Raw genomic sequence first — 57,671 nt, 5'->3', positions numbered from 1 at the left:
GGTCGCCATGGTCGTCGATAGTGACCGCAGCGAGCACGGACAGGAGAGCCCACGCCAGAAGACCGTCGAGAAGGCCCGGCTCGCCGGCGTCGACGAGATCCATATGTTGGCCTGGCGAATGATGGAGAACTACGTCCCGTTCCGGGTCTGGCACCGGCACTTCCCGGTCAAGGACGAGCAGATCAGCAAGCTGCGGGGGATGATCCCGCAGCAGCGGGGCTACCACAACCTCAAGAAGGAGTTCGGCTCCCGGATGCCGAAGCAGATGTTCCCCGACGACCTGTCCCTCAGCGAGGACGACTTCGCCGAGCTGGGGCCGGACGTGGTGGCGGAACTGAGGGAACTGCTCGCGATGATCCATCGAATTCTGTAGGACACTGACTCCCATGCTCCGCCACCAGGCCGACATCCGGCCCGATCCGACGATCGTCCTCATCGACGACCTGTTGAACGACATGGCCCGGGGCCAGGTGAGAATTCCAGCCTTCCAACGGCCGTTCGTCTGGCGTCCGCCGCAGATGCTCGAGCTCTTCGACAGCATCGAGCGTGGCTATCCGGTCGGCAGTCTCCTGCTGTGGCAGCCCGACGAGCCGGTGGAATCGTTGGAGGAGATCGCCGGCCTGGAGATTCCGCCTCCGCCGCCGAACCGGACCATCTCCTACGTCCTGGACGGCCATCAACGGCTGTCGACCCTGTTCGGTGTGCTGCACCGGCTGTCGGGCGAGCGTTCCCGCTTCGATGCGGACGAGGACCAGGAGTGGAGATGGCGGATCTACCGAGATCTGCGCGAGGACCCGTTCGACACGGACCGCTACCGGCACCTCCGCCCCGAAGTGCGATCGGCTCCGCCGTACCTGTTGCCGCTCGCTGCGGTGATGCGGACGATGGACTTCCTCGGCCACTTCCGGGAACTCGAACTGATGGACCTGCCCCGCCGGCAGATCGACGCCCTGACGCGCGAGGCGGAGGCGGTCGCCCAGCGCATCAAGAGCTACAAGATGACCGTGGTCAAATTGCCGGGAGCCAGCATCGACCAGGCCGTGAACGTGTACGCGCGGCTGAACCGGAGCGGCACCAGGATGGACCCGGACCAAATGGTGTCGGCGTTGACCTACCGGCCGGAGCAACGCTCGCTGGCGAACCGGATCGACGACATCGTCTCGTCCGTCGCCGAAGACGGCTTCGGTGAACTGCCCCGACTCGCGGTGTTCCGTTCGGTGCTCGCGGTGGCCGACGAACCCGACGTCATGTCGCCCCGGTGGGAGGCGGTGGCGCGGCAGATGCAGAACCGGCTGCACGACGCGGTGCCGGCCGCCGCACGGGCGATCGAGGCGGCGGTGGGTTTCCTCAGGTCGGCAGTGCCCCTGCCGCTGGCCCGACTGCTGCCCTACTCACACCAGCTCGTCCTGCTGGCCAAGTTCTTCCACCACTGCCCGCAGGTGAGCTTGAAGCACCTCCACGAGCTGCGCCGATGGTTCTGGCTGACGTCGTGGACCAGCGCCTTCGGCGGGGCCACCTCGACGTTGCTCCGGCTGGCGCTGCGCAACATGCGGGACTACGCGCTGGGCGTCGCTGACCTGGAGCTGCCGGAGGCCGAGGCGCAGCCCATGCCGGAGTCGTTCAACCTCAACAGCGCACGGACCAAGGCGTACGTGATCTGGGAACTGCGGGAGTTCCGGAATCGCCTCGACGCGCTGGGGCAGCCCTTCGACGTGGTGAAGGAGTTCGCGGCCGGCGGGGCACAGAGCTACCGGCAGGTCGTTCCGGGAGACAGACGGCCGGCGAACCGGCTGATCCTGCCGACCACACCCGGGGTGCGGCTTCTCGATGCCCTGGACAACCTCGAACTCAGCGCCGGGCAGTCGAGGACTGAACTGGACGATGTGTGGCAGGACCTCCTCACCGCCAGATATCCCGACGCACATGTTCTCTCCCGCGCCGAACAGGTGCTGCACAGCCACGGCATCCCGGTGATCGCCTGGCACCGACTGCGCGACGGAAAGCGGACGCTGTTCCTGGACGACCGGTCGCGTTTCCTCAAGGAACGGCTCTGGACGTTCGCGGAGCAGGTCGGCGTACCGCTGGGCTCCGCAGTCCAGGAGGGGGCGTCCGACGACGACTCGGAGTAGTGGGAGTCCGGGTGGGCGGCCGTAGAATGCGGCGGTGATCGAGCTGAAGGCGCTACAGGGGCAGGTCCGGAACCTGGCGGAGGATCTGCGGTCGCAGGTCGCCGCGATGCCGGGGCTCCGCGCCGAGTTGCGCCAGGAGCACGAGAAGGCGCAGAAGGCCGAGCGGGTGGCCGGCACCTTCGAGTCGTGGCTCGACGACATTCTCGACCAGGCGGCGGTGGCCTGGGTGCTGGGCTGCATCTTCGTACGCTTCTGCGAAGACAACGGGATGGTCGGGGAGTTCTGGATCGGCGGACCGGAGCCGGCGGCCCCGGCGGAGAAGGCGTTGGAGCGCCGGCAGGCCTACCTGGTCGGCAACCCGCTGGAGAACGACCGGGAGTGGCTGCGCGAGGCGTTCCGCTACCTGCGGCGGATGCGCGCCACCGCGAAGATCTTCGACGGGCACAACCCGGTGTGGCGGTTCGACATCTCCGGGGCCGCCGCGGAGCGGCTCAGTGACTTCTTCCGGCGGGGAGCCGGCTACGAGTCGCTGCGCGACCCCGAGTTGAAGACCCGATTCCTGGGCGACCTCTACCAGGAACTCTCCGCGCACGCCAAGAAGACGTACGCGTTGTTGCAGACGCCGGAGTTCGTGGAGAGTTTCATCCTCGACCGGACCTTCGAGCCAGCGGTCAGCGAATTCGGCCTGGCCGACACGAGCGTCATCGACCCGACCTGCGGCTCGGGCCACTTCCTGCTCGGGGCCTTCCACCGGCTGGTCGACAAGTGGCAGCACCGCGAGCCGGCCACCCCCGTCGGGGTGCTGGTGGAACGGGCGCTCGGCCAGGTGACCGGTGTCGACCTGAACCCGTTCGCGGTGGCCATCGCCCGGTTCCGGCTGCTGGTCGCCGCGATGAAACTCTGCAACCTACGCCGGCTGGAGGACACCCCGGCCTTCCCGGTCCGGGTCGCCACCGGCGACTCACTGCTCCCGTGGGGCGACATCAAGTCGCGGGCGCAGGGCGACCTGATGGCGCTCATCGAAGAAAAACCGATGTTCGCGTACGAGAGCGAAGACGCCGACCTGCTCAAGGACTATCTGGCCGAGGGGCAGTACACGGTGGTGGTCGGCAATCCGCCATACATCACCGTCGCCGACAAGGCCCGAAACAAGCTCTACCGCAGCATCTATCCCACCGTCTGCCACCGGCAGTACGCCCTGACCGTGCCCTTCGCCAAGCGCTTCTTCGACCTGGCGAAACAGGCGGACACCGACGGCGATGGTGCTGGATTCGTCGGTCAGATCACCGGCAACGGCTTCATGAAGCGCGAGTTCGGCAAGAAGCTGGTCGAGGACTACTTTGCTGACAAAATTGAGTTGACCGAGGTGGTCGACACTTCCGGTGCTTACATTCCCGGGCATGGAACTCCGACGGTGGTCCTGATTGGGCGGTCCCGGAAGTGGCGCCGTTCGGCTAGCCTTCGCGCCGTGCTCGGCATCCGAGGGGAACCAGCTACGCCAGCGGACCCGGCGCAAGGAATGGTCTGGAAGAGCATCACCTCCAACATCGATGCACCTGGAGTGGAGAACGCTTATATAAGTGTCCTGGATGTTCCCCGGGCGAATCTGTCCCGTCACCCGTGGAGCCTTTCGGGTGGCGGGGCAGCGGCACTTATGCAGCAACTCTCTGCGGTTGGCAGTAGGCGCGTCGCCTCCTTCGTCGCAACCATCGGTCGCGTCACCCACACTGGCTCGGATGACAGCTACTTCGCTCCTTCTGATACCTGGCGGCGCTATGGTTTGCAGCCGGAGTCTGTCATAGATCTGGTTGCGGGGGATGTTGTTCGTGATTGGCTCATCGCGCCCGAGGTGGAAGCGATGTTCCCCTACGATTCCAATCTGGAACCCTCCCTTCGGGACGAGGCGCTTCATCGGATGCTCTGGCTTACATGTGCTGTTTTGGAGGAGAGGCGAGAGCCGGGCGGAACTCATGCGGAGATCGGGCTTACCTGGTATGAGTGGAGCAGGTGGCATCCCGAACGGTTCTCGGTACCCCTCGGTATCGGAATGGCCTTTGTGGCGACGCACAATCATTTTGTGTTGGATCGGGGTGGGAAGGTCTTCAAGCAGTCGGCCCCCGTTATCAAGTTGCCGGCGGGGGCGACGGAGGACGATCACCTGAAGCTGCTCGGCGTCCTCAACAGCTCGGCCGCCTGTTTCTGGCTGAAGCAGGTGAGTCATGCGAAGACCGGAGCGGACAATTCCAGTGGGGGTGGAAACCGGTGGAGCCCTGAGCCTTGGTTCTCCTTCTACGAGTTCACCGGGACGAAGTTGCAGGAGTTTCCGCTGCCGGGGGCGTACCCGTTGGAGAGGGCGCGGAAGCTGGACGAGCTGGCGCAGCGGCTCGCCAGCGTGACCCCGGCGGCGGTCGCGGCCTCGGGGGTGCCAACCGCAGCGCGGCTCGCGGAGGCCGAGCGGAAGTACCACGCGATCCGGGGGCGGATGATCGCATTGCAGGAGGAGTTGGACTGGGAGGTCTACCGGCTCTACGGGCTGATCGACGAGGACCTGACCTGCGCTGACCCGCCGGAGCTGGAGTTGGGGGAGCGGGCGTTCGAGATCGTGCTCGCGGCCAGTGGCGCGGACACGGAGTGGTTCAACCGGCACGGCTCGAAGCCGATCAGTTCCCCGCCTGCACACTGGCCGGCGGACTATCGCAAGCTGGTCGAGCGGCGGATCGATGCCATGTCGGCAAACCTGCACATCAAGCTGGTCGAGCGCCCGGAGTACAAGCGGCGGTGGAACAGCAAGCCTTGGGCGGAGATGCAGAAGGCAGCACTGGAGAGCTGGCTGCTCGACCGGCTGGAGTCGCCCGAGTTGTGGGGTGGCATGCCGACGCCCCTGTCGGTGGCGGAGATCGCGGACCGTCTGCGTGGCGACGAGGAGTTCCGCGCGGCGCTGGGCCTATGGGTCGGCCACGATGACTACGACCTGCCAAAGACCCTCAACGCCCTGGTCGCCGAGGAGCACGTGCCCTACCTGCCGGCGCAGCGCTACAAGCCGTCCGGGCTGCGTAAGCGGGCTCAGTGGGAGCGCACCTGGGCGTTGCAGCGCCGTGAGGACGCGGGGGAGAAGGTCACCATCGAGGTGCCGCCGAAGTACACGTCCGCTGACTTCGCGCGGCCGTCGTACTGGAAGGCTCGGGGCAAGCTCGACGTGCCCAAGGAGCGTTTTGTCTCCTACCCGGACGCCAAGCAGGACGGCGACGTGACCGAGCTGATCGGCTGGGCCGGATGGGACCATCTAGAGCAGGCGCAGGCTCTTGCCGGTGTCTACATGGAACGGAAGAACCAGACCGGCTGGCCGGCACACCGGCTGTTGCCGCTGCTCGCCGGCCTGGTCGAGATCGAGCCGTGGTTGCACCAGTGGCACACCGACAAGCAGCCCGGCTACATGACGTCGCCAGCAGACTTCTACACCACGTTCATCGACGGTGAACTGGCCCAGCTCAGTTCGGACCGGGCAGCGCTGGCACTGCTACGCGGCGTACCGGAGTTATCGTGACCAGCTGCCCGGTGTCGGGAATCCGACTCCAGTTGGTGCCAGCCACTACGTAGTCCTACATTGCTCGATGGTTGCTCCGTGCTGAAGTTCAGCTTGGCTATCTCCCAGAAACCCGTGATGGTCTTCGGCAATCCCGAATATGGGTGCGTGTGTTAGTCCGCAGGGGTGGCCGTTCAAAGGCGAACCCTCCTATTGCTTGGGATTATGGATGATCGAATCGGCGTCGAACTATGGCGACAACCAGGTAAGCCCTAAGTCTGACACCATGGATGTTGACAATCCGCAGGGCTCGTCGGTGGCCTTGAGTGAGGATCCTTCGGGGGCGGGTGGGGACGCGGGCAAGAAGAAGGCGCTTTTGGCTGGCTTGGTCGGAGTGCTGATCTTCATATCCGGAATTGCTGTAGGTGCCATCATCGATTTTGACTCGCTGGGCGGGGGGTCTGAATCGGGGCAGGCAAAGGAGTCAGCCCTGGAGGCCGCCAAGGAGCGATGCGCCTCCCGTTCGCCCTTCATCGTTGTTGGCGATGGCGGCCAGACGCTTACCGTGGATGGTCAGGGGGAGGAAGCGCCAGGTCTGTCGTTCGGAACGATCGAGTGCGTGTTGTCCGCGTTGGAGACGCCGGATTCGGTCATCGCTGAGATGAAGGCTACGAGGGCTCTGGACGGACGGCAGTCGGGACAGTGGGGTGGCCTGAAAGCCTCGTGGAGCTACCACCCGAACAGTGGTATTGACCTCGTCTTAACCGCATCCGAGTAACTTCTACTGGGCGGGCAGGAAATTGTAGCGTTAGGAGGAAGCGCGAGCGCGCGACTACCTGCGAATGAGGAGTCGCGCGTCGCGTCGCCTGCGCAGACGACGGCGCTCAGGATTCCGGCACGAAATTTCCGCTCTTGACTTCCTGTAAGAAGGCTGCCCAGCCAGCCAGTGAAAAAGTCAAGGTTGGGCCAGTTGGGTCCTTGCTGTCGCGGGTTCCTACGACGCTTGGCAGGTTGGTTGCGATCTCCACGCAGTTGCCGGCGTTGCTACGGCTTGATTTGCGCCAGTGCGCGCCTTCCAGGTCAGGCATGGGTGTACTCCTTCTCGATTTGCTCAAGCACTGTCCTGGATGCTGCCTCGTCCAAGGCGCAGCCAGCCAGTTCGGTCCAGATGGCGTTGTAAACGGTTGTTTCATGCGGTTTGTCGAGGTAGACGGCTCCGGTAGCCGTTTCGTGGTAGGTCACAGTCGGTTCCAGCGGATCGCCGGTGGCGTCACGAGGAAAGTCCAAGATCGAGAACGACCCGGACATGGCTCCCGCATGCAGGCCGGCGGAAAAAGGCACGACTCGGATGGTCACGTTCGGTAGTTCCGCTGCCTTGATCATCTGGCGGATCTGCTCGCTCATGATCTGGCCGCTGCCGGCTGCTCTCCGTAGTACCGCTTCGCTGATCATCACATCAAGCTGTGGAGGGGCGAACCGGGTGAGAAGCCGTTGCCGTTCGGCTCGGGCATCCAGCGCCAGTCGGTGTTCTGTCCGCTCTTCGTGGTCGACCGAGCCGCCCGGAGTGCGAAACACCTGTTCGGCGTAAGCGCGGGTCTGGAGTAGGCCGGGGACTAACTCGGCCTCGTACTGACGGATCGAGGAAGCGGACGCCTCCAGCCCGACGTAGAGCTGGAACCAGCGCGGCAGGCCAGAACCGATGTAGTCGTGCCACCAGTTCTTGTTTTCCCTGGTAGCGGCGGCCATCGCGAGTAGGATCTCGCACTCTTCCGGTGGGGCGTCGTAGAGCCTGAGCATCTGCTCCACGTCCGCCTTGCGGAACCGAACGCTCTCCGCGCCGCTCTCAATCCGGTGCAGGGTTGCCCGCGCCCGGTCCAGGCGTTCGGCGGCCTGCTCCATCGTCAGTCCGGCCGACTTGCGCAGTGACTCGAACTTTCGGCCGATCTGCCGACGCAGGAGAGTCGATCCGGTGACCGTCTGTGACATATGGCCTCCTCGTGCCCGCTCGCGTTGACCGGGACTGTGTCCACGATAGCCGGCCGGATGTAGCAGAAACAATAGACACGTCGCGCACTGTCATCTCGATCTGAAAGTATGCGTGGCGACACGCGAAATGACACATTGCTTTTGAGGCTTACCGCTGTTTAGCTGGGTGCACCGGCCGATGTGGACCCGCTCGCAGCCGGTGACATGACCCTGTTGCCGTACTTGCTGGTCGTGGCTGCGGTGGCAGGTCTGGGGAGGGGGTTCCGTCCGTTCGCGGAGGGCGGACGGGACTCGTCCCCCGGCGGCGTACGAGACAGAGAGGAAGGCGGCTGTGATGGGGTTCTTCTTGTGGCGGCGGCGTACCGAGAACACCGGTCGTCATCACCGACCGCTCCGGCAGCAGCCGGCGCGCGGTGGGCTGTACTGGTCGGCGCAGACGCCGCTGCGGCCGTCGCAGGTGCGCGGGCGGTCGTTCGGGTTGGCCCGGTTCGGCCGGCGCGGTCTTGATCCGGTCGAGGTGGGGGAGTTCCTGGACCGGGTGGCCGGTGACCTGGCGACGCTCTACGCGGCGTTGGACCGGGTGGGCGACGAGAACGAGCGCATCAAGGACGCCCTGCGCCAGTGGCAGACCCGCCAGGCGCGGCGGGTGTACCACAACGCGGGGCGGTACTGATGAGCGAGCGTTTCGTGATCCACCTGCCGGTGGTCATCGCCGATCTCGACGCGGCGCAGCGGATGGCCCGGATGGTGGCCCGGTCGTTGAGCTACCTGCCGATGGTGGATCCGGGCGAGACGACCGTCTCCTACGAGGACGAGCAGGGCGTACGGCATCGGGTCTTCTGCGACCGGCGGATGCCGACCGGCCGGCGTTGCCTGCTCGCCGCCGCCCACGACGGCGACTGCTCCCGCCGGCTGCCCCGCTGATCCGCTCGCCAGCGCTTGATGGCTATGCCGACGGCCAGTATTCGAGCAGGCGCTTCATACTGGTGAAGCGCCGCACCGCACCGTCCTGGCTGGCCACCCCGCAGTCGATGGTGACCGTTGCCTGCGGTTGGTCACCGTAGTCGAGCACGATCTGTCGTGCCGCATCTCCGCCGAGGAGACAACCGTCGGCCTCCCCTTCCGTGGCCTGCCACTCGGGGAGCCCGTTGAGGTATGAGATCAGCGACTCCGTCCGGTCGGTGGGTAGCTTCATCGACCCCGACAGTGCCCAGTTCGTGCCGCCGTCGGGGGCGGCATACGTGCAGAGGAGAGCATCCCGGGCACCTGCCGGCACCAGGTCGCCCTTCCGCGTCTGGCTGGGTTTGTCGCCGAGCGGTTGAAAGGCATTGGCACAGACGCCAGGCGCGGTGGTCGTCCGTGCGGCCACCGTGGTCTCCGGGTCCGGCTCGCTGGCGCAACCCGTGGCGCCGAGCAACGTAGCGGTGGTGAGGAGAGTGATCACCCTCGTGCCGGGGTGACGCAACCTGGCCGAGCCCATGACCCTGGCGTGCTGGCGATCCGAACTCATCCCGTCTCCGATTCTTCGGCCGTCGTCGCTTCTGCTCTCCAGCCATGCGAGACGTAAGGAGTGATCAATGGCATTGGCTCGCTCAGAGTCTATCCAGAGCCACGGGGTGGTCGCGCCAGAGGCGCGACCACCCCGTGACGTCTGATCTGTCAGGGCGTCCTCGGGTAGGCGCCGAAGATGTTGATCACGTCCGCCCAGTCCTGGAAGTACATGGTGCTGTTCCCGCCGCCGATGAGAATGCCCTTCGCCCTGACCCCGCCGGTCATCAGCGAGAACACGGGGCCGCCGCTGTCGCCAGCGGCGGCGGCGGTCAGGCCGTCGACCTGCGTCGTTTTGATCAGACCGTGTCGGTTGAAGCAGTCGCCGTCCGAGTCGCAGCCGTAGAGAGCATAGTCGCCGCCATCCGTGCGCAGGCCACAGCGGGTTCCGGTGCTCGCGCCGGAGTGACAGAGGTACTCACCAGAGGCGTGGTAGCCCCAGCCCATGACGTTCTTGGTGGTGGACGTCGTGGGCGATCCGTCAAAGATCTTGTAGTAGCCGCGGGCATTGATAAGGAGAAGATCCTTGTCCCAGTTCCCGGCGTACACCCCGCCCATGAGCTCCAGCTTGTTGTCGTAGGTCAGGTCCGGTGCGGTGGCGCAGTGGTCGGCGGTCAGCACATAGCTCGTCGAGCCTTTGGTGACGCCGAAGCCGGTGGTGCACTTGTAGTAGGGATTGGCGACGTCCGCGTCGGGATTCAACGTCCGAGTTCCGCCGTTCCACGCTGACGTGTCGTCCAGCCGGTTGCAGGTGCTCGCGCAGGCCAGCAGGTCGAAGGGGGAGGATGCCACGGCGACCTCGACCGGTACTCCGAAGTCCGCCCCGTTGAGCGTTGCGTCCACCTCGACGAAGGGCCGGCCGTTCCGGGTGGCGTTGGCCCTGGCCACGTCGACCCGATCCGCCGGCATCTTCTCGACGCCCAGCCCGGACCCATCGTGCTTCACTTCGATCGCCTGGATGTCGCTGCGACCGATGAGGCTGTCCTCAACTCGGACTGCGGCTGCTTGGAGTTCCATCCGGGAGAAGCTGGCAGGTTGGACCGTCACTTCGCCGTGGGTGCGCGCCTCGGTCAGTGCGTTCTGCATCCCCGACGGTATCGGGCCCTTGTAGTAGACGGTCAGGCCGTCGCCTTCGAATGCCAGGCCTGCGTATCCCGGCGACGTTGCCTGCGCGGCTTCTTCGGTGATGATCTTGAGGGCGGGCTGAAGGACGTCCTGCCGGCGCATCTCAGCCATGAGAGCCGGGTCGATGTTGTCGCTCGACTGGGAGTCGAATATGGGCTGGTCCGGAGCCGGCCCGGCCAGTGCCGAGGAGCTGAAGGGGGAAAGCGAAACCAACAATGTGACCGAGGCCAGAAAGGCGAGCCTTGGTCTCTTCGTAAAGGACTTGCGTCGGACTGGCGTCGGGCTGGCCGCTCGCTGCACGCTGCTCCCCTTGACGGTGATGAATACGAACCGTCCGCCACCCTACGGAAGTCTTCACCATTGCGTGGTCCGCATCTCGCAAGTGCCGTCCTTGGTGCATAACGGATTCCTGAACAGCTCGCAGTGGCCGGCGACGCTACGATGCCGTGCTCCAAGACCCCGGGTCGTCGGGTGTCATCCGACCGGACGGTCACCTGTCAGATGGTGGCTTACTTCCCGCACGCCATAGGATCGGCGGGCTGAGGGTAGCGCGGCGGCTACCCGTGCGGCACGAGTGGTGAGGAGCGGCCGATGACCCTGCTGCGGGACGTGATCGATATTCCGACCTCGGTCGGGGACGGCGATTTCGTCGTCCGTGCCGCCGAGGGCGCGGACCTGCGGCGGTACGTGGTCACCGACCAGCTCCGGGAGAGTTTCGCCGAGTCCCTGCGCCGGATCGGGCACGCCGTCACCACCGGCCGGTCGCAGGCGGTGTTCCTGCACGGCTCGTTCGGCTCCGGCAAGTCGCACTTCATGGCTGTGCTGCGGGAGATCCTCCAGCACAACCCGGCGGCCCGGGAGCTGCGTGGCCTGGCCGAGCCGGTCCTCGCCGCCGACGAGTGGCTGACCGGGCGGCGGATGCTCACCCTCACCTTCCACATGCTCGACGCGCGGTCGGTGGAGCAGGCGATCCTGGAGGGCTACCTGCGCCAGGTCACCGCGCTGCACCCGGACGCGCCCGTTCCCCCCGTACACCGGTCGGACGCGTTGCTCGACGACGCCGCGCGGTTGCGCGACCGGATGGGTGACGAGGCCTTCTTCGCCGCCCTGCGCGACGGTGGTAGCGCGCCCACCGCCGCCGGGGGAGGGCTCGCCGCGATCCGCGCCCGCGCCCAGGGCTGGACCCCGCAGACGTACGCCGACGCCGCCGCCGAACCTCCCGGCTCCGCCGGCCGGGACGCACTGGTCAGTGCTCTGACCAGTGCGTTCTTCACCGGGGCGGTACGCAGCGCCGAGTTCCTCGACCTGGACACCGGGTTGGCCGTGATCACCCGGCACGCCAAGGCGCTCGGCTACGACGCCATGGTGCTCTTCCTCGACGAGCTGATCCTCTGGCTCTCCACCCGGATCAGCGACCACACCTTCGTCAACACCGAGGGCGCGAAACTCAACAAGCTGATCGAGTCGGCCGACGCCACCCGGCCGCTGCCGCTGATCTCGTTCGTCGCCCGGCAGCGCAACCTGGAGGACTTCCTCGGCCCGCAGGTCGGCGGCACCGAGCGGGAAGCCCTCGCGCACGTGATGCGCAGCGTCCAGGGACGGTTCGGGGAGGTCGCCCTCGCCGACACGAACCTGCCGGAGATCACCGAGGGGCGGCTGCTCAAACCAGTCGACGACGAGGCCCGCGCGGTGGTCGACCGGGCCTTCGCCGCGGTGCGCGGCAACCGCGCGGTCTGGGACACGCTGCTGCTCGGCGCGCAGTACGGTGACGCCGGCATCGGCTCGGATGCCGCCGCGTTCCGCAAGCTGTACCCGTTCTCGCCGGCCCTGGTCGCCACCCTGGTCGCCCTCTCCCAGGCACTGCAACGCGAACGGACCGCGTTGAAGGTGATGACGGAGCTGCTGGTCGAGCGGCGGGACACGCTGCGGGTCAACGACCTGATCGGGGTGGCCGCGCTCTTCGACCCGCTGGTGCTGCGCGGCGAGCTGCCCGACCGGCCCAAGCTCAAGCAGCTCTTCCAGGCGGCCCGCGCGCTCTACCTGCGCAAGCTCCGCCCACTGCTGTTGAAGGTCAACAACATCACCGAGGAGCAGGCCGCCGGGCACGCCCAGTTCGCGCTGGACGACAAGCTGATCAAGACAGTGCTGCTGGGCGCGCTGGTGCCGGACGTGCCTGCCCTGCACAACCTCACCCCCGGCAAGCTGCACGCGCTGAACTTCGGCACCATCACCTCGCCTATCCCGGGCTACGAGCAGCAGATCGTGGTCAACCGGCTCAAGCAGATCGCCGCCGACGCCGGGGAACTTCACCTGACCGACGAACGCGACCCGATCGTCACGCTCACCCTCAACGAGGTCGACTACGACCAGCTGCTGGAACTCGTCACCGACCAGGAGGTCTTCACCACCTCCGCCCGGCAGCAGTTGCTCCGGGAGCTGGTCAGCGCCGAGATGGGCATGGTCGGCACCGACGGGCAGCTCGGTGAACTGCTCGTCGCGCGGGATTGGCGCGGCCGGAAGCACGTCGTGCAGGTCAAGTTCGGCAACGTGCGGGACAGCACCAGCATGCCGGTGGAGGCGCTGGTAGGGGACGGCAGCCGCGACGGCTGGCGGATCGTCGTCGACTACCCGTTCGACCCGGCCGGCTACGGCCGTAACGCGGACCTGGCCCGCATCGAGGAGCTTGACCAGGGCGCCAAGGTGGTGTTCTGGCTGCCGCTCTACCTCACCGACGAGGCGATGGGCCGGGTTCGGCAACTCGCGAAAATCAACTATCTGTTGGGTGCCGGAGGGCACGGTGAGCGGCTCAACACCCTGGCCGCCGACTGGTCGGCCGCCGACCGGCAGGAGGGCCGGCTCTACCTCCAACAGCGGCAGACCCGGCTGCGGGCCAACCTGCTCAGCGCGCTGCGCGAGGCGTACGGGCTGGCCGGCAGCGGGCAGGGCTCCGACGTGCAGGAAGACAGCATTCCGATCCTGCATACCCTGGCCGAGGGCCTCCAGCTCGGGCGGCCCCGGGGCGGCAGCCTCACCGAGGCGTTCGGCAACCTGACCCGGGAACTGTTCGCCTGGTCGTACCCGGGTAAGCCGGCCATGCCGGAAGACGAGAAGCCGGTCACCCGCGCCGAACTGGCCAAGATCCTGTCGTACGCCCGGCAGGCCGCCGCCGACCCGACCCGGGGGGTGAGCGTCGCCTCCCCCGCCGACCAGCGAACCCTGCGCCGGGTCTGCAACCCGCTACGCCTCGGGGAACTGGTCGACAATCACCGGTACGTGCTCAACCGCACCACCTGCCGGTGGACCGGTCACCTGCACCAGGCCGCCGCCGCCGAGGGACACACCGAACGGTTCCCGGTGCGGGTGCTGCGCCGTCTGGTCGACGAGCCGGCCGCGTTCGGGTTCGACCGTGAACTGGAAAACCTGATCATCGCGGTCTTCGCGCTGGACCAGCAGCTCGCCTGGTACGAGCACGGCGGCAAGGTGGAGATCAACACGCTCGCCGCCATCCACGACAACCTCGAACTGCGGCCCCCGCCGATGCCCGACGAGCGGGAGTGGACCGACGCCGTACGCCGCAGTCAGGAGCTCCTCGGGATCGTCCTGCCGGCCTGGCGTACCCCGGCCAACCTGGGGCCGCTCGCCGCCACCCTGCGCTCCGCCGCCCGCGCCCGCCGCGACGAGGTGACCCGGCTCCGGCAGGAACTGACCGCCCGCGCCGCACTGCTCGGCCTCGACCCGGCGGCCCCGTCCGGCCGGCTCGCCACCGTCCGGCGGGCCGCCGACCTGCTGGTCGACCTGGCCGGGGAGGCCGACGACGTGGTCCTGGTCCGGCTGGTCGCCCGTGCCGACCTCGGCGACGTCGACGACCGGGCGGTCGGCGGCCTGATCGCGCAGGCGAAAGAGATCGGCGACGCGCTGGCCCGCCCCCAGCAGTGGTCGCTGCTCGGGGCGATCGACGCCCGGTCGGCGCACGACGAGCGGGCGCGGACGATCATCGACCGCCTGCGGGACGCGGCCGGGCACCAGCAGCACGGGACGGACCTGACCGCCGCGTTGCAGGCCGCCGAGGCGGCCGCCGCCGACCTGCTCGCGGCCGGTCGGCAGGAACGCCCGCAGCCGACCCCCCCGCAGCCGACCCCCGGCGACCCGTCGTCGCGGCCCGGCCCGGCCGCCCCGCAGCCGGCCACCAGCCCGACCGGCTCGCCACCGACTCCGGGTTCGACCGATTCGCAGCCGACTCCGCACCCGGCCGCCCCGCAGTCGACCCACCGCCCGGCGGACGCGCCGGCCGCCGCCGGCGTTCCCCGGGGACGCCGTAGGGTGACCGACCAGGCGACCTGGGAGAAGGTCGCCGCCGAGATCGCCGCCGAGGTCGCCGCCGGCCGATCGGTGACGCTCAGCTGGGAGGTGGAGTGAGCGCGGCACGAGCCGCCGTACGCCCCGACGCGGTACGCCGCAAGGTCGAGGCGTGGCTGGCCGAGAGGGACGGGACGGCAGCCCTCGCCCTGGCCGCCCGCCCCGAGTGGCCCGCCGAGCCGGCGTTGACCGTGGACGGCGTCACCGTCCGGGTGGTCCCCTGCCTGACGCCGCTGGCCGCACGGGCCGCCCTGCACGAGCGGGCCGACGGGGAGCGGCTGGTGCTCCTGACCGAGCTGGGTGACGACGAGCTGGGCGATGGCCTCCTCGCCCACCTCAGCAAACAGCGCATCCGGAAGATCGATGCCTGGGACCTGGTCCGGCAGATGTTCAGCGGGGCGGCCCTCGACCCGACCCTGGTACGACTCGGCCGTTGGGTGGCCGACGCGCTGGCCGACCACGTACCGCCGCAGGGGTGGTCCCCGCCGCCCGGGGCCATCGTCACCCGCGACCACGCGCTGGGGTGCCTCACCGCGGAACTGCTCGGGGTGCCCCGGGCCCAGCTCGACGACTCCGGCCTGCTCCAGTGGAGCACCAACGCCCCCGCCCAACGCCGGTTCGCCGGACTGCCCGACCCGGTCGCCGAGGGCGTCACCCGCTACCTCGTCGGCACCGCCGGCCGGACGGTCGCGCCCATCCTCGCCGCCGTCCGGGCTGGTCACGGCGTCGATGTCATCCCGGTCGGGCTGCTCGCCGGGGTGCTCTGGGGTCCGACCACCGACCAGCGGGTGGCGGTGGTGACCGCAGCGGCCCGGGCCCGCCTCGAACCCCGCTTCGGCGGGGTGCCTCCCACCCCCGACCAGGCCGCCGCGCTGCACGAGGCCGCCGAGGCATGGGTCTACCGCACCATCGACAGCGGCCGGGACGGCCGCGAGGAGGCCACCCGGCTGCTCCACCGCGCCGAGACGATCGCCGAGGAAATCGGCGTCGGCGCGCTGCTTGGCGGCTCGGCCGTGCTGCCCGCCGGCTTCGGGCACCGGCTGCGGGACTTCGCCGATGCCGTCCGGTTCGCCGTGCCCGCCGGTGGAGTGGCTGTCCCGGCGCTGGTGGCGAAGGCCCAGCAGGCGCTGGCCACCCTGGAGGACCACCGGGCGGCCGAGCCGGAACGGGTGACGACCGCCCGGATGGCGGTACGCCTGCTGCGCTGGCTCACCACCAGCGATGACACCCCTCCGGCCACGCTGCGGGAGGCGGTGCGCCGGCATGCCCAACAGGACGGCTGGGTGGACCGGGCCCGGCTGGACGTCTTCACCGGGGACCGGGACGCCGCCGAGGCGTACCGGTTGCTCTGCCAGGCCGTCGACGCCCGCCGGGCGCGGCACGACCGACAGTTCGCCACCCTGCTCGCAGAAGCCACCGCCGCCGACGCGGAACCGGGGGCGCTGCTGCGCGTCGAGGACGTGCTCGACCGGGTGGTGCAGCCGATCCTCGACCACGGTCAGCGGGTGCTGCTGGTGGTGCTGGACGGCATGAGCGTCGCCGCCGCCACCGAGGTCGCCGAGTCGCTCACCGAGAACGGTTCCTGGCTGGAACTCACCCCCGACGGCGGCCAGCGGGAGGGCGTACTCGCCGCCTTGCCGACGGTCACCGAAGTGAGCCGGTGCAGCCTGTTCAGCGGCCGGATCGCCACCGGGGGGCAGGCCGCCGAGCGCTCCGCGTTCAGCCGCCGCTGGCCGCACGGTGTGCTGCTGCACAAGACGCACCTGCGGGCCGGAGCTGGAGCCACCCTGGACCGGGAGATCCGCGAAGCGCTCGACGACCCGGCGGTGCCGCTGGTCGCGGCGGTGGTCAACACCATCGACGACGCGCTGGACCGTGGCGAGCCGGGGACCGCCGTCTGGGGCGGCGACACCATTCCCGCGCTGCGTGAACTCGTCGCCTCGGTCTCGGACCGGGTGGTCGTCCTCCTCTCCGACCACGGCCATGTCGTCGACCGTGGCCCCGACGCGCGGGTCCTGGCCGGCGCAGGCGGCGGCAACCGGTGGCGTCCGGCGGACGAGCCCGCCACCGGGCTGGAAGCTACGTTCACCGGCAGCCGGGTGGCGCTCGGTGGCGGCCGGATCGTCCTGCCCTGGCGGGAGGACGTCCGGTACGGGCCACGCAAGGCCGGCTATCACGGGGGAGCCAGCCCCGCGGAAGCCGTCATCCCGCTGCTGGTGTTCAGCCGGGGCGACGACCGGGCGGTGCCGGGCTGGGCCGGTGCCCCCGTCGCCAGCCCACACTGGTGGCGGGAGCTGATAATCGACGGGGACACCAGCGCTGCGGGCAGCGGGACGACGGCACCCCCACCGGTGGCCACCGCACCGGCCTTGGGTGCCCGCCGCCGGGTACGTCCGGAGGCACCTCAGCCGGACAGCCTCTTCGAGCTGGCCTCCGACCCGGCCACCCTGCCCGGCGTCCTCGGCACCAACCAGGCCCGACCCGATCTGGTCACCGCCCTGCTCAGCAGCGAGCGGTACGCGCAGCGGCGTGACGCCCGGCTCTCCCTGCCCGACGAGCGGGTGGCGGCCATGCTGGGCACGCTACTCGCCGGCGGTGGACGCGCCACCCTGGAGACGCTCGCCGCGCGCGCCGGCGTGCCGGCCCACCGGATCAGCGGCACGGTGACCGTGCTGCGGCGGCTGTTACAGGTGGAGGGCTATCCCGTCGTCACGCTCGACGCGGATCGACGCACCGTTCACCTCGACCGGGACCTGCTCGTCGAACAGTTCGAGCTGGACCAGCCGTGACCGGGCAGGTCTCCGCCCGCCGCCGTCGCGACATCGTCGACGCCCTCCGCCGGGGGGTGGTGCCCACCAATGGCCTCGACGCCCTGGCCGTCGGACTCGACCGGTTCACCGCTGCGTTCGACGACGATCTGGACCGGGTGGCCGGTGGCGGCAGCGTCTTCAAGGCCGTCCGGGGCGAGTACGGGGCCGGCAAGACCTTCTTCACCCGCTGGCTGGCCGAACGCGCCAAGCGGCGCGGCTTCGCTGCGGCCGAGGTGCAGATCTCCGAACTGGAGACGCCCCTGCATCGGATGGAAACCGTCTACCGCCGGCTGGTCGAACACCTCGGTACCGAACAGTTTCCGCCGAGCGCGTTCCGTCCGATTCTCGACGGCTGGATCTTCGCTCTCGAGGAGGACGCGCTGGCCGGTGGCCGGCTCGCCGAGGACGACGCCGTCGCACTGGACCGGGCCGTGACCGAGCTGCTGGAGCGCCGGCTCAGCGACATCTCCCGCAGCACCCCCGGATTCGCCACCGCCCTGCGCGGCTACCGCGCCGCGATCTCGTCCGGTGACCATCCGGCCGCCGAAGGGCTGGCCGCGTGGCTCGGCGGGCAGCCACACGTCGCCAGCACCGTCCGGCGCGGGGCCGGGGTCAAGGGCGACCTCGACCACTTCGGTGCGTTGAGTTTCCTCCAAGGGCTGCTCACCGTGCTGCGGGACAGCGGACACCAGGGGCTGCTGCTCGTCCTCGACGAGGTGGAAACCCTGCAACGGGTCCGCACCGACGTGCGGGACAAGGCACTCAACGCCCTCCGGCAACTCATCGACGAGGTCTACGCCGGGCGGTTCCCCGGACTCTTTCTTGTCATCACCGGCACGCCCGCCTTCTTCGACGGGCCCCAGGGCATCCAGCGACTCGCGCCGCTCGCCCAGCGCCTCGCTACCCACTTCGGCCAGGACCCGCGCTGGGACAACCCCCGAGCCACCCAGGTACGGCTGCCCGGCTTCACCCTCGGCGCGCTGGTCGAACTGGGCCGCACCGTCCGGGACATCTACGCCAGCCCGGCGGTGACCGACCGGGTCGACGACGCGTACCTCGACCTACTCGCGCGGGCCGTCACCGGCCGCCTCGGCGGGCAGGTCGGCGTGGCGCCCCGCGTCTACCTCAAGAAACTCGTCGCCGACGTCTTCGACCGGGTGGACCAGTTCGCCGACTGGGACCCCAGGCGGCACTACGAGCTGACGCTGCGGACCGACGAGCTGACCCAGGTGGAACGCAACGCCGCTGTCAGCGCCGGTGACATCGACCTTCCCGACTGACGTCGATGCGCGACCTTCACCCGGTGGTGCTGCACCACATCGTCAACACCCTCGGCTGGGCCGACCTGCGCCCCCTGCAACGGGCCGCCGCCGGTGCGCTCGCCGACGGTGACGACGCGCTCCTGCTCGCCCCGACCGCCGGAGGCAAAACCGAAGCGGCGATCTTTCCCCTGCTGTCGCGGATGGCCACGCAGGATTGGACCGGCACGTCCCTGCTCTACCTCTGTCCGTTGAAGGCGTTGCTGAACAACCTTCAGCCGAGACTCGAGCAGTACGCCGGGTGGCTGGGCCGGCAGGCGGCGGTCTGGCACGGCGACGTGCGCGCCGCCCGGCGGCGGGCCATTCTCGTCCAACGACCGGACGTGCTGCTGACCACCCCGGAATCGCTGGAGTCGATGCTGGTGAGCACCGCCGTCGACCATCGGCTCTTTCTTGCCGACCTGCGGGCGGTCGTCGTGGACGAGGTGCACGCCTTCGCCGGTGACGACCGGGGCTGGCACCTCGTCGCGCTGCTGGAACGGCTTACCCGGGTGGCCGGCAGACCCCTGCAACGGGTCGGTCTCTCCGCGACCGTCGGCAACCCGGCCGAGCTGCTGGTGTGGTTGCAGGGGTCGGGGGCAGGACACCGACCCGGCCGGGTGGTGGCACCGGAGCCGGTTGCGACCGCCGCCGTGCACCCTGCGTCCGCCGGAGACATCGAACTGGACCACGTCGGCTCTCTCGCGAACGCCGCCACCGTGATCGCCGCGCTCCATCAGGGGGAGAAGCGACTCGTCTTCTGCGAATCCCGGCAGATCGTGGAGGAACTCGGCCAGTTGCTGCGGGCAGGAGGACTGACCACGTTCCTTTCGCACGCCTCGCTCGCAGCCGACGAACGTCGCCGCGCCGAGCAGGCGTTCGTCGAGGCCAGGGACTGCGTCATCGTCGCCACGAGCACCCTCGAACTGGGAATCGACGTGGGTGATCTCGACCGGGTCATCCAGATCGATACGCCCGCCACCGTGGCGTCGTTCCTGCAACGGCTCGGCCGTACCGGCCGCCGTCTCGGCACCAGCCGCAACTGCCTGTTCCTCACTCTCTCCGGGGAGGCCCTGACCGAGGCGGCCGCGTTGCTGTGGCTCTGGTCGTCCGGGTGGGTCGAACCGGTCGTGGCACCGCCCGAGCCCCGGCACATCGTCGCCCAGCAACTGCTGGCGCTCTGCCTTCAGGAGCACCGGATAGGAGACCGGCAGTGGATCGAGGAGTGGAACGGTCTGGAACCGTTCGGCCGCAGCGCCGAACCGATCCTTCGCCACCTGGTCGACCAGAGCTACCTCGAACGAGACGAGGGCATGCTCTTCATCGGGGCGACCGCCGAGGCGCGCTTCGGTCGCCGGCACTTCATGGAGATGACCGCCGTCTTCACCGGGCCACCCGAGTTCACCGTGCTGCTCGGCCGCTCGGAACTCGGCCGGATCGACCCGAGCCTGCTCACCGATGAGGTACGGGGCGAGCGCCGGCTGCTGCTGGGCGGCCGGAGCTGGCGGGTGACGTACGTCGACTGGCGACGGCGGCGGTGCTTCGTGGAGCCGGCCGACGGTGGGGGCCGGGCCCGGTGGTGGGGCACCGGGAACGCAGGCCTCGGGTTCGAGTTCACCCGGGCCGTCCGCGAGGTGCTGCTCGGGGCGAACCCAGCGGTGCGGCTCACCCGACGAGCCCTCGACCGGCTGGCGACCGAACGCGCGGAACGGCAGCACCTGGTGCACCCGGGCGGCAACCTCGTCGTACGGGAGCGCGGCGGGGACCTGCGCTGGTGGACCTTCGCCGGCCTGCGCGCCAACGCCACCCTGGCGGCCACCCTCAGCGAGGTGGTCGACCCGGTGGAACGCTACGACGACTTCGCCGTCCGGCTGCGGGAGAACGTCACCCCGGCCGAGTGGAGTGCCACCGTGGCCGACGCTGCCGACCGGCTCTGCCTTCCCCGCGTCGACGAGAAGGCGCTGGCCAGCCTGAAGTTCAATGCCGCCCTGCCGGCACGGCTCGCAGAGGCGACCCTGGCGGCCCGTCTCGCCGATCTGCGTGCCGCCTCGGTGGTGCTGGCCGAACCGACGCGGTTCGTGGTGACCTGATTCGCCAGGTGCCCGAGCCGTCCCTGCCCGAGTGTCCGAATCGCCTGGACGAGCGGTCGTCACGATCCCGGTGACCGGGTCGGCCCAGGCGGACGACGGCCCACTGCGGCTGGCTGGTCCGCGCCCGAATCCGCCGTAACTCCGTCCACCCTGGACGAAGGCCGGTTACCCGAGGGCGGCATCGATGACGACACTCGTCGCTGTGAACGACCAGCCGCCGTACCAGATGTCCCCGCCCCCGGCCTCGGAGCCGCCGCCGCGCCATGTCTTCCCACCGGGCATGCTTCCCACCGCCGCCGCGAGCCGTACCGGCGGCCCGCTGGCGGCCCGGAAGTCCGGCCCGGCGCCGATCCTGGTCGGGGTCGCGCTGACCCTGGCCCTGCTCTGCGGCGGCATCTTCACCGTTCTCGGCGCGATGGACCAGCCGGCGCAGCAGTCGGTCGCGGACCAGGTCGCCGGTGCCGAGGGCCTGCCGGCCTACGCGGAGCCGACCGTGGCCGTCCCGTCTGCCACCCCGTCGGAGCTGCCGTCGTCCATGCCCGCCCCGACACCGTCGCTCGCGCCGTCACCAATGGTGCAGGTACGTACGGTCACCGAGACGGAGCGGCTCCGGCACGGCGTGCGGACCGTGCAGGACTCCTCCCTCGCCGAGGGGAAGCGGGTGGTGCGTACCCCGGGTGTCGACGGCGTGCGGACCCTGACCTACCAGGTGACCGTCACCGACGGCGTGCAGACCGGACGGAAGCTGGTGCGGTCGGCGGTGACCCGGAAACCGGTCACCGAGGTCGTGGCGGTCGGTACGAAGCCCGCCCGGCGCTGCGACCCCAACTACAGCGGCTGCGTGCCGATGGCCAGCGACGTCGACTGCGCGGGTGGCGGCGGCAACGGCCCGGCCTACGTGACCGGCCCGGTCCGCGTGATCGGCAGCGACATCTACGACCTGGACCGCGACAACGACGGTTACGGCTGCGACGACTGAGGTGGTAGGAGGGGCCCCCTGCAGGCGATTTTCGCACTGCAAGGGACCCCTCCTACCACCCGACGGGCGTGCGGTGCTGACTAGAGGTTCAGGGTCCAGCTGTTCAGGTAGCCGACGTCCCCGCTGGCCGCGTCCTGGACCCGCAGGGTCCAGGTGCCGTTACGGGTCTCCGAGGACAGGTTCACCGTGTAGGTCTGGTTGATGTTGTCGGCGGAACCGCCGGTGCGGTTGTGCAGGGTGTACGTGCTGCCGTCCGGGGCGACCAGCCGGACCACCAGGTCACCGATGTAGGTGTGCACGATGTTGACCGCCACCGTGCTGGTCGCCGAGGCGGTGCCGGTGCAGCCGGAGACCGCGACGGTGCTGGAGACGGTGGTGTTGTCGCGGATGGTCACGTCGGTGCCGTTGGTCCGCGAGCAGCCGGTGGGCGGCGGGGTGGTGCCGCCGTCACCGACGTAGAGCAGCTTGTTCGGCGAGCCGGTGCCCGGGCTGGTCACCACGTTGCTGGTGGCGTCGTTGACCAGCTTGTCGCGCACCTGCTGCGGGGTGAAGGTCGGGTTGGCGGCGAGCACGAGCGCGGCGGCGCCGACCACGTGGGGGGTCGCCATCGAGGTGCCGCTGATGCTGTTGGTGGCGGTGTTGCTGGTGTGCCACGCCGACGTGATCGAGCTGCCCGGGGCGAAGATGTCCAGGCAGGAACCGATGTTGGAGTAGCTGGCCCGGGCGTCGTTGGACTGGGTCGCGCCGACGGTGATGCCGGCCGGGGTGCTGGCGGGCGAGCTGTTGCAGGCGTTCGCGCCGTAGTCGTTGCCGGCGGCGAGGCCGTAGGTGACGCCGTCGGCGATCGAGCGGGCCACGGCGTCGTTGGTGGCCTGGTCGAAGCCACCGCCGAGGCTCATGTTGGCGACCGCCTTCTCGCCGGCGGCGTGGTTGCCGGTGACCCAGTCGACACCCGCGATGACCCCGGCGTTGGTGCCGCTGCCCTGGCAGTCCAGCACCCGGACGCCGACCAGGGTGACACCCTTGGCCACGCCGTACGCGGTGCCGCCGACCGTGCCGGCGACGTGGGTGCCGTGGCCGTTGCAGTCGTCGGCGCTGCCGCCGTCGACCGAGTCGAACCCGGTGACCGCCCGGCCGCCGAAGTCGCTGTGCGAGAACCGGATGCCGGTGTCAATGATGTACGCCTTCACGCCCGCGCCGTTGTTCGCGTACGTGAACGAGTTGTTGAGCGGAAGGGCACGCTGGTCGACCCGGTCGAGGCCCCAGGAGGGGGTGGGGGTCTGCGTGGCGGAGATCCGTACGGTGTGGTTCTGCTGGACGTAGGCGACCGACGGGTCGGCGGCGAGCCGCTTGGCCGCCGTCTCCGACATCCGCGCCTCGAAGCCGCGCAGCGCGTTGGAGTACGTCCGGTTGACGGCGCCCCCGTGCTTGCCGGTCAGGCCGCGGGCCCGGGTGCCGACCTCGGGCTGGCCGACCGCGGTGTCCTTGAACACCACGATGTACGAGTTCTCGACGGCGGTCGCGCCACCGGCGAGCAGGATCTGACCCTCGGCGGGAGCTGCGGACGCCGGGGTGCCGGACGCCACGGCGGCGGTGACGGCGGCTGCGGCCACGGCGAGACGCCAGCGGCGTCCTGTGGCAGGGGAGTCTGTCATCCCTGGGGTGTTCCTTCCGTTCAACAGCGTGCCGGTGCCCCGACACCCAGATCGATCAAGGCTGATCGATTGACGGGGATCGTATGGCACCGCCAGTGAAATAGAGAGATGTGTTGATCTATTCGTGACCTGGTGAGGGCGGCTGGCGGGCGCAATCCGGGGTAGATCAGACCTGCCGTCACCGCCCGTCAGGATCGGATGCACGCAGGGTTGAGGTGGCGCAGGTCCCCGCCCTGGTCGCTCCTCGTGTTCTACGCTCGCGGCGTGGAGCCACGTGCCTTCTTCGTCGCCGGTCGTCCCGTCCACGGCGAGGGTGAGCTGACCGTCCACCACCCGTACGACGGGCGCCTGGTCGGGCGTACCACGCACGCCACGCCGGCGCAGGTCGAAGCCGCCGTCGCGGCAGCCGCCGCAGTGGCCGCGGAGGCCGCGGCCCTGCCCGCGCACGTGCGCGCGGCGGCCCTGGACCACGTCTCGCGCCGGCTCGCCGAACGGGCCGAGGAGATCGCCCGACTGATCACCGCCGAGAACGGCAAGCCGGTCAAGTGGGCCCGCGTCGAGGTCACCCGGGCGGTCTCCACCTTCCGCTGGGCCGCCGAGGAGGCACGGCGCTTCAGCGGCGAGCTGCAACGCCTCGACACCGACCCGACCGCCACCGGACGGATCGCGCTGGTCCGGCGGGTGCCCCGCGGCCCCGTGCTGGGGATCACGCCGTTCAACTTCCCGCTCAACCTGGTCGCCCACAAGGTCGCCCCGGCGCTCGCCGTCGGCGCGCCGATCGTGCTCAAACCGGCCCCGGCCACCCCGCTGTCCGCGCTGCTGCTCGGCGAGATCCTCGCCGAGACGGAACTGCTCGAGGGGACGTTCTCGGTGCTGCCGTTACCCAACGAGCGCGCCGCCGACCTCGTCGCCGACCCCCGGCTGCCCGTCGTGTCGTTCACCGGCTCCGGGCCCGTCGGTGCGGCGATCCGACAGGCCGTCCCGGAGAAGCACGTCACGCTGGAACTCGGCGGCAACGCGGCGGCGGTGATCTGCGAGGACTGGAACACCGACGAGGACCTCACCTTCGCCGCCCACCGGATCGCCACCTTCGCCAACTACCAGGCCGGCCAGTCCTGCATCGCCGTGCAGCGGGTCTACGTGCACGAGTGGCTCTACGACGCGTTCCTGCCCCGACTGGTCGCCGCCGTCGAGGAACTGCGGACCGGGGACCCCGCCGACGACCACACCGACGTCGGCCCGCTCATCTCCTCCGACGCGGCGGCCCGGGTCGAGGCGTGGGTGGACGAGGCGGTCGTCGCCGGGGCCACCATCGAGGTCGGCGGCCGACGGGACGGCGCCAGCTACCCACCCACCGTGCTCACCGGGGTACGGGCCGACGCGCGGGTCAGCGCCGAGGAGGTGTTTGGCCCGGTGCTGGTCGTCGCCCGGGTCGAGCACGACCGGGCCGCCTTCGCCGCCGTCAACGACTCCGCGTACGGGCTCCAGGTCGGCGTCTTCACCCACCGCCTCGACGTCGCCTTCGCCGCGCACCGGGCACTGGAGGTCGGGGGCGTGATCGTCGGCGACGTGCCGGCGTACCGGGCCGACCAGATGCCGTACGGCGGGGTGAAGGGCAGCGGCGTGGGACGCGAGGGCGTCCGCAGCGCCATGGACGACTACACCGAGCCGAGGGTGCTGGTGCTCACCGGAGTGCAGTTGTGAGCTGCCAAGGTGGGGTGGCGCGCTGGCTGAGGTGGTAGCAGGGGACCCTTGTTACCGCTTTCTGAGTAGTAAGGGACCCCTGCTACCACCTCAGGGCGCTCACCAGGTGCCGTCGTCGCGCACCCGGGCGGGAGCACGGCCGAGCAGGAGGGTGGTCAGGGCGGCGTCGATGTCGGCCCCGAGGAACCACTCGCCGGCCTGGTCGAGAGCGAAGACCCGCCCGAGCTCGTCGACGGCGAGGATGCTCTCCGGCGGGCGTTCCGCACCGATCGGAAAGAGCCGCATGCCCAGCACCGATCCGAAATCCGCCAGGGTGGCAGCACTGTGCGCCCCACGTAGCGGGTTCGTGCTGAAGTGACTGATCCACACCTGCTCGCCGGGGCCCCGTCTCTTCGACAGCAGGGCCGGGAAGGCAGTCAACGCCGCCTCAGCGGCCGGGAAGACCGTGTGCCTGTGCCCCACTCCGGTGATGTCGAGCGTTTCCCTGATCGCGCCCGCTGCCAGCGCTTCGTTGACCGTCGAGTCGTCCCTCCAGCCCGCACTGGCCAGGGCGCTGCCCACCTCGGGCGGGAACCGGTAGGGGTCGGGGACGGCTCGGGGCTCGGGCCGCCACTCGCTGACTCCCCAGACCGTGTCGTACCAGGGGAGCAACCGCATCCGGGACAGGGCGGTGGCGCACGAGTCGCAGACCTCGTCCGCCGGCCCAGCAGCCGGGTCGCCTGGTTCGCGTACCCGGAAGACCTCCAGCCGAGCGCTGTTGAGCAGTGCCAGTTGTTCCTCGAAGTCCAGAGGGTGCAGCCCTTCCGACTCCCGTCGGTGGTCCTGGTCGTGCAGGGCGTCGGAGATGACGATCAGTTCGGCGTGACGGTCGACGCCGCGTACCAGCCGTCCGGTGGGGACGCTGTCCAGATAGCCCTGGACCAGGGGGTGATGGTTCAGGGCTACGTCGCCCTTCGCGCCCCGGGCGACGTAGGCGCGGCCACCGATGGTGAGGTGCGCCGTGGTCCCGGGGGTGGACGACCGGTGCAGTTCGCGCAGTAGTTGGGCGGCCGGGTCGACGGTGCGGGGCGCTGGCCGGCCGGGCCGACGCTGCCGGTATGTCTGCGCGATGACGTCCGCCGGAACTCGCGGCCAGTGGGTGACCTCACCGGTTTCCCGGTCGATCACGGTGTTCGGCAGGTCACCCGGGCGCATCGGCAGGTCGCGTGGCACCGAGTACCAGATCACGTATCCGAGGTCGAACTCCTCGACCAGCGGGGTGCATTCGTGCCCGAGGCGCTGCGATTCCCGACCCGCCCAGATGCTGGCGAGTTGTTCGGCCTGTTGACGGTCGATCACGCAGTGAAGTTACCCGACCCCACGGATCGGTGACGGACCGGTATGGTCTGGCCTACCCAAGGTGACGGGAGGCGGCGTTGGCGGGAAACGTGGACCGGGACGCCAATCGTGCGTTGCGAGCACGGTTCGACGAGGTGCACGGCCAGTACCAGCAGTTGAGGTCCGGTTTGGACGAACTCCAGGCCAGGTTGGCGGAACTGCGGGTCACGGAGCGCTCCGACGACGGTAAGGTGACGGCCACCGTCGATGCCCGCGGGCAACTGATCGCCGTGGAACTACACCCGTCGGTCTACCAGGTCCGCGACGCGCAGGCGCTGAGTCGCAAGATCACCTCCACGGTCCGGAAGGCCACCGCCGCAGCGACCGCCACGACGCAGGGGCTGGTGGCCGACTATCTACCCGCCAGCTCGGGGGCACCGGACTTCCTCCGCTCGGGTGACTTCGGCTCGCTGCTCCGGCGGGCGGACACGATCATGAGCCGCGACGGTGGCCGACATGACTGACGGACGGCTCTGGCTCGACCCGGGGCGGGCGCGGCGCGCCGGCGCGGATCTCTCGCTCGCCGGCCGTGCGGTCAGGGCGAAACGCGACAGTCTCGGTGCGGAGATCGCGGCGGCGAGCGCGCAGCGACCCTGGGGCCGGGACGACATCGGTGCCGCGTTCGAGAAGACCTACCGGGGTTTGGAGGCGACCGTCCTGCGTGCCTGGGACGGACTCGGCCGGCACGTCGAGGGACTCGGTGCCGACGTCGTCCGCTCGGTCGACGCCAACGTCCAGACCGACACCGGCAACGCCGGGCGTTTGAACCGGGTACGTAACCAGCCCCGGCCCGATGTTCCCTGATCGGTCAGGAGCGCCGGGGTGACCGTACTGCCGAGCCCGATCCCGCACCCCCTCGACTTCTGCCCCTGGCAGCTGCCGGGCTGGGTCTACGAGGCGCTCGACTGGGTGGTCGGCGTCGAGTGGCCGGACGGGAACGAGCGGGCGGTTTGGGACCTCGCCGACGAGTGGTACGGCGTCGCCGCCGCGCTGGCCGGTCCGCGTGAGGATGCCGTCACCGCCGCCGGGGAGGTGCTCAGCGGGTACGGCGCGGTGGGGGCGGTCGCGGATGCCTTCGACGCCGCCTGGCGAAAGGTGGCCGAGGGGGACGAAGCACCGCTGCCGTTGCTGCTCGCGGTCAGCACCGACCTCGGTCGCCTCGTCGAGGAGTGCGGCTGTGACATCGAGGGCGCCAAGCTCGAGGTCTGGATCGAGCTGGGCATCCTGGTGGTCGAACTGCTCGCCATGACGGTGGCGGTCGTCCTCACCGCCGGTGCCGCCTCGCCGGCCGCAGCCGCCGCGATCACCGCGACCCGGTACGTGGTGCAGCAGATCTTCCGGAAACTGATCGCGCAACTCGCCCGGAAGACGCTGAAGAAGGGAATGCAGGAGGCCACCGAGCGGGCCGCGAAGCAGGTCACCAAGGACGGTCTACGCGGCCTGGGACGCGACGCGTTGCGGGGCGGCCTGCTGGAGGCCGCGCAGGAGGGTGGCGTGAACCTCGCCATCCAGGGCTACCAGAACTCCACCGGCCGGCGGGACGGCGTGGACCTGGCCGATCTCGGCACCTCCGCCCTCGGTGGGCTCGCCGGCGGTGCCGCTGCCCCGCTGGCCGGGCTGGGACGACATGCCAACAGCCGGGGTGGGCAGTTCGCCGAGCACCTTGGCCGTGAGATGGGCGGCGAGATCATCGCCGAGCAGGCAGCCAGCCTGGCGACCGGAGGTGGCTTCGTCGGCTTGGAGAACGCAGCGCGGGCCGCTGCCTCCGGGGCCACCAGCTCGGTGATCAGCCAGAGCGACGCGGCGCTCCAGGCGCGACTCGACGCGCGGACGGCCGCACTGGGCGGTACGTCCCTCTCCGTGGTCGACGGCACCGCACCATCCATGCTGCCCGTGCCCGCAGCCGACTCGGCTCCGTCGCCGCTCCCCACCCAACGGACGGCCACTGAACTCAGCGACATCGCCAGCGGCGCGCCGCCCCCCAGGAGCCCCGGAGTCAACTTCACGCCGGATCCGATGTCGCCACCGGCAGGTGACAGGAGTGGTTCCGCCGAGGTGGGTGGTCCTGCGAACGCACGGGATTCGACCGAGGCGAGCGGTGCTGGTGGGGTGGCTGCACAAGCGGACCGCCGGGCCGAGGCTGCTTCTCAGGTGAGTTCCGCGCCGACGACCACCACGACGAGTCCCTTGTCGACCGCAGTCCCGCCCGGGACACCTGTCCCAGTCGCCGCGGCACCGAGCCTGTCGTCCGTCCCGATGGATCCGGTGCTGGCGGCGTCCCCGGGTACCGCGCCCGCACTCGACCTGGGGGCTACGACAAGCTCGTCCGCAACGACGGCGCAGACTGCCACCAGCACGCAGCCATCGGCGTCGGTCACTTCGGGATCCTCCGGAACGACCCTGCCCGTCGCCACCGTCGCTACACCGGCCACGGCACCGATCCTCGGATCCGGGGCGTCGACAGCCGCGCCGAACCCGTCCGTGACTGCCCGGTCGGCTTCGACTGTGCCGGGCAGGAAACGCGACGGGCAGGAACCCCCTGTGCTCGACCTTTCTCTGCTGGAGGCGCTGGCTCCAGAGACGTCCCAGTCGCAACCGCCGGAACCGCCTACACCCGGGCCAGAGCCCACGCCCGGGCCGACGACGGAGCCCGCGCTCAGGAGCCGTCTGTGGTACGAGATGAGGTGGGCGGCGGATCGCGAGGCCTTCGAACGGCGTCGCTACCGCGGCTACTACGAAGCCCAGCGCGCCTGGTTCGAGGACCGGCGACGGGAGAGACTGGTGGCCAGCCTTCGCTCTGATGCAGAGCACCATCTGGAGGCGGCACGTTGGCTGATCGAGCAGTCTCGTGGGCTGGACAGGTCCGGGAAGCGCCAAGCCGCAGACGCATTGCTGACGGAGGCGAGAGAACAGGAGCGTCTCAGCCACCAGCAGGCGGATCTCGCTGAGGAGGTTCGGGAAGGCGCGGTTCTGCCGGATGTCACCTTCGTCGATGACGACGCGGACTTCTGGCGGATCAACGACGACGTGGCGCAGTTGGCGGAAGGTGGGGTCGAGACCGGCAGCAGGTCGGCGCTCACCGGAGGCGACGATCCGCCGCCGACCGACCAGACCCGGCCGTACGGGGAACGTGGCGGGCTGCGTCCGCCGCTGGCGCTGCACCAGACCGACTTGGAACGACAGATGCCGCGCGAGGCTGGCGGAAGCGTGACCCGGACGGCCGATCCCCGACGGGGTCGATGGTTCTCGCTGGTCAACGACGGCGGGCCGAGCGCCGACGCCACCCGGGGCATCAATTGCCTCGACTGCACGCTGTCCCTCTACGAGACCTGGCTGCACGGCCGCCCCCGGGTCTCCGCGCCGCGTACCTTCGACGGCTACTACGAGGGAGACGTCGACCGGCCGATCGACGGTGAGTGGGGCGGACCGGGACGGGTGGAGCGGGCCACCGGGGGCGTCTACCAGCGGGTGACCCCGTCGACCGAGGGCCTGTCGCCGGCCGCTGCCCGGCAGCAGGTGATGCAGGGCTATGCCGACCTGCACGGGCAACTGCTCTCGGGTGGCCACGGCAGCTTCGCCTTCCTCGTGAACACCTGGGAGGGCGGTGGCGCGCACGCGTGGGTCGCCCTGAACCAGAACGGCACGGTGCTGTACCTCGACCCGCAGATCGGCACGGTGTCGGACCGCCCGCCGTACTTCCATCGGGGTGTGGCGCATCCGGGGAACGTCGCCGGGCTCGACGCGTTGGTGGTCGGGCCGGACGGCAAGCCGATGCCCCTGCCGGGCCGCGAGGTGGGCGACTTCAGCGAGCAGCAACCCCTCGGCCCGGCCCGGTCAGGTGCGGACGATGACGGACCGGACCGGGGCCGAACGCGATGGACGAGTGCTCCTGGGCGGGTGCCCGAGCCGTCTGACGGATCCGGAGCACATCCGCTGGCCTCGGCCAGCGACCTGGACGCGGTGTTCGCCGCCGGTGTCAGCCCGGCCGAGTTTGCGGCAGCGGCGGACGGGGACGTCCTGCGGAGACTGGCTCCCCACCTGGACGAGCCGGCCGTGCGGAACCTGGCCACGATGTTCGCCGAACCGCGTGTGCAGCGGATGCTCTTGGACACGTGGCAAACTCCGCCGAAGGGCGAGCCGCTGCTGGCTGAGACGCTGGTCCGGCAGTTGACGCAGCGACCGGACCTGGTCGCCATGATCCTCGCGACGCCGGAGTTGATGGCGTCGCTGACGGCGCGTCCGGTTACGCTGCACCACCTCGCCAGCCACCAGCAGGCCATCGACGTCCTCGGTTCCGTGCTCGACGACATCGCCCAACGTGGGCCTGAGAAGTGCGTTATGGCGGGGGCACCGGAACCGGAAGCGACACCGCTGACGGACGAACAGCGTCGGATCAGTCTGTCAGTCGAGATTCTTGATTATGAAGTCGTTCAGCCTGGATTCGATTCACGTCGACGCTCGGACAGCGTGTACGGACGACGGTACCTGGACGCCCTGTACGTCGCGGCGGCGGAAGCTCAGATTGAATTGACGGGGTTGGCGGTCAGGCTTGCGTGGGACGGGGTCCGGCAGATCGGTCGGCCGGGTTGGCGTAGTGCCCCGAAGGATCGGCGTCGCGCCGAGGACAAGGTAAGTAAATACCAGGGGGACGTGTCGCAGTTACGCGACCTTGCTGGGGCGAAAATCGAGTTCCAGTCACTCGATCAGCTCTACCAGGTGTTGGATCGGTTGCGCCATGAGCCAGACGTCAGGATTGTGTCCTGCGATGACCGATTTCGGCACCCCCAACCTAGTGGATATCGCGACGTTCAACTGCTTCTTGAGATGTCGAACGGCCATATTGCCGAATTTCGCCTCCACCTTGCTGCGCTGGACGAGGTGGCCGCGTGGGAGCATGCTCTGTACGAGGTTCGGCGTGACCTGAAGGCCTTGGCCCGGCAGGAGGGCCGTCCTCTAAGTGTCATGGAGCAGGCGATCTTCGATGGAGTGCTCCGCCGTGAACAGGAGTTGTTCTGGGCGGCGCTGCAATCGACATGCAGGGGGGAGAAGATGTGAGCGGTGCACCGGGGCTCCGGTTGCCTTCCTACTTCCGATACTACGCATCTCCGGTGAAATTGGTGGAGGTGCCGGGTGGCGGAGTTCGAGCCTGGCGGGTGTCGATTGATACTGGAGGCTGGGAGCCGGCGAACAACCTCATCGACGAAATTCTCTTCGCTGTGGGTGGCGAGGTATTCCCGCTTTCCGCCGCTGATTTCGTGCAGGAGGTTGAGCGGTACAGGGCTCGTTACCTCACCGGTGACAGCCCGATATTCGCCTTGTACGAGACGGTCAAGGCGATCACCGATGCGGAACGGCAGGAGCGGCGGTACCTGTCGCCGCACGAGCGGGCGCTTGTCAACGGAATCCGCCGGAAGACGTTCGTCATGTTCGAGGAGCAGTTACGACAGCAGGGTGATCCGGGTGCCGACCCCACCGTCGGGCAGGCGGACAGCTGACGTCGATCGCCTTCAGGTGGCCCGCTGATCCGGATTCGCCGGGCCTCGTTCCCAGACGCGTCGGTGTGGCCGACCTCTACACGATGATGTGTCGGTAGTCGTTTGCCAACGGCGTCAGGTCCGGTTCGCCGAACTGCTCCACCATCTCTGCGAAGCGATCCACCTTGTCCCTGCCGAACTGCCGGACGCCGGACACGTAGGTGGCAGCGGACACGAATACCGGCGGGTTTCTCTTGCTGTGGAACTTGTCGGCATACATCACGAGCCGTTCCTCGTCGGACTCGGCCAGGTAGTCGTCGACCGGAATCGGAAGCCGCTGCCGGACCACGTCCTCACGGCTCAACCCCATGCCGGTGTGGCAGGAGCAGAACCGGCACAAGCTCTCCGGCAATCCGAGATCCCGTAACAGTTCGTGTCCCAGCAGTCCGTGGCGGACGTAGTTTCCCTGCTCAAGCCTGCCGGATGAGTCGTACAGGCGGTACACGCCGATGTCGTGGAGCAGGCACCCGGCACGGACGAGCTCGACGTCGAGACTGTGCTCCCGGTTGGCAAGCAGTTGCTCGGCCAACTCGCATACGATCCGGCAATGGGTGTAGACGAGCTCGAAGGCGTCAGGGGTGGGCGCGAACCGCTCGTGTAGGGCGCGAATCTGACTGTCGGTGGGAACCCTCGTGCCAGATCCGGTGATGCCGATACTCATCGGAGCGACGTTATCCCCGGCCCTGCGCCGTCGCCAGCGCCAGGTGTTCCGACTCCGACATCGAGGGGCGGCCCAAGCTGCTGCTTGCGCCTTCCTCGGACAGTCCGGATACGGTGTAACGGTGGGATGATCACGAGTTGGCCGTAAACGAAAACGGACCCGACAGCGGGAAGCCGGTGGGCCCCGATGCCGGGTGGCCGGTGACGGTGGCGGAGGCGCTGGGCGTACAGGACCGGTTGCGACCGTCGGTCGACCTGGTCGGGCCGGGCCCTGCCGAGCCCGCGACGGTGGCCGGCTTGGACGTTGCCTACGCCGAGGGCGGTGACCGGCTCGCGGCGGCCGTGACCGTGTTGGACGCGCGGACGTTGCGGGTCGTCGACTCGGCGGTGGTCATCGGTCGGCCGGCGTTCGACTACGTACCCGGCCTGTTCGCCTTCCGGGAGTTGCCCGCGCTGCTGGACGCGCTGGGGCGGCTCACGAACCGACCGGACCTTCTGGTCTGCGACGGGCACGGGCTGGCGCACCCACGGCGGTTCGGGCTCGCCTGCCATCTCGGGGTGCTCACCGGCCTGCCGGCGATCGGGGTGGGAAAGACTCCGCTGGTGGGCACCTGGGATCCGCCCGGCGAAGGGCGGGGTGCCTGGTCGCCGCTGGTGGACGCTGCCGAGGTGGTGGGCCGGGTGCTGCGTACCCAGGATGGGGTGAAGCCGGTCTTCGTGTCCGTCGGGCACCGGATGGGTCTGGAGAACGCCTGCGCCCGGGTGCTCGCGCTCGCCCCGCGCTACCGCCTGCCGGAGACCACCCGTACGGCGGACCGGCTCTGCCGATCGGCGCTCGCCGGTCGGATCTGACCCCGCTCGAAGGCGGACCGACGACCGGGACGGACCGACGACCGAAACGGATCGAAGAAGGCGAGGCGGAGCGACGGCCGAAACGGATCGACGAAGGCGAGGCGGAGCGGCGACCGGGGCGGGCCGGAGAAGGCGAGGCGGGACGAACGAACCGGGGCGGGTCGAAGGCAGCGCCGGTGGTCGATGTCGCAGGGTGGTCGGCCTCCGGTAGTAGCCTGACGGCCGGACCCCAACCGGGGAGGAACGGCGAGGTGATCATGACGGTACGTCGGAGAGCGGCGCGCCTGGCGGTGGTCTGCGCGCTGCTGGGCGGTGCCGTGGTCCTCGGTGCGACACCGGCGCTGGCCGACGACGACTCGGTCAAGGTGCGTACCTCCAGCAGCTTCACCGCCGGTGGCTCGCCCGGGTCGGTGGCGGTCGAGGTGCGTAAGCGCAGCGAGGGATGCGTCCTGCTCCGGACCGGGTTGCGGTTGCGGCTGGAGGGGGTGCGGGCCGACCAGGTCGAGGTGCAGGTGTCCGCCGGTGGCCAGTGGTGGCCGGTCCCGGTCTCCGGTGGCGGTGTGCTGACCACCGCGCGGACGTCTCCGGCCAACCCGACCCTCTGCAAGGGCAAGAGCATCACGGTTCGGTACCGGGTGGCCTTCCTGCCCGGCGCGCCCGACGGCAAGCTCACCGTGGCGGGGGAGGCGACCACCGCGGGCGGCCAGATGATCGGCCGTGGCGCGGACACGTCCCAGGTCCGGGCGGGCCGGAACGCCACCCCGAGCCCGAAGCCGACGAAGAGCCCGACCCCGAGCCCGACCCCGAGCCCGAGCCCGGTGGAGACCGGACCGCCGACCGAGGATCCGGTGCTGGACTCGACGCTCGCCGCCGCGGGTGCGGCCGGGGGCGGTGGCCGGGCCGCCGACGGGAGCGGGTCGGACGGCGGGTTCTCCCCGGTGATGATCATCGGCGTTGCCCTGGTGGTGGTCGGGCTCGGCATGATCGCCCTGCTGTTCCGCCGATCCCGCGCGGACCGGCGGGACGTGGGCGGAGCATCGGCCACGCCGGTGCCGCCGTTGCCGGGCAACCCGGGCGGCACCACCTACCGTTCCGGGGGCCAGCCCGGCCCGGCGACGACGGCCGGCGGAGGCTACTACGGCGGACCGCCGGCCGGCACGGTCTATCCGGCGTCGCCCCAGGGCTCCGACCAGCCTCCGTCCGGCCCGGTGTACCCGGCGCCGCCGGGGCAGACGTACGGGCCGGCCGGTCCGGTGTATCCGGCGCCGCCGGGGCAGACGTACGGGCCGGCCGGTCCGGTGTACCCGACGCCGAGATCCGGACAGCCGGGCACGTCACCACCGTCGGGTTCCACCGACGGTGGTGACTCGACGGCCATCATGCCTCGCCTACCCGAGTAGCCGCCGTACCCTCCGATACGCTCAGTGGCGTTGACGACCCGTGGGCAAGGGAGCTGGTTCGGTGTCTGATCTGTCCCAGATCGTGAAGGCGTACGACGTCCGGGGGACGGTGCCGGACCAGTGGGACGAACGGGCCGCCGAAGCCCTCGGCGCCGCCTTCACGCACCTGCTGAACACCACCGGAGAACCCGGGGAAGAGGTGGTCGTGGGGCACGACATGCGGGCCACTTCGCCCGGTCTGGCCGCCGCCTTCGCCGCTGGCGTGCGTTCCGAGGGTCGTTCGGTGGTCGAGATCGGTCTGGCCTCCACCGACATGCTCTACTACGCCTCCGGTGCGCTCGGGCTGCCCGGGGCGATGTTCACCGCCAGTCACAACCCCGCCCGGTACAACGGCATCAAGATGTGCCGGGCCGGCGCGCGGCCGATCGGGCAGGACACCGGCCTGGCCGAGATCCGCGACCACGCGCAGGCCCTGCTGGACAAGGGCGAGCCCGCGCCGGTGGGAGAGTCGACCGCGCCGGCCCAGCAGCGCGACCTGCGCCCGGAGTACGCCGCCCACCTGCGCGGCCTGGTCGACCTCTCCGGCATCCGGCCGCTGAAGGTGGTGGTCGACGCCGGCAACGGGATGGGCGGCCACACCGTGCCCAGCGTGCTCGGCGACGCCGTCCTGCCGGCCCTGCCGCTGGAGATCGTTCCGCTCTACTTCGAGCTGGACGGCAGCTTCCCGAACCACGAGGCGAACCCGTTGGACCCGGCGAACCTGGTCGACCTCCAGCGGGCGGTCATCGCGCACGGCGCGGACGTCGGGCTGGCCTTCGACGGCGACGCGGACCGCTGCTTCGCCGTGGACGAGCGGGGCGAGCCGGTCTCCCCGTCCGCGATCACCGCGCTGGTGGCCGCCCGCGAGCTGGCCAAGCACCCCGGCTCGACGATCATCCACGGCCTGATCACCTCCCGCGCGGTGCCGGAGATCGTCCGGGAGAACGGCGGCAACCCGGTGGTGGCGCGGGTCGGTCACTCGTTCATCAAGGCGGAGATGGCCCGCACCAACGCGGTCTTCGGCGGCGAACACTCCGCCCACTACTACTTCCGGGACTTCTGGTTCGCCGACACCGGCATGCTCGCCGCCATGCACCTGCTGGCCGCGCTCGGCGAGCAGCCGCGTCCCCTCTCCGAGCTGGCCGCCGGGTACGAGCGCTACGTCGCCTCCGGGGAGATCAACTCGACCGTCGCCGACCAGGCCGCGAAGGTGGCCGAGGTGCGGGCCGCGTACCCGGAGGCGGAGGTGGACACCATGGACGGGCTCACCCTGCGTTTCCCGGACGGGTCCTGGTTCAACCTGCGTGCCTCGAACACCGAGCCGCTGCTGCGGCTCAACGTCGAGGCGGCCACCCCGGACCGGATGGCCGCACTCCGTGACGAGGTGCTCGACCGGGTTCGCCGATAAGATCGCGTGCGCCGGTCGGTGAGACCGACCGGTGAGACCACACACGTGGAAGGAGCCGCGCCGTGGCCCTGGATCCGCAGTTGCTGGAGATCCTCGCCTGTCCGGACACGCACCACGCCCCACTCGACTACGACCCGCAGGCCCAGACGCTGACCTGCACCGAGTGCCACCGGATCTTCGAGGTACGGGACGACGTGCCCGTGCTGCTGCTGGACGAGGCCCGCCCGGGGCGGCAGTCGTGATCGAGGGCACGGCCGGAGTCAGCGGCCACCGCGAGGCGAACGAGGCGCTGCTGGACAACCCGGACGCGCTCGCCGAACAGGACCCGGGCGGGATGCTCCGGCACATCGCCTCCGCCGGGGCCCAGGTGCGTGAGACGGCGGCCCTGGCCGCCGAGGCCAACCTCCAGCTGCTCGCCGACGAGGGACGACCGCGGGCGGTGGTGATCGCGGGCATCGGCACCGCCGGGCGTACCGGGGACGTGCTGGCCACGGTCGCCGGGCCGCGCTGCCCGGTGCCGGTGATCCCGCACCGCAGCGCCGGGGTGCCCGGCTGGGTCGGCGCGGCGGACGTGGTGATCGCGGTCAGCGCCTCGGGCCGTAGCCCGGAGGCGCTCGGCGCGGCCGAGGCCGCCCACCGCCGGGGTGCCCGGCTGGTCGCCGTCGGCGCACCGGACTCCCAGCTCCAGTCGGTGGCCGAGCGGGCCCGTGCCCCGTTCATCCCGGTGCCGCGTCGGGCCCCGGCCCGGGCCAGCCTCTGGGCGCTCACCGTGCCGGTCCTGCTCGCCGCCCGTACGCTCGGCCTGGTGAAGGTGAACGAGGCCGACCTGGCCGAGACGGCCGCCCGGCTCGACGCCGACGCGGACCGGTGCCGTCCGACCGCCGAGTCCTTCGTCAACCCGGCGAAGTCGCTGGCGCTCGGGCTGGCCGGCTCGATCCCGATCGTCTGGGGTTCGTCGCCGCTGGCCACCGTGGCGGCCCGCCGCTTCGGTGACACGCTCTCGGCGAACGCCCGCTACCCGGTGGTGGCCGGGGCGCTCGGTGAGGCGGGCCGGGGACGGGTGGGTCTGCTCGACGGGGTCTTCGGTGGTCTGGTCGAGTCGGCGCGGGACATCTTCGCCGACCCGGACGACACCCCCGACGGCACCCGGCTGCGGGTGGTGCTGCTGCGCGACGGCGGGCTCAACGCCGACGACGACTCCGACGAGCCGCTCGCGGTCGAGGAGCGCCGGGCCGACGCGGTGCAGACCCTCGCCGAACGGCGCGGCGTGCGCTGCGACGTGGTGACCGCCGAGGGCGGGTCCGCGTTGGAGCGGCTCGCCTCCCTGGTCGCCGTGCCGGACTTCGCCTCGATCTACCTCGCGCTGGCACACGGCCTGGACCCGATGGCGGTGCCCGCTGTCTCGGAGATGAAGGAGCTGGCCAACCCGTGAGCGAGTCGACCCCCCGGCTCGGCACATCCGTGCCGCACCACCGAACACCGACCGGAGCGGCAGCATGAGCGCCGGTGGCGGGACCAAGGCGATCGTCGCCGCGCTGCTGGCCAACGTCGGCATCGCCGTCACCAAGTTCATCGCGTTCCTGCTGACCGGCTCGTCGTCGATGCTGGCCGAGTCGATCCACTCGGTCGCCGACTCCGGCAACCAGGGGCTGCTGCTGCTCGGCGGTCGCCGGGCCAAGCGGCGGGCCACCCCGCAGCACCCCTTCGGGTACGGCCGGGAGCGCTACGTCTACGCGTTCATCGTGTCGATCGTGCTGTTCAGCGTGGGTGGCCTCTTTGCGCTCTACGAGGCGTACCACAAGTGGCACGACCCGCACCCGATCGAGAGCTGGCACTGGGTGCCGGTGACCGTGCTGGTGGCGGCGATCGCGATGGAGTCCTTCTCGTTCCGCACCGCGATCGTCGAGTCCAACCACGTCCGGGGCAAGGCCTCCTGGACGCAGTTCGTTCGGCGGGCCAAGGCCCCGGAGCTGCCGGTGGTGCTCCTGGAGGACCTCGGCGCGCTGGTCGGCCTGGTCCTGGCGCTGATCGGGGTCGGGATGACCCTGATCACCGGCAACGGCCTGTGGGACGCCGCCGGCACCGCGGCGATCGGCGTCCTCCTGGTCACCATCGCGGTGGTGCTGGCGGTCGAGACCAAGAGCCTGCTGCTCGGTGAGGGCGCCGAGGCCGACGACGTGGCCCGGATCGAGCGGGCCATCACCGAGGGCCCCGAGGTGGAGCGGATCATCCACATGAAGACCCTCTACCTCGGCCCGGAGGAGCTGATGGTGGCCGCGAAGATCGGCGTGCCGGCCTGGGAGACCGCCGCCGAGCTGGCCGACGGCATCGACGCCGTGGAGGCCCGGATCCGGGCGGCGCTGCCCGTCGCCCGGGTGATCTACCTCGAACCGGACATCTACTCGGCCGCCCGGGCGCGGGCTGGCGGCGACGGCGCGGCGGGGTCCGCCGCAGCGTCCGGCACGGGGGCGTCCGGCGAACGGTCCGGGAACTGACCATGGAGCAGCTGTACGGGCCGATCCGGGACTACGCGTGGGGGTCCCGGTCGGCCATCGCCGAACTCCAGGGCCGGCCGGTGCCCAGCGACGGGCCGGAGGCGGAACTGTGGCTGGGCGCCCACCCGGGTGCTCCGGCGACGGTGGACCGGGACGGCGCGCGGGTGAGCCTGCTCGACCTGCTCGACGCCGATCCCGGCCACTGGCTCGGCGTGGAGGTGCTGGACCGGTTCGGCCCCCGGCTGCCTTTCCTGCTCAAGGTGCTGGCGGCCGAGGCGCCGCTGAGCCTCCAGGTCCATCCGGACGCCGAGCAGGCCCGGGACGGGTACGCCGCCGACTGCGCCCGCGTCGACGGGCACCGCAACTACGTCGACCCGTACCACAAGCCGGAACTGCTGGTGGCGCTCACGCCGTTCGAGGCGCTCTGCGGGTTCCGGGACCCGGCCGTCTCGGCGGCGGCGCTGGCCGGGTTCGGCGTGCCCGCGCTGGCGCCGGTGGTGGCCGCCCTGAACGAGGGCGCGTCGGGGCTGCGGGAGGCGGTCCGGCTGCTGCTGGACTGGCCGGCGGCCCAGCGGGCCGGGCTGGTCGAGGCGGTGGTGGCGGCACCGGTCGCCGGCCCGGACGCGGTGCTGGCCCGCGAGCTGGCCGCCCGGTACCCGGACGATCCCGGCGTGCTGGTGGCGCTGCTGCTGCACCGGGTTCGGCTGGCGCCCGGCGAGGCCATCTGGATGCCGGCCGGCAATCTGCACGCCTACCTGCGGGGCACCGGTGTGGAGCTGATGGCGGCGAGCGACAACGTGCTGCGCTGCGGGCTCACCCCGAAGCACGTCGATCCGGTGGAGTTGCTGCGGATCCTCCGGTTCGACGTCCTCGACGATCCGGTGGTGGCCGCCCGTCCGGTCGTACCGGGTGTGGTGACCTGGCCGGTACCGGTCGACGATTTCGTGCTCTACCGGGTCGCCCCGACGGCGGGGTCCACGGCGGTGCCGCTGCCGGTGCCCGGCCCCCGGGTGGTCCTCTGTGTGGCGGGGACGATCACCGTGGGCGACGATGCCGGCAGCGTGACGCTGCGGTGTGGCGAGGCGGCGATCGGCACCGCCGGTGCCGGTCCACTGGTCGTCTCGGGGCCCGGTGAGGCCTTCGTCGCCGCTGCTGGCCTGCGCTGACGCCGGTCCGGACGGGCGATCGGGTACATTCCGCGAACAGGGTCGAATACGACGCAACACGCATGCCGGATATTCCGGAAATGCTTGACGTGCCGGGCTGGCGGTGTGAACCTTTGAGTACGCACCGTTGTCGCGACGCAGGTCCGAGAAACGGGCGGGGAACCAAACCGGGGGGATGCGCGGGGCGGCCGATGCTGGACGGATTCTCTGTCTGTGCTCGACCGCCCCGCGCGCTGTCTCGCGTAAGGTGGATAGCCGCCCAAGAATCTCGTTCCGACAGGAGCTCTCATGACCAGCACCCTCCCGGCGTCCAGCAGTGCGCCGTCCGAGGCCCGGCCGCGCACCGTTGCCGAGGGCGACTTCAAGGTGGCGGATCTGTCGCTCGCCGAGTTCGGGCGTAAGGAGATCCAGCTCGCCGAGCACGAGATGCCCGGCCTGATGGCGATCCGTCGCGAGTTCGCCGAGGCCCAGCCGCTGCGCGGCGCCCGGATCACCGGCTCGCTGCACATGACCATCCAGACGGCGGTGTTGATCGAGACCCTGGTGGCGCTGGGCGCGGAGGTGCGCTGGGCGTCGTGCAACATCTTCTCCACCCAGGACCACGCCGCGGCGGCCATCGTGGTCGGCCCCGAGGGCACCCCGGAGGCCCCGGCCGGCGTGCCGGTGTACGCCTGGAAGGGCGAGACCCTGGAGGAGTACTGGTGGTGCACCGAGCAGGTGCTCGCCTGGCCGGACGGCCAGGGGCCGAACATGATCCTCGACGACGGCGGTGACGCCACCCTCCTCGTCCACAAGGGTGCCGAGTTCGAGAAGGCCGGTGTGGTGCCGCCGGTGGAGTCCGCCGACTCCGAGGAGTTCGCGGTCATCCTGGGCGTGCTCCACCGCTCGCTCGCCGAGGACAACCAGCGCTGGACCCGGATCGCCGCCGGCATCAAGGGCGTGACCGAGGAGACCACCACCGGCGTGCACCGCCTCTACGAGATGCACCGGGAGGGCAAGCTCCTCTTCCCGGCGATCAACGTGAACGACTCGGTGACCAAGAGCAAGTTCGACAACAAGTACGGCTGCCGGCACTCGCTGATCGACGGCATCAACCGCGCCACCGACGTGCTGATCGGCGGCAAGATGGCGGTCGTGCTCGGCTACGGCGACGTGGGCAAGGGCTGCGCCGAGTCGCTGCGCGGCCAGGGCGCCCGGGTCGTGGTGACCGAGGTCGACCCGATCTGCGCCCTCCAGGCGGCGATGGACGGCTACCAGGTCGCCACCCTCGACGACGTGGTGGAGCAGGCGGACATCTTCATCACCGCCACCGGTTGCTTCGACGTGATCACCAACGAGCACATGGCCCGGATGAAGCACCAGGCCATCGTCGGCAACATCGGCCACTTCGACAACGAGATCGACATGGCCGGCCTGGCCAAGCGGTCGGACGTCAAGCGGATCAACATCAAGCCGCAGGTCGACCTCTGGCAGTTCGACAACGGGCGCGCGATCATCGTGCTCTCCGAGGGCCGGCTGCTGAACCTGGGCAACGCCACCGGGCACCCGAGCTTCGTCATGTCGAACTCGTTCGCCAACCAGACCATCGCGCAGATCGAGCTCTACACCAAGACCGACCAGTACCCGGTCGGCGTCTACGTCCTGCCGAAGCACCTCGACGAGAAGGTCGCCCGGCTGCACTTGGACGCGCTCGGCGCGAAGCTGAGCACCCTCACCAAGGAGCAGGCCGCGTACCTCGGCGTCTCCCCGGAGGGGCCGTTCAAGCCGGAGCACTACCGCTACTGAGCACCGACGCGACCGGGCCGGCTGGGCACAGCCGGCCCGGTCGGGTGTGTCCGTCCATCCGGGCCGCCGCCCGGAGGCGGTGGCCGCCCTGGCTGCCGCCGGCTCAGCCGCCGCGCCGGGCCGCCGCCCGGATCCAGGTCCAGGCGCACCACACCAGCCAGCCCACCGACACCGCCGCCGCGAGCGCGCGCAACCGCAGCGCGCTGAGCAGCAGGACGACCGCCAGCACGGCCAGCCACGGGCCGAAGACACGCATGCCGTTCCCTCCTGTCGCACCGGCCCGGCCGGTGGTGGAGCCCGGCACCGGCCTTCGTAGGGGTGGCGGACCCTGCTGATCGCGGGTTTTCTGTGGCAAGCTTGCCGGCGCGGACCTCGCGCCGGTGACACCGATCCCACGATGACGAACGGGGATGGAATATTAATCCCATGAGAGCACGGGTACTGGTGGTCGACGACGACCCTGCGCTGGCCGAGATGCTCGGCATCGTGCTGCGCAACGAGGGGTTCCAGCCCTCCTTCGTCGCCGACGGGGAGCGCGCGCTGGCCGCCTTCCGGGAGAACCGGCCCGACATCGTCCTGCTGGACCTGATGCTGCCCGGGATGAGCGGCATCGACGTGGCCCGTGCGATCCGGGGCGAGTCGGGCGTGCCGATCGTCATGCTGACGGCCAAGAGCGACACCGTCGACGTCGTGCTGGGGCTGGAGTCCGGGGCGGACGACTACGTGGTCAAGCCGTTCAAGCCCAAGGAGCTGGTGGCCCGGATGCGGGCCCGGCTGCGCCGGGGCGAGGACGCCGCGCCGGAGATGCTGACCATCGGCCCGCCGGACAACCAGATCACCATCGACGTGCCGGCGCACACGGTCAGCCGCAACGGCGAGGAGGTCAAGCTCACCCCGCTGGAGTTCGACCTGCTGGTCGCGCTGGCCCGCAAGCCGCGCCAGGTGTTCACCCGTGAGGTCCTGCTGGAGCAGGTCTGGGGCTACCGGCACGCGGCCGACACCCGGCTGGTGAACGTGCACGTGCAGCGCCTCCGCGCCAAGATCGAGCCGGACCCGGAGCGGCCGGAGATCATCCTGACCGTGCGGGGCGTGGGCTACAAGGCGGGTACGGGATAACCTGGGGACCACTGTGCGTGACTCCCCGGCCTTCACCGACCCGTCTTCCCGCACCCACCGGCTAGCCGCCGTGCGGGCTTTCTGGCACGCCCTGGTCGGATGGTCCGCCCGGCTCACCGCCGGGGTGCGGCAGACCTGGCGACGCTCCCTCCAGGTGCGTGTGGTGACCATCACACTCGTCGCCTCCAGCCTGCTGGTCGGCGGGTTCGCCTACCTGATCGCCGACAAGATCACCGGCATCCTGCTGGAGAACGCGCAGACCGACGTGCTGCTGCGGCTCACCAGCGGGCGGGAGTACTCCGAAAAGCAGTTCCGGGTGTTCAGCCAGCCGCAGGAGGCGAAGCTCCAGGAGACCCTGGACGGCACGGTCAACTACCTGGCCGGCGGGGGTGACCCGGCGCAGACCGGTGGGGTGGTGGTCGCCATCACCGCCGACCAGCACTCCGGCGTGCTCCAGTCGCGCACCTCGCTGGACGTGGACGTCCGGCCCCTGATCAGTCCGGAGCTGCGGGCCGCGGTCGCCGACGGCCAGGTCGCCCACCAGATCCGCACCGGAGAGCTGACCGGCGAACAGACCACCTACCTGGTGTACGGGTCACCCGTGCCGACCCGCTTCGGCCAGGTCGAGCTGTACTACTTCGTGCCGCTGACCCGCCAGGCCGAGACGGCCGGCGACGCGCGGGCCACGGTGGTCGCCACCGGGGCGGCGCTGGTGCTCCTGCTCGGGCTGCTGGCCGCCCTGGTGACCCGGCTGGTGGTCAGCCCGGTCCGGGCGGCGGCCCGGACCGCCCAGCGGCTCTCCGCCGGTCTGCTCGACCAGCGGATGACCGTCAACGGCGAGGACGACCTCGCCCTGCTCGCCGCCTCGTTCAACCAGATGGCGACCAACCTCCAGCGGCAGATCCTCCGGCTGGAGGAGATGTCCCGAATCCAGCGCCGGTTCACCTCCGACGTGTCGCACGAACTGCGCACCCCGTTGACCACGGTCCGGATGGCGGCCGACCTGATCTTCGCCGAGCGGGACGACTTCGACCCGGCGGTGGCCCGCAGCGCCGAGCTGCTCCAGGCCGAACTGGACCGGTTCGAGGAACTCCTCACCGACCTGCTGGAGATCAGTCGGTTCGACGCCGGGTTCGCGATGCTCGACGCCGAACCGACCGACCTGGTGCCGGTGGTGCAGCGGGTGGCCGCCCGGCTCGGCAGCCTCGCCGAGCGGGTCGGGGTGCCGCTGGAGCTGGACGTGCCGCCCGGCCCGGTGATCGCCGAGGTGGATCCGCGCCGGGTCGAGCGGGTGCTGCGCAACCTGGTCGGCAACGCGGTCGAGCACGGTGAGGGACGGCCGGTCCGGATCACCCTCGGCGTGGACGAGACCGCCGTGGCGGTGACCGTGCGCGACCATGGGGTGGGGTTGAAGCCGGGGGAGGAGAAGCTGGTGTTCAACCGGTTCTGGCGGGCCGACCCGTCCCGTGCCCGGCAGACCGGGGGGACCGGCCTCGGTCTCTCCATCAGCCTGGAGGACGCGCGGCTGCACGGCGGCTGGCTGGAGGCGTGGGGAGCGCCGGGGCAGGGTGCGCAGTTCCGGCTCACCCTGCCGGCCCGGGCGGGGGACCGGCTGACCACCTCGCCGCTGCGGCTGGTGCCCGCCGACGCCACACTGCCCTTCGGCGGCCCGCGCGACGGCGAGCTGCTGGCGATCGGTCCCGGGCCCGGCGGGGCGTTGGCGATCGGCCCGGCACGCGACGGCGAGCGGGCCGAGGTCGGCCCGTGAACCGCCGGGTGGTGGCGGTGCTGCTCTCCGGGGCGCTGCTGGCCGCCGGGACGACCGGCTGCGGCATCCCGCGCTTCTCCGAGGTGCGGGTGGACGGCCCGGGCCCGGTCGGGGAGGCCGGGTCGGTCAACGGCCGCAACCGCGAGCCACCGTCGCGCGGCGCCAGCGGCAGCGACTCCGCCGCGTTCGTCCGCAACTTCCTCGCCGCCGCTGCCGGTGAGCCGAACCGGGCGTACGAGCGCGTGGTGCAGTTCATCGCCCCGGAGGACCGCAACCGGATCCAGGCGAAGCAGGGCAGCGACTTCGCGGTGAACGTGGTCCGCCTGCTCGACGATCCGGTCACCACCGTGAACCCGCAGGGCACCACCGGTGAGGAGGCCACCTTCTCGGTCCGGGTCACCGTGCAGCAGGTCGGGCTGCTGCGGGCCAACGGCACGCTCGCGCCCCCGGTGGCGACCGAGGCCCAGTACCAGTTCGACCTGCGGGGCGCCGCGCCAGCCGGTTCCGGCGACGAGGACGCCGGCTACTACGTCGTGGACCCCCCGAGCACCCTGCTCCTCAGCGTCGAGGCGCTCCGCGAGTACTACCAGCCCTCGACGATCTACTTCTGGAACTCCGACCAGACCCGGCTCGTCCCGGACCAGCGGTACCTCCCCCTCGCGGTGCCCCGGGAACGCCGGGTCACCGAGGCGGTCGGCTGGCTCACCGACGGGCCGTCGGAATGGCTGGCCCCGACCGTCACCCGACTGCCCGACGGCGCTCAACTGATCAACAACGCCACCGAGACCGACGGCCGGTGGGAGATCGACATCGCCATGTCGGGCGAGGACGGGACCAAACTCGACCGGCTCGTCACCCAGCTCGCCTGGTCGCTGCCGGACATCGACGGCCCGCTGGAGTTGAAGGTCCGCAACCAGACCCGCCGCACGATCCCCAGCGCCGCCGAGCACCGGCGCACCCACCCGGTGTACCAGGTCCGGCTGGATCCGCAGCGGTTCTGCGTCTACGAGGGAGCGGTGCGTCCGCTGGCGTTCCTGGGCGAGGTGAGCGGTACCGACCCGGTCGCCCCGGCGGACAACCGCAACGTCGTCTCCGCCGGGCTCAGCCGGGCCGGGGAGCAGATCCTCGCCGCGCTCGTGGTGACCGACGACCGACGTCAGCGGCTCGCGGTGGGCAGCGGGGCGGCTCCGGTACGGGTCGCCGCCCGTAGTGCCGCTCCGTACACCTCGATCGGTCGACCGGTGTGGCTGAAGACCCCGGACGTCCGGAACGCGCACGGGCTGGTGGTCGCCGACGGCGAGCTCTACCGCTTCGACACCCACGCCCAGCTCACCCCGGTGCCGCTGCTCGTGCCCGGCCCGGTCACCGCGGTCGCCGCCGCGCTGGACGGGCACCGGATCGCGCTGGTCGTCGACGGCCGGCTGTACGTGGCGGCGGTCAGCGTGGACGGCGACGGCGTCACCGTCGGGCCGACCCGGCAGGTGCCCACGTCACTGACCGCGCTCACCGCGGTGGACTGGGCCGGGGAGTCCCGGCTGGTCCTGGCCGGCGCGCAGGGGCAGCCGGCGGTCTTCGAGGTCAGCGTGGACGGGGCCGGCACCGAGGTCGCGCTCCGGACCGACCTCGGCGCGAAGGTCACCCACCTGGCGACCTATCCGGACAACCCGGTCGTCCCGTTCACCCGCAGCCCGGTGATGTACGAGGCGAACCGGGTGACGTGGGCCGGGCCGCCGCTGACCCAGGTCCTGCGCGAGCAGGTCCAGGGCGTCGGCCCGGCGGACGCCGACGCCCGGCCGGGCAGCCCGACCGCCCCCTTCTTCCTCTACTGATCCGCATGCCGGGTGGCCTCTGGGCGGATCTCGCCGACCTGGTGCTGCCGGTGGAGTGCGCCGGCTGCCGGGCCCGGCGGACCCCGCTGCGGCACGGCGTCTGCGCCGGCTGCGTGGCCACGCTGGGCGCGCTGCGGCCCACTCCGGTACGCCCCGACCCCGCCCCGGCCGGCCTGCCGCCCTGCGTCGCCCTCGGCGCGTACGACGGGGTGCTGCGGGAGGCGCTGCTGGCGTACAAGGAACGGGGCCGGCACGGCCTGGCCCGGCCGCTGGGCGGGTTGCTGGCCGAGGTGGTGGCGGCGGCGGTCGGCGAGGTGCGGCCGGTGCTGCTGGTGCCGGTGCCGGACACGGCCGCGGCGGCGCGTGCCCGCTACGGCGACCACCTCGGACGGCTGGCCCGGCACGCCGCGACCCGGCTGCGCGCGGCGGGCTGGCCGGTGCGGGTGCGGCGGCCGGTGCGGGCCCTGCCCCGACCGGACTCGGTGGGGCTGGACAGCGCCGGCCGGGCGGCGGCTGCCGCCTCGGCGTTCCGGCTACGGGCGTGGCCTCCCGTCGGCCCGGTCGACGCGGCCGGCGCCGTGGTGGTGCTCGACGACATCCTCACCACGGGGGCCACCCTGGCGGCGGTCGGGAGGGTGCTCGGCGCGGCCGGACTGTCGCCCACGGTGGCGGCGGTGCTCGGGGCGACCCGGAAACGCCAATCTCGGTAACTCTCCGTTGTTCCGTTTCACCCCTTGGTGACCGAGCTGTGAAATTCTCTGGTCTGCCACGACAACCGGGGGTGACTGGTTGGCGAGGAGGAGTTAGCGTTTCCGTGTCGGGGGTAGGAGGGGTGCCATCCACCGCTCCCGGCGTGGAAGGAGGCGTAGCCGTACCAACCGGTCGACGCCGCAGGGATGCCCCCAGGGTCGGCCGGAGCCAGATCGAAGACCATCCGATCAAGGGAGGTCACGTGGACATCGTGGTCAAGGGCCGTAACGTCGAAGTGCCGGACCATTACCGGGTACACGTAGCAGAGAAACTCGCCAAGATCGAGCGTTACGACCACAAGCTCATCCGGGTCGACGTCGAGTTGTTCCACGAGCGCAACCCGCGCCAGGCGGACCACTGCCAGCGCGTCGAGATCACCTGCGTGTCACGCGGGCCGGTGATGCGGGCGGAAGCCTGCACCAACGACTTCTACAGCGCGCTCGACGCCGCCATAGCCAAGTTGGACACCCGGTTCCGCCGGGCGGCCGACCGCCGTCGGGTCCACCGGGGACGGCACGCGCCGATCTCCGTCGCCGCCGCCACAGCCGGCCTGCCGGTCGCCGACCTCGGTGAGCCCACGTTCTCCACCGGCGCGTCCACCACCGCCACCGCGGTCGCCGAACGGGACGAGGAGCCCGACGACCAGCCCTGGCACATCGCGCGCGAGAAGGTGCACCCCGCCCAGCCGATGACCGTCGACGACGCCCTGTTCCAGATGGAACTCGTCGGCCACGACTTCTACCTGTTCCACAACAAGGAGTCGGGTCGGCCCTGCGTGGTCTACCGTCGCCACGCCTACGACTACGGCCTCATCTCCCTCGACATCTGAGTCGCCCGCCGGTGGGGGTCGCGCACGCGCGACCCCCACCCCGCTTCCCGTGCCGGCCAGGATGTCGCGCCGTGCCCCGGCGTCAGGTGCGCTCGCCGGGAAGGAACGCGTAGATCACCGAGTCGACGCGGGTGCCGTCCGGGCCGGGCAGCCGATCGCGCTGGACCCCCTCCCGGCGGAAGCCGACCTTCTCCAGCACCCGCTGCGGCGCCAGGTTGTCCGGCCGGCAGCCGGCCCACAGCCGGGCGACGCCCACCGTGTCGAAGGCCCAGTCGGCGAGCAGGCGCACCCCCCGGGTGAGCAGGCCACGACCCCGCCACTCGGGCAGCATGCTCGCGCCGAGCATGGCCTGACCGGTGAGCGGCTCGTCGTACCGCAGGGCCATCCCGCCGCCCGCCTCGCCGCTGGCCACGTCGACCACGACCAGGTCCGCCACGGTGCCGATCAGCCAGCTGCTCGCCGCCCTCCGGCACCGCTGCTCGACCTCGGGCCGGGACGGGGGCTCGGGCGGCACCCGGTTCGCCACCACCTCGGGCAGGGTGTGCAGGCGGAACATCAGGTCGACGTCGTCCGGGCCGGTCGGGCGCAGGGCGACCACGCCGTCGGTGAGCCCGCCGGGCGGCAGGTCCGGCAGGAGCCGGGGCGCCGGTCCGGGCGGGTCGTCGGCGAGGCGCACCCAGGCGATCAGGTCGTACCGGCCCCCGCCGTGTCGCGGGGCGGCGGCCCGGCGTACCCCCTCGTGCCGGAAGCCGGCGGCCAGCGCGACCCGCTGGCTGGCGACGTTGTCCCCGTCGGTGAGCAGTTCCAGCCGCTCCAGGCCGTTGGCGAAGGCGTGCCGGGCCAGCGTCCGGGTGGCGGCGGTGGCCACGCCCCGGCCCCGGGCCCACGGCGCGACCCAGTACCCGATCTCCGCCTGCTGGCGGATCGACACCAACCGGTCGACGCCCACCGCGCCGAGGAGCCGGTCGGAGTCCGGGTCGGTGACGGCGTACGCCGCCCCGCCGCCGGCAGCGACGGCCGGGGCGGTCTCGGTGATCCAGCGGCGGGCGTCCGCCTCGGTGTACGGGCTGGGCAGCCCGCTGAGGAAGCGCCGGACGAGCGGATCGTTGCAGGCGGCCACCAGATCCGCGACGTCGGTGTCCCGGTACGGCCGCAGCCGTACCCCGTCGCCCTCGATCTCCCCGTGTTCCATCTCGTCCCCGTTCCTGCTCGGTTCCTGGCTGCTGTCCGTTCCCGGCCGGCGGCGCGGTTCCACCGGCCGGGCCACGCTGTCCGGGTGGTCCCGCCGGCCGGGTGGCGCGTCGGGCCCGTCGGTGAGGCTCACCGGCCGGCCTGGTCGCCGGGGAGCAACGCGCCGACCCATGCGTCGGCGCGGGTGCCCCGGTAGGCGATGGCCGCCCGGGAGTCGCCCTCCATCCGGAAGCCGGCCTTTTCGGCGGCCCGCCGGGAGGCGGTGTTGCCGATGTTGGCCCGCCACTCGACCCGGCCCAGTCCGAGGGTGGTGAACCCCCAGGTGGACACCGCCGCCAGGGCGGCCGGCAGGTAGCCCCGGCCCCGCGCGTGCGGTGCGGTCAGGAAACCGACGTCGGCCAGCCCCGGGTCCACCGGGGAGATGCGCAGGTCGACGTTGGCCACGTACGCGTCGTCGGGGTCCGCGACGGTGAAGCAGGCGGCCCGCCCGTCCGCCCAGGTCGACCGGTGGTAGGCGAGGTACGCCTCGGCGTCCGAGCGCTGGTACGGGTCGGGCACGCTGGTCCAGCGGACCGTCTCCGGGTCCCGGCAGGTGGTGACGAGGGCGTCCAGGTCCCGCTCGTCCATCGCCCGCAGCCGCAACTCGGTCGGGCCGACGGTGGCGAACAGCTCGGGGTGCGGCCGGCCGAAGACCGCCGCGCGGCGGGCCACCAGGGTGCCCGGCCCGGCCGGGCCGGTGGCGCCGGGCTCGGGCACCTCTCCGGGCAGCAGCGAGCCGATCCAGCCGTCCGCGGGGCCCTCGGGGGGTGGTGCGGCCAGCCGGAGCCGGCCCTCGATTCGGAAGCCGGCGCGCAGCGCGGCCAGCCGGGAGGCGTGGTTGCCCAGCCCGGCCTGCCAGATGATCCGGCGCAGCTCCAGCCGGTCGAACGCCCACCGGGCCACCGCCCGGGCCGCCCGCGCGGCGAGGTTGCGCCCCCGGGCCCACGGGGCGGTCCAGTAGCCGATCTCACCGGAGCGCAGCCCACGGTCGACGCTCACCAGACCGCAGGAGCCGAGCAGCTCGCCGCTGCCGGCGTCGCAGACGGCGAAGGTCGCCGAGGTGCCGTCGGCCCAACCCCGGGGAGCGAGGTCGGTCACGAAACCCGTGGCGTGCTCCGGCAGGTAAGGCCGGGGTACCGTGGTCCAGCGCTGGATGTCCGGGTCCTGGCAGGCCCGGTGCACGTCGTCGGCGTCGGCGGGGCGCCACGGGCGTAGCAGCAGGCCGTCCTCGATGATCTCCACAGGCTCCACGGAGCCATCGTGCCCGACCGTTCGCGCTGGGCGTAACCGCATATCCCCGTGCCACGGCCGTGACGCGCGTCTTATGCCGGTTTCCGTGGACCTCACGTACGCCACCAGTGACCATTGGGCCGGTGGAGCGCCTACGATGGTTCGAGACTGTCTAGGGGAGCGTTGATCCGTGTCGATTCTGGAAAAGGTCCTTCGCGCCGGCGAGGGCCGCATGGTGCGCCGGTTGAAGGCCATCGCCAACGCCGTCAGCTCGATCGAGGACGAGTACGTCAACCTCACCGACGACGAACTGCGCGGCATGACCGACCACTTCAAGGAGCGGATCGCCGACGGGGAGTCCCTCGACGACCTGCTGCCCGAGGCGTTCGCGGTGTGCCGGGAGGCGGCGGCCCGAGTGCTCGGTCAGCGGCCGTACGACGTCCAGGTGATGGGTGGCGCGGCGCTGCACTTCGGCAACATCGCCGAGATGAAGACCGGTGAGGGCAAGACCCTGACCTCGGTCATGCCGGTCTACCTCAACGCCCTCTCCGGCAAGGGCGTGCACGTGGTCACCGTCAACGACTACCTCGCCCAGCGTGACGCCGAGTGGATGGGGCGGGTGCACGAGTTCCTCGGCCTGACCGTCGGCGTGGTGCTGCCGAACCGGCCGGCGTCCGAGCACCGGGCCGCGTACGAGTGCGACATCACCTACGGCACCAACAACGAGTTCGGGTTCGACTACCTCCGCGACAACATGGCCTGGTCCAAGGACGACCTGGTCCAGCGCGGCCACAACTTCGCCGTGGTCGACGAGGTCGACTCGATCCTGATCGACGAGGCCCGGACCCCGCTGATCATCTCCGGCCCGGCCGAGCACTCCGCCCGGTGGTACCAGGAATTCGCCACGGTGGTGGCCCGCCTCCAGGCCGGCAAGGACGGCGAGGGCGACTACGAGGTCGACTACGCCAAGCGCACCATCGCGGTCACCGAGCGCGGCGTGGCCAAGGTCGAGGACCGGCTCGGCATCGACAACCTGTACGAGTCGGTGAACACCCCGCTGGTCGGCTACCTCAACAACGCGATCAAGGCCAAGGAGCTCTACAAGCGCGACAAGGACTACATCGTCAACGACGGTGAGGTCATGATCGTCGACGAGTTCACCGGCCGCATCCTGCACGGCCGCCGGTACAACGAGGGCATGCACCAGGCGATCGAGGCCAAGGAGGGGGTGGAGATCAAGCAGGAGAACCAGACCCTGGCCACGATCACCCTCCAGAACTACTTCCGCCTCTACACCCGGCTCTCCGGCATGACCGGTACGGCGCAGACCGAGGCGGGCGAGTTCAACAAGGTCTACAAGGTCGGCGTCGTGAGCATCCCGACGCACCGGCCGATGGTCCGCCAGGACCGCCCCGACGTGATCTACAAGACCGAGAAGGCCAAGTTCAACGCGGTGGTGGAGGACATCGCCGAGCGGCACGAGGCCGGTCAGCCGGTGCTGGTCGGCACGGTGTCGGTGGAGAACTCCGAGATCCTCTCCACGCTGCTGCGGCGACGGGGCATCCCGCACGCGGTGCTGAACGCGAAGTTCCACGCCCGGGAGGCGGAGATCGTCGCCCAGGCCGGCCGGAAGGGCGCGGTCACCGTCGCCACCAACATGGCCGGCCGTGGTACGGACATCCTGCTCGGCGGCAACCCCGAGTTCCTCGCCGCCTCCGAGCTGCGCCAGCGCGGCCTCGACCCGGCCGAGGACCCGGAGGAGTACGCCAAGGCGCTGGAGGAGATCCTGCCCAAGTGGAAGCAGGCCTGCGAGGCGGAGGCCGAGGAGGTCGGCGCCGCCGGTGGCCTCTACGTGCTGGGCACCGAGCGGCACGAGTCCCGCCGGATCGACGACCAGCTGCGCGGTCGGTCCGGCCGACAGGGCGACCCGGGTGAGTCGCGCTTCTACCTCTCGCTCCAGGACGAGCTGATGAAGCGGTTCCGGGCCGGTGCGGTCGAGGCGGTGATGGAGCGCTTCAACATCCCGGAGGACGTGCCCATCGAGTCGAAGATGGTGACCCGCCAGATCAAGAGCGCCCAGGCCCAGATCGAGGGCCAGAACGCCGAGATCCGCAAGAACGTCCTCAAGTACGACGAGGTCATGAACAAGCAGCGGCAGGTGGTCTACGCCGAGCGGCTGCGCGTGCTCAACGGGGAGGACCTCTCCGACCAGGTGCGCAACATGATCGACGACGTCGTCGGGGCGTACGTCGTGGGGGCCACCAGCGAGGGGTACGCCGAGGACTGGGACCTCGAACAGCTCTGGACGAACCTCAAGCAGCTCTACCCGGTCGGCGTGACCATCGAGGAGCTGGAGGAGGAGGCCGGCGGCTCGCGGGCCGCCTTCGACCAGGACTTCCTGGTGAGCCGGCTCAAGGAGGACGCGCACGCGGCGTACGACCGCCGTGAGGAGACCCTCGGCGAGGAGGCGGTACGACAGCTGGAGCGGATGGTCCTGCTCCAGGTGATCGACCGTAAGTGGCGTGAGCACCTCTACGAGATGGACTACCTCCAGGAGGGCATCAGCCTGCGGGCGTACGCCCAGCGCGACCCGGTGGTCGAGTACCAGCGCGAGGGCTTCGACATGTTCGCCACCATGATGGACGGCATCAAGGAGGAGACGGTCGGCTTCCTCTACAACCTGGAGGTCCAGGTCGAGGAGCCCACGCCGGAACCGGAGCAGGTGCAGCTGCTGGAGAAGCCGGTCGAGATCCGGGCCAAGGGCCTCAACCGGGCCCCGCAGCAGCAGGGCCTCCAGTACTCCGCGCCGACCATCGACGGAGAGGCCGGCGCGGGTGCGGTGACCGTGGAACGGCCGGAGGAGCAGCCCGCCGAGCCGCCGCGCCAGTCCGCCCCGGCGCTCGGTGTCGGTGGACCCGCTCCGCAGCGTCCCGCGTCGTCCCGTCCGTCGCCCGGCCTGCGCGGGCCGGCCGCCCCGAACCCGGGTGCCCGCCGGGCGCCCACCGGCCAGGCCGAGGGGGGCAACGGGCCGTCCCGGAACGCGCCCTGCCCGTGCGGCTCCGGCCGGAAGTACAAGCGCTGCCACGGCGCGCCCAACGGCGGCAACTGACCGACGAGCACGCCCGACGAGGGGCGCCCACCGTACGCGGTGGGCGCCCCTCGCGGCGTTCCGGCCACCGCGCGACCGGCGGCGGCCGGAACGTTCTCCGGGTTCGGCTCAGAGGATCTGGAGGACCACGCAGATCCAGCCCGGCCCGCGACGTTCCAGGCGTACCGCCATCGCCCAGCTCCGTCCGTTCGGGGCGGCCAGCACGGCGGCGGCCTCGATCGCCGCCGGCTGCGGCTGGCACACCCGGAGACGGCGCAGCCGCACCATGGGGCGGGTCGCCCGGCGCCGGACCGGCCCGAGCCGGGAAGTGGCCAGGGCCAGCTGTTCCAGCACGGCGACCGTGCGCAACGGGTCGGTGAGCGGCCGGAGCTGGCCCGGTGGCCGGTAGCCGTTGACGACCTCCAGGCAGGTGCCGACGAAGCGGTGCGCCGCCCGGGTGGCCTCCGGGGTGGCCGTGGCGGGCGGCCCGACGGCGGGAGCGGCCGGCCGGGGCGGGCGCGGCGCGGTGGGGCGGCGAGCGGGGTGTCCGACGGGGCGGCCCCGGCCGGGGCGACCGGCGTCGACCAGGTCGAGGGCGAGTTGGGCGGCGGACGGACGGGGCCAGAGATCGGCGAGCTGATCGTCGGCGAACGGCGGGTCGAGCGGCGGCGCGGGTCGCAACCGGACCGGGGGACGGGACGGCACCGGACCGCAGGAGTCGACCATCGGATCCCCCGATTCCTTCGTTTGCCTACGTTTGCCTTCGACAGACTTCATCTTCTGGCATGGAGCGGCTACGGTCAATGTCCTTCGGTGACCGGACGGCTACTCGGCGGTGTCGCGTTCGTTGAGCGGGTTGGAGCGCACCCACTCGGCGGTCTCGGCGTACTTGCGCTGGATGTACTCCTCCAGCCTGGCGCGTTCCACCCGCCACTGCCCCCGGCCGCCGATCTTGATGGCGGGCAGCTCGCCACTACGGACCATGTGGTAGACCTGCGAGTCGGTGACGTTGAGCTCGGCCGCCACGTCGGACAGCAGCAGGAACCTCGGTTCCATGTCAGACCCCTCGCGTTGACGGCGTTTGCCTCAGTTTGCCACCGGTGAGGTCCCGGGCGCACCGGGCCGCGCGGGGATGCCTTTCCGCCGGTCGCCCCCGGTGTACTACGGTCACGGCGTCCGGTGCGGCCGGCGTCCCGGCCGGCGGACCGGCCGGGCCTCGAGCGGGGAGAACAGCGTGACCGACGACCGTGTCCGGGTGTACGTGCCGGCGACCGTACCGATGCTGACCCGGCTGCGCGAGGAGGGACTGCCGGCCGGCGCGGTGCACGCGGTCACGCCCGGCCTGCGCGAGTGGTACGCCGAGGGCGACGAGGAGGAACTGGAGTACGTCGCCTTCACCCGGGCCGCCCAGGACGCGCTGCGACTGCTGCACGACGATCCGTCCGCGCCCCGTCGGCGCGTGGTGGTCTCGGTGGACGTGCCGGCCGGGGCGCTGGGCCGGCCCGACGGCGAGCTGGGCTCCAGCGCCGTCCAGCTGGCCCGGCCCGTCGCGCTGGAGGCGGTGGCCGCCCTGCACGTCGACGGGGAGGAGGCGGTCGCGGACGTGACCGCCGCCGTGGCGGTCGTCGACCGGGCACTCGCCGGTGACGAGGACGCCCAGTTCACGGTCGACGGCGTGGAGGACCACGAACTGGAGTGGTACGACCCCTCCGAGCTGGACGTGCTGCTGCGTACCGTCTCCTGAGCGCCGGCCGGCCACCTGACGGACCTCGACGCGGCCGCCGGCGGCGTCGGTCGAGCCCCCGGTCGAGCCCTCGGTCGGTCAGTCGTCGGCCGGGTCGGTGCCGTCCTCGTCGTCGGCCGGGGCCGGGCCGAGCGTACGGCCGAACGCGATCATCGCGGTGAGCGCGCCCACGAAGAGCACCCAGATGCCGTTGTCGAGCCGGGAGGTGCCCAGGGTGGTCTGGGCCACCGCGTCCGCCTCGCTGAGCGCGGCGGCCAGGTCGAGCAGCGCGCGTCCGCCGATCCGGATGATCACTTCGGTGAGCAACAGCAGCAGGCCGGCCCCGGCACCGGCCAGCAGGTACGCCGGCCACCGGTCGGCCGGGGCGTCCGGATCCCGCCGCAGCGACCGGCGCCGGGCCAGGTGGAGGTAGCCGAAGGCGACCAGGCCGGCCACCAGCCCGGCGAGCAGGGACTCGGTGCGGGAGACCCACCGGGCCGCCCCGAACATGGCCTCCTGGGTGCCGCCGCCACCGTAGAGCTCGAAAAGCGGGTCGCGGACCCGACTGAACACCACCACGAAGACCAGGACGGCGAGGGCGGCGGCGACCATGGCCCCGACCACCCTGGCGTTGCGGGCGCCGGCCAGCGCGCCACCGACGACGGCGGCTGCGGCGGTGGTGCCGGCGATCACGTTCGTGGTCGCGTTGTCAGCGTAGAAGAGGTTGATCGCCACAGCGGTGAGCAGCCCGACGAGCAGGCCGACCCCGGTGGCCGTGACGAAGCGGAGGGTGGCCCGGTCGACGCCCCGGCGGGCCAGCAGGTTGGTCACCGCGAGCGCCGTCCCACCACCGGCGACCAGGGCCGCCGAGATCACCCCGGGCAACGCGTACGCGGAGAGGCTGACCGCCGTGACACCGGCCTGCGCGGAGGTGATCGCGGCCCGGGTGGACCAGAGCATGGCGGTCAGCCAGCCGAGCGCGAGCAGCGCGAGGACGACGGCCGCCGGGGCGGGCGCCGGTGCCCCCGCCGGGACGCCGGTCTCCCCGGTCGACGGGCCGTCGACCGGCTGGTCCGGGTCCGCGGCCGTCGAGCTGCCGGACTGCTGGGTCATCGTCTCCCCTTCGACGCGAACGCGCGCCAGCCCCGCCTCCGACGGGTACGGGCATGGTCTCCGCCGGGTACGGGAAGGTGGCGAGCGGGGTCACCGGCTCCCCAGGGTACGCGCCCGCCCGGCCCGCCCGGCCCGGGTGTGAGCAGGGGTCCCCTGTTACCGCTTTCTGCCGAGCAGGGGTCCCCTGCAACCAACCACCCCGTCGGGTGGGACGCGACCGCGCTAGGTGGGCGGATGCGGCCGTGGGAGAATCCCGGCAGGTCCCGTCGCCGCGATCCGGTGAGGCGCCACGCCCGGTGGCCGGCCTGTCCGGTCGGCGGCTGCGGGTCCGGTTTCGCCACCGCCGTCGAGATCGCCAGGAGCTGTGATGGACGCCGTGTTCTCCGTACCCGAACCGCGTAACGAGCCGGTACGCGCCTACGAGCCGGGCAGTGCCGACCGGGAGCGGCTCGGCCGGCGGCTCGCCGAGCTGGCCGCCGAGCGGCTGGACCTGACCATGACCGTCGCCGGTGAGCAGCGGATGGCCGGCGGCGAGCGGATCGACGTGGTGCAGCCGCACCGGCACGCGCACGTGCTCGGGGTCACCGCGCACGCCGACCACGCCGACGCGCGGGCGGCGGTCAAGGCCGCGCTGGACGCGGCTCCGATGTGGCGGGCGTTGCCGTTCGAGGAGCGGGCGGCGATCTTCCTGCGCGCGGCCGAGCTGCTCGCCGGCCCGTGGCGGGACACGCTGAACGCCGCCACCATGCTCGGCCAGTCGAAGACGGCGATCCAGGCGGAGATCGACTCGGCCTGCGAGTTCGTGGACTTCCTCCGGTTCAACGTGCACTTCGCGCGGAGGTTGCTGGAGGAGCAGCCGCTGTCGTCGCCCGGGGTGTGGAACCGGTTCGACCACCGCCCGCTGGAGGGCTTCGTCTACGCGATCACCCCGTTCAACTTCACCGCGATCGCCGGCAACCTGCCCTCGGCGCCGGCGCTGCTCGGCAACACCGTGGTGTGGAAGCCCGCGCCGACCCAGCAGTTCGCGGCGCACTTCACCATGCGCCTGTTCGAGGCGGCGGGCCTGCCTCCCGGTG

45 protein-coding genes (2 of these 45 cut by a window edge) are annotated in these 57,671 nt (G+C 71.0%); 32 read left to right on the top strand and 13 right to left on the bottom strand.

Annotated features, from left to right (window positions below; genetic code table 11):
- The 4 genes from GA0070618_RS04850 to GA0070618_RS04835 form a co-directional block, all read left to right on the top strand.
- On the top strand, positions 1-373 hold the final stretch of the coding sequence (locus GA0070618_RS04850; RefSeq protein WP_088980560.1) for a hypothetical protein. The gene continues 470 nt to the left of window position 1, outside the view; 373 of the gene's 843 nt are visible here — the last part of the coding sequence; the start codon falls outside the window, past its left edge; the stop codon is at positions 371-373.
- A gap of 13 nt (positions 374-386) precedes the next feature.
- The gene (locus tag GA0070618_RS04845) at positions 387-2,129 is read left to right on the top strand and encodes a DUF262 domain-containing protein (protein WP_088980559.1); all 1,743 of its coding nucleotides are present in this window, start codon (positions 387-389) and stop codon (positions 2,127-2,129) included.
- Between the two features lie 34 nt (positions 2,130-2,163).
- On the top strand, positions 2,164-5,673 hold the full coding sequence (gene pglX, locus GA0070618_RS04840; protein ID WP_088980558.1) for a BREX-2 system adenine-specific DNA-methyltransferase PglX: 3,510 nt from the start codon (positions 2,164-2,166) through the stop codon (positions 5,671-5,673).
- 208 nt (positions 5,674-5,881) lie between these two features.
- Entirely contained in the window at positions 5,882-6,430 is a 549-nt protein-coding gene (locus tag GA0070618_RS04835) for a hypothetical protein (protein WP_088980557.1), read from the top strand.
- A gap of 106 nt (positions 6,431-6,536) precedes the next feature.
- Here the strand turns inward: GA0070618_RS04835 and GA0070618_RS04830 are convergent, their stop codons facing one another.
- Both GA0070618_RS04830 and GA0070618_RS04825 read right to left on the bottom strand, forming a co-directional pair.
- Positions 6,537-6,740, bottom strand: a complete 204-nt coding sequence (locus tag GA0070618_RS04830; RefSeq protein ID WP_088980556.1) for a DUF397 domain-containing protein — start codon at positions 6,738-6,740, stop codon at positions 6,537-6,539.
- Positions 6,733-7,638: a helix-turn-helix domain-containing protein gene (locus GA0070618_RS04825; RefSeq protein ID WP_088980555.1), complete on the bottom strand. Its 906-nt coding sequence runs from the start codon at positions 7,636-7,638 to the stop codon at positions 6,733-6,735. Before GA0070618_RS04825 ends, GA0070618_RS04830 begins: the two co-directional genes overlap by 8 nt.
- A gap of 334 nt (positions 7,639-7,972) precedes the next feature.
- On the opposite strand from GA0070618_RS04825, the gene GA0070618_RS04820 reads away from it, so the two are divergent.
- Positions 7,973-8,311, top strand: a complete 339-nt coding sequence (locus GA0070618_RS04820) for a DivIVA domain-containing protein (RefSeq protein WP_088980554.1) — start codon at positions 7,973-7,975, stop codon at positions 8,309-8,311.
- Positions 8,311-8,562 (top strand): hypothetical protein, encoded by a 252-nt coding sequence (locus GA0070618_RS04815; protein ID WP_088980553.1) that lies wholly within the window; start codon positions 8,311-8,313, stop codon positions 8,560-8,562. Before GA0070618_RS04820 ends, GA0070618_RS04815 begins: the two co-directional genes overlap by 1 nt.
- A 22-nt stretch (positions 8,563-8,584) precedes the next feature.
- Here GA0070618_RS04815 and GA0070618_RS04810 read toward each other — a convergent pair whose 3' ends face one another.
- Positions 8,585-9,148: a hypothetical protein gene (locus GA0070618_RS04810; protein ID WP_088980552.1), complete on the bottom strand. Its 564-nt coding sequence runs from the start codon at positions 9,146-9,148 to the stop codon at positions 8,585-8,587.
- Positions 9,149-9,297: 149 nt separating this feature from the next.
- Complete coding sequence (locus GA0070618_RS04805; protein ID WP_143740229.1) at positions 9,298-10,611, bottom strand: chymotrypsin family serine protease; 1,314 nt, start codon at positions 10,609-10,611, stop codon at positions 9,298-9,300.
- A gap of 291 nt (positions 10,612-10,902) precedes the next feature.
- On the opposite strand from GA0070618_RS04805, the gene GA0070618_RS04800 reads away from it, so the two are divergent.
- The 5 genes from GA0070618_RS04800 (at position 10,903) to GA0070618_RS04780 (ending at position 21,844) form a co-directional block, all read left to right on the top strand.
- A complete protein-coding gene (locus GA0070618_RS04800; protein WP_088980550.1) occupies positions 10,903-14,727 on the top strand; it encodes a phage resistance protein in 3,825 nt (1,274 codons plus the stop codon).
- A complete protein-coding gene (pglZ, locus tag GA0070618_RS04795; protein ID WP_088980549.1) occupies positions 14,724-17,456 on the top strand; it encodes a BREX-2 system phosphatase PglZ in 2,733 nt (910 codons plus the stop codon). Before GA0070618_RS04800 ends, pglZ begins: the two co-directional genes overlap by 4 nt.
- Positions 17,453-18,757 (top strand): BREX system ATP-binding protein BrxD, encoded by a 1,305-nt coding sequence (gene brxD / locus GA0070618_RS04790; RefSeq protein ID WP_088980548.1) that lies wholly within the window; start codon positions 17,453-17,455, stop codon positions 18,755-18,757. Before pglZ ends, brxD begins: the two co-directional genes overlap by 4 nt.
- 5 nt (positions 18,758-18,762) lie before the next feature.
- On the top strand, positions 18,763-20,865 hold the full coding sequence (locus GA0070618_RS04785) for a DEAD/DEAH box helicase (protein WP_172900258.1): 2,103 nt from the start codon (positions 18,763-18,765) through the stop codon (positions 20,863-20,865).
- 184 nt (positions 20,866-21,049) lie between these two features.
- A complete protein-coding gene (locus GA0070618_RS04780; RefSeq protein ID WP_231931607.1) occupies positions 21,050-21,844 on the top strand; it encodes a G5 domain-containing protein in 795 nt (264 codons plus the stop codon).
- A gap of 80 nt (positions 21,845-21,924) precedes the next feature.
- On the opposite strand, the gene GA0070618_RS04775 is transcribed toward GA0070618_RS04780, so the two are convergent.
- A complete protein-coding gene (locus GA0070618_RS04775) occupies positions 21,925-23,499 on the bottom strand; it encodes a S8 family peptidase (RefSeq protein ID WP_088980546.1) in 1,575 nt (524 codons plus the stop codon).
- Between the two features lie 264 nt (positions 23,500-23,763).
- On the opposite strand from GA0070618_RS04775, the gene GA0070618_RS04770 reads away from it, so the two are divergent.
- Positions 23,764-25,203: an aldehyde dehydrogenase family protein gene (locus GA0070618_RS04770; protein ID WP_088985287.1), complete on the top strand. Its 1,440-nt coding sequence runs from the start codon at positions 23,764-23,766 to the stop codon at positions 25,201-25,203.
- 99 nt (positions 25,204-25,302) lie between these two features.
- On the opposite strand, the gene GA0070618_RS04765 is transcribed toward GA0070618_RS04770, so the two are convergent.
- A complete protein-coding gene (locus tag GA0070618_RS04765) occupies positions 25,303-26,541 on the bottom strand; it encodes an SUKH-3 domain-containing protein (RefSeq protein ID WP_088980545.1) in 1,239 nt (412 codons plus the stop codon).
- A gap of 77 nt (positions 26,542-26,618) precedes the next feature.
- On the opposite strand from GA0070618_RS04765, the gene GA0070618_RS04760 reads away from it, so the two are divergent.
- The 4 genes from GA0070618_RS04760 to GA0070618_RS04745 are packed head-to-tail and all read left to right on the top strand — an operon-like array spanning position 26,619 to position 32,075.
- Entirely contained in the window at positions 26,619-27,044 is a 426-nt protein-coding gene (locus GA0070618_RS04760) for a YbaB/EbfC family nucleoid-associated protein (protein ID WP_088980544.1), read from the top strand.
- On the top strand, positions 27,037-27,384 hold the full coding sequence (locus GA0070618_RS04755) for a hypothetical protein (RefSeq protein ID WP_088985286.1): 348 nt from the start codon (positions 27,037-27,039) through the stop codon (positions 27,382-27,384). Before GA0070618_RS04760 ends, GA0070618_RS04755 begins: the two co-directional genes overlap by 8 nt.
- 18 nt (positions 27,385-27,402) lie before the next feature.
- Complete coding sequence (locus GA0070618_RS04750; protein WP_088980543.1) at positions 27,403-31,635, top strand: toxin glutamine deamidase domain-containing protein; 4,233 nt, start codon at positions 27,403-27,405, stop codon at positions 31,633-31,635.
- 53 nt (positions 31,636-31,688) lie between these two features.
- The gene (locus tag GA0070618_RS04745) at positions 31,689-32,075 is read left to right on the top strand and encodes a hypothetical protein (RefSeq protein WP_231931605.1); all 387 of its coding nucleotides are present in this window, start codon (positions 31,689-31,691) and stop codon (positions 32,073-32,075) included.
- 76 nt (positions 32,076-32,151) lie between these two features.
- Here the strand turns inward: GA0070618_RS04745 and GA0070618_RS04740 are convergent, their stop codons facing one another.
- On the bottom strand, positions 32,152-32,775 hold the full coding sequence (locus GA0070618_RS04740) for an HD domain-containing protein (protein ID WP_088980541.1): 624 nt from the start codon (positions 32,773-32,775) through the stop codon (positions 32,152-32,154).
- Positions 32,776-32,981: 206 nt separating this feature from the next.
- Here GA0070618_RS04740 and GA0070618_RS04735 point away from each other — a divergent pair, with 206 nt between their 5' ends.
- From GA0070618_RS04735 to ahcY, 8 genes are all read left to right on the top strand, one after another.
- Positions 32,982-33,626: an endonuclease V gene (locus GA0070618_RS04735; protein ID WP_197701774.1), complete on the top strand. Its 645-nt coding sequence runs from the start codon at positions 32,982-32,984 to the stop codon at positions 33,624-33,626.
- Between the two features lie 257 nt (positions 33,627-33,883).
- Positions 33,884-35,026 (top strand): hypothetical protein, encoded by a 1,143-nt coding sequence (locus GA0070618_RS33290; RefSeq protein WP_157748916.1) that lies wholly within the window; start codon positions 33,884-33,886, stop codon positions 35,024-35,026.
- A 61-nt stretch (positions 35,027-35,087) separates the two neighbouring features.
- Positions 35,088-36,473, top strand: a complete 1,386-nt coding sequence (locus GA0070618_RS04725) for a phosphomannomutase/phosphoglucomutase (RefSeq protein ID WP_088980538.1) — start codon at positions 35,088-35,090, stop codon at positions 36,471-36,473.
- 62 nt (positions 36,474-36,535) lie between these two features.
- A complete protein-coding gene (locus GA0070618_RS04720) occupies positions 36,536-36,715 on the top strand; it encodes a Trm112 family protein (protein ID WP_088980537.1) in 180 nt (59 codons plus the stop codon).
- Complete coding sequence (locus GA0070618_RS04715; protein ID WP_088980536.1) at positions 36,712-37,905, top strand: SIS domain-containing protein; 1,194 nt, start codon at positions 36,712-36,714, stop codon at positions 37,903-37,905. Before GA0070618_RS04720 ends, GA0070618_RS04715 begins: the two co-directional genes overlap by 4 nt.
- Positions 37,906-37,969: 64 nt before the next feature.
- Complete coding sequence (locus GA0070618_RS04710) at positions 37,970-38,968, top strand: cation diffusion facilitator family transporter (protein ID WP_088980535.1); 999 nt, start codon at positions 37,970-37,972, stop codon at positions 38,966-38,968.
- A gap of 2 nt (positions 38,969-38,970) precedes the next feature.
- Complete coding sequence (gene manA / locus GA0070618_RS04705; RefSeq protein WP_088980534.1) at positions 38,971-40,134, top strand: mannose-6-phosphate isomerase, class I; 1,164 nt, start codon at positions 38,971-38,973, stop codon at positions 40,132-40,134.
- Between the two features lie 288 nt (positions 40,135-40,422).
- Positions 40,423-41,919, top strand: coding sequence for an adenosylhomocysteinase (gene ahcY, locus GA0070618_RS04700; protein WP_088980533.1), 1,497 nt, complete (start codon positions 40,423-40,425; stop codon positions 41,917-41,919).
- Between the two features lie 103 nt (positions 41,920-42,022).
- Here the strand turns inward: ahcY and GA0070618_RS33905 are convergent, their stop codons facing one another.
- Positions 42,023-42,175 carry a hypothetical protein gene (locus GA0070618_RS33905; RefSeq protein WP_170107808.1) on the bottom strand — a complete coding sequence of 51 codons (153 nt, stop codon included), beginning with the start codon at positions 42,173-42,175 and terminating at the stop codon, positions 42,023-42,025.
- A gap of 170 nt (positions 42,176-42,345) precedes the next feature.
- Here GA0070618_RS33905 and mtrA point away from each other — a divergent pair, with 170 nt between their 5' ends.
- From mtrA to hpf, 5 genes are all read left to right on the top strand, one after another.
- Positions 42,346-43,035: an MtrAB system response regulator MtrA gene (gene mtrA / locus GA0070618_RS04695; RefSeq protein WP_088980532.1), complete on the top strand. Its 690-nt coding sequence runs from the start codon at positions 42,346-42,348 to the stop codon at positions 43,033-43,035.
- Between the two features lie 91 nt (positions 43,036-43,126).
- The gene (gene mtrB / locus GA0070618_RS04690) at positions 43,127-44,803 is read left to right on the top strand and encodes an MtrAB system histidine kinase MtrB (RefSeq protein ID WP_088985285.1); all 1,677 of its coding nucleotides are present in this window, start codon (positions 43,127-43,129) and stop codon (positions 44,801-44,803) included.
- Positions 44,800-46,632, top strand: a complete 1,833-nt coding sequence (locus GA0070618_RS04685) for an LpqB family beta-propeller domain-containing protein (RefSeq protein WP_088980531.1) — start codon at positions 44,800-44,802, stop codon at positions 46,630-46,632. The genes mtrB and GA0070618_RS04685 overlap by 4 nt, the downstream gene beginning before the upstream one ends.
- Positions 46,633-46,637: 5 nt before the next feature.
- Positions 46,638-47,342, top strand: a complete 705-nt coding sequence (locus GA0070618_RS04680; protein WP_088980530.1) for a ComF family protein — start codon at positions 46,638-46,640, stop codon at positions 47,340-47,342.
- Between the two features lie 242 nt (positions 47,343-47,584).
- Positions 47,585-48,211 (top strand): ribosome hibernation-promoting factor, HPF/YfiA family, encoded by a 627-nt coding sequence (hpf, locus tag GA0070618_RS04675; RefSeq protein ID WP_088980529.1) that lies wholly within the window; start codon positions 47,585-47,587, stop codon positions 48,209-48,211.
- A gap of 82 nt (positions 48,212-48,293) precedes the next feature.
- Here hpf and GA0070618_RS04670 read toward each other — a convergent pair whose 3' ends face one another.
- A complete protein-coding gene (locus tag GA0070618_RS04670; RefSeq protein ID WP_088985284.1) occupies positions 48,294-49,403 on the bottom strand; it encodes a GNAT family N-acetyltransferase in 1,110 nt (369 codons plus the stop codon).
- Between the two features lie 128 nt (positions 49,404-49,531).
- A complete protein-coding gene (locus GA0070618_RS04665; protein WP_088980528.1) occupies positions 49,532-50,692 on the bottom strand; it encodes a GNAT family N-acetyltransferase in 1,161 nt (386 codons plus the stop codon).
- A gap of 169 nt (positions 50,693-50,861) precedes the next feature.
- On the opposite strand from GA0070618_RS04665, the gene secA reads away from it, so the two are divergent.
- Positions 50,862-53,780 (top strand): preprotein translocase subunit SecA, encoded by a 2,919-nt coding sequence (gene secA, locus GA0070618_RS04660; RefSeq protein WP_088980527.1) that lies wholly within the window; start codon positions 50,862-50,864, stop codon positions 53,778-53,780.
- A gap of 108 nt (positions 53,781-53,888) precedes the next feature.
- Here secA and GA0070618_RS04655 read toward each other — a convergent pair whose 3' ends face one another.
- Both GA0070618_RS04655 and GA0070618_RS04650 read right to left on the bottom strand, forming a co-directional pair.
- On the bottom strand, positions 53,889-54,485 hold the full coding sequence (locus tag GA0070618_RS04655) for an Rv3235 family protein (RefSeq protein ID WP_088980526.1): 597 nt from the start codon (positions 54,483-54,485) through the stop codon (positions 53,889-53,891).
- Between the two features lie 99 nt (positions 54,486-54,584).
- Positions 54,585-54,815, bottom strand: coding sequence for a helix-turn-helix transcriptional regulator (locus tag GA0070618_RS04650; protein ID WP_088980525.1), 231 nt, complete (start codon positions 54,813-54,815; stop codon positions 54,585-54,587).
- Positions 54,816-54,993: 178 nt separating this feature from the next.
- Between GA0070618_RS04650 and GA0070618_RS04645 the strand changes: the two genes are divergently transcribed.
- The gene (locus GA0070618_RS04645) at positions 54,994-55,503 is read left to right on the top strand and encodes a DUF6912 family protein (protein WP_088985283.1); all 510 of its coding nucleotides are present in this window, start codon (positions 54,994-54,996) and stop codon (positions 55,501-55,503) included.
- Between the two features lie 78 nt (positions 55,504-55,581).
- Here GA0070618_RS04645 and GA0070618_RS04640 read toward each other — a convergent pair whose 3' ends face one another.
- Complete coding sequence (locus GA0070618_RS04640) at positions 55,582-56,595, bottom strand: hypothetical protein (RefSeq protein ID WP_088980524.1); 1,014 nt, start codon at positions 56,593-56,595, stop codon at positions 55,582-55,584.
- Positions 56,596-56,962: 367 nt separating this feature from the next.
- On the opposite strand from GA0070618_RS04640, the gene pruA reads away from it, so the two are divergent.
- A protein-coding gene (pruA, locus tag GA0070618_RS04635) for an L-glutamate gamma-semialdehyde dehydrogenase (protein ID WP_088980523.1) crosses the window boundary here: on the top strand, positions 56,963-57,671 show its 5' end (the start). Its footprint extends 920 nt past the window's final position; the window shows 709 of its 1,629 coding nt (coding positions 1-709); it begins with the start codon at positions 56,963-56,965; its stop codon lies beyond the right edge, outside the window.

This window comes from Micromonospora echinospora, assembly GCF_900091495.1.
Taxonomy (GTDB): Bacteria; Actinomycetota; Actinomycetes; order Mycobacteriales; family Micromonosporaceae; genus Micromonospora; species Micromonospora echinospora.
This window is presented reverse-complemented; position numbering and strand designations above follow the sequence as displayed.

What these genes read in the sequence shown, in the direction of transcription:
- GA0070618_RS04845 (WP_088980559.1), top strand. Translation starts at nt 387, where the DNA reads ATGCTCCGCCACCAGGCCGACATCCGGCCCGATCCGACGATCGTCCTC.
- GA0070618_RS04835 (WP_088980557.1), top strand. Translation starts at nt 5,882, where the DNA reads ATGATCGAATCGGCGTCGAACTATGGCGACAACCAGGTAAGCCCTAAG.
- GA0070618_RS04830 (WP_088980556.1), bottom strand. Translation starts at nt 6,740, where the DNA reads ATGCCTGACCTGGAAGGCGCGCACTGGCGCAAATCAAGCCGTAGCAAC.
- GA0070618_RS04825 (WP_088980555.1), bottom strand. Translation starts at nt 7,638, where the DNA reads ATGTCACAGACGGTCACCGGATCGACTCTCCTGCGTCGGCAGATCGGC.
- GA0070618_RS04820 (WP_088980554.1), top strand. Translation starts at nt 7,973, where the DNA reads ATGGGGTTCTTCTTGTGGCGGCGGCGTACCGAGAACACCGGTCGTCAT.
- GA0070618_RS04815 (WP_088980553.1), top strand. Translation starts at nt 8,311, where the DNA reads ATGAGCGAGCGTTTCGTGATCCACCTGCCGGTGGTCATCGCCGATCTC.
- GA0070618_RS04810 (WP_088980552.1), bottom strand. Translation starts at nt 9,148, where the DNA reads ATGAGTTCGGATCGCCAGCACGCCAGGGTCATGGGCTCGGCCAGGTTG.
- GA0070618_RS04800 (WP_088980550.1), top strand. Translation starts at nt 10,903, where the DNA reads ATGACCCTGCTGCGGGACGTGATCGATATTCCGACCTCGGTCGGGGAC.
- GA0070618_RS04785 (WP_172900258.1), top strand. Translation starts at nt 18,763, where the DNA reads ATGCGCGACCTTCACCCGGTGGTGCTGCACCACATCGTCAACACCCTC.
- GA0070618_RS04780 (WP_231931607.1), top strand. Translation starts at nt 21,050, where the DNA reads ATGACGACACTCGTCGCTGTGAACGACCAGCCGCCGTACCAGATGTCC.
- GA0070618_RS04775 (WP_088980546.1), bottom strand. Translation starts at nt 23,499, where the DNA reads ATGACAGACTCCCCTGCCACAGGACGCCGCTGGCGTCTCGCCGTGGCC.
- GA0070618_RS04755 (WP_088985286.1), top strand. Translation starts at nt 27,037, where the DNA reads ATGACTGACGGACGGCTCTGGCTCGACCCGGGGCGGGCGCGGCGCGCC.
- GA0070618_RS04740 (WP_088980541.1), bottom strand. Translation starts at nt 32,775, where the DNA reads ATGAGTATCGGCATCACCGGATCTGGCACGAGGGTTCCCACCGACAGT.
- GA0070618_RS33290 (WP_157748916.1), top strand. Translation starts at nt 33,884, where the DNA reads ATGACGGTACGTCGGAGAGCGGCGCGCCTGGCGGTGGTCTGCGCGCTG.
- GA0070618_RS04710 (WP_088980535.1), top strand. Translation starts at nt 37,970, where the DNA reads ATGAGCGCCGGTGGCGGGACCAAGGCGATCGTCGCCGCGCTGCTGGCC.
- manA (WP_088980534.1), top strand. Translation starts at nt 38,971, where the DNA reads ATGGAGCAGCTGTACGGGCCGATCCGGGACTACGCGTGGGGGTCCCGG.
- ahcY (WP_088980533.1), top strand. Translation starts at nt 40,423, where the DNA reads ATGACCAGCACCCTCCCGGCGTCCAGCAGTGCGCCGTCCGAGGCCCGG.
- GA0070618_RS33905 (WP_170107808.1), bottom strand. Translation starts at nt 42,175, where the DNA reads ATGCGTGTCTTCGGCCCGTGGCTGGCCGTGCTGGCGGTCGTCCTGCTG.
- mtrA (WP_088980532.1), top strand. Translation starts at nt 42,346, where the DNA reads ATGAGAGCACGGGTACTGGTGGTCGACGACGACCCTGCGCTGGCCGAG.
- GA0070618_RS04680 (WP_088980530.1), top strand. Translation starts at nt 46,638, where the DNA reads ATGCCGGGTGGCCTCTGGGCGGATCTCGCCGACCTGGTGCTGCCGGTG.
- GA0070618_RS04670 (WP_088985284.1), bottom strand. Translation starts at nt 49,403, where the DNA reads ATGGAACACGGGGAGATCGAGGGCGACGGGGTACGGCTGCGGCCGTAC.
- GA0070618_RS04655 (WP_088980526.1), bottom strand. Translation starts at nt 54,485, where the DNA reads ATGGTCGACTCCTGCGGTCCGGTGCCGTCCCGTCCCCCGGTCCGGTTG.
- GA0070618_RS04650 (WP_088980525.1), bottom strand. Translation starts at nt 54,815, where the DNA reads ATGGAACCGAGGTTCCTGCTGCTGTCCGACGTGGCGGCCGAGCTCAAC.
- GA0070618_RS04640 (WP_088980524.1), bottom strand. Translation starts at nt 56,595, where the DNA reads ATGACCCAGCAGTCCGGCAGCTCGACGGCCGCGGACCCGGACCAGCCG.